Source organism: Bradyrhizobium sp. Rc3b (genome assembly GCF_900114915.1).
In the GTDB taxonomy this organism is placed as follows: domain Bacteria; phylum Pseudomonadota; class Alphaproteobacteria; order Rhizobiales; family Xanthobacteraceae; genus Bradyrhizobium.
In genome coordinates this window covers 1-57,671 of the sequence record NZ_FOUS01000023.1, presented here as the reverse complement: position 1 = coordinate 57,671, position 57,671 = coordinate 1, and the positions used below count along the sequence as shown (strand labels likewise).

Here is a 57,671-nt window from a genome sequence, read left to right as displayed (position 1 = left end):
GGAAGTAAGAGAAAGATATTGATCGGTGTGTGGAGGGAGAAGCCAAGAAACCGCAGTTCGCGAGCACGAAGGGCTGCCACACTGCACCGGACTATTGTCATTGCCGCAATCGTCAATCCCGTCCACCAGGGCACAGATCCGACAATTAGGAGCTGTGCGAGCGCAGCCAGTGATGACAGGGCGAGAAGCAACGGGCCGAGATTTTGCCCGATAACGTCTAGCGTCAGATAGCCATCGAGCTCTGGCAGCAGGCGTAATGCAAGGAACGTGTCCCGGAAGGTACTGCGCGCCCAGCGGAGTTGCTGACGTAGATATGGCCCAAGGCGGTCCGGGACGACTGTTGCTGCGATCGCGTCCGAGACGTATTCGGTCCGAAATCCGGCCTTGAGCATGAGGATCGTTAGATGGCGATCCTCGCCGAAATCGCTCGGCTTCCCACGAAAGAACTGCGCCTCGTACTGATCAAGAAGCAAGGCGAGCGCGGAGCGACGATACATGGCACATGGGCCGCAGCAGCACATGACGGCGCCGAAGCGCGCCTGCGCCGCGCGCTCCTCGTTGCATGCCAACCAGTATTCCATATCGATCAGCCTGGTCAGCCAAGTTTGGCTGCGGTTGCTCGCTATCAACTGCCCCATGGCCGCACCGACTTGCGGGTCGTGCATCTTCAATACAAGCTTCGCGACAACGTCAGCGGCAAGTATCGTATCCGAGTCGACGTTGAGGACCAGGTCACCGGAGGAGCTGCGTATTGCGGCGATCTGCGCCTTGCGCTTTCCAACGTTGTTTGCCAGCAAGATGATGCTGAACCTCGGATCGCTCGCATAGAGTTTGTGTACTGGCGCGACAACGTTGCGATTTGCAGATCCGTCGTCGACCACATACACCTGCAGCTTTCCGGTATAGTCTTGACCCGCAAGGGACTCCAGACATTGGGCGAGCGTGATTGGATCCTCGTTGAAGCAAGGCACGATGACGTCTACACTGGGAAGGCTCTCCGATCGTCCCAGGTTGTCCTGCAGCGGTGGGTTAATCGCAGGTTGGGCATAAAGCGCTTGCGCGCTCTTGTAGATCGTCGAGAGCAGCGCATAAGACGAAACAGCGACAGCACTGGTTGTAGTGAGCAAGTCCATAGGGTGTTTTTTTCAATGAAGTTGAGGGAGCGGACGGATTACAAACCCGCGCCGTTGTAGTGCCGGGATCAGATGTGACAGCGCGATCGTGGTCTGATCACGCAGCGTGGCATCAGTGCACGGTCGCTCCTCATCAGGAGGATATCCGTCGTGCAGGAGCACAATTGAACCCGGGCGAACGGTCGCCAGTACTGTATTCACAATTCTATCGACCCCGGGGCGGGACCAATCTCTCGGATCGACCGACCAGTGCACAGCTGTGAGGCCAGCGCCCGCTGACACAGCAAGCACCTCTTGTGTCCACATGCCGTAAGGTGCTCGCATGTGCCTGGGTGAGGCCTGCGGGCACGCCGAACGGATCGCCTCGCTCGCCGCCAGAACTTCCTCGCGGACCTCCGCTGGTCCGCACCTGGATAGATCCGGATGCGTCATCGTGTGGTTCGCAACCTCGTGCCCTTCCGCGATCATTCGTCGAATGAGTTCAGGTTGTTCGGCCGCGTACGTGCCGATCACGAAGAACGTCGCCGGAATCCGATATTGCGCCAGCACATCGAGCACCTCTGGCGTGCAAAATGGATTTGGCCCATCGTCAAAGGTCAAATAGACGGGGCGACTTCCGCTCACGTCAGCGTAGTCGCAACGGACAGCAGATAGGGGGAAACGCTCTTTCACAACTCAGGCCCGTTCCGATCGATGATCGTCCCGGCCGGCCACTCGCTTATCGAGCGTCCAACCGGGAAGACCACTACGATCACGTCTTCGATCCGGATCGGCGGCAAATTGGGATAGACATCCGGATGCGTGGAGCGGACGCGAATGCCAGACATGAGGGTTGCGAGCCCCTGCCTTCCGACCAGTCGGGTCATGTGTTTCGCAAGCGCGGGCCGAACCGTGCCAAAGCCGAATGGAATCCCCAGCTCCTCCAGCATGGGATACATCACGCGCATTGCATGGCTGATTCCCAGGCCTTCAAGATCCGGACGCACCGCGTATAACCCCAGTTCGCCGACGAGAAGATCGACCCCACCAACATTGATGAAGCGGCGTAGTAGCCCGAGGTGAGCAGCTATCCCGCGCGCGTCATAACCGATTACGCGGACCTCAGGTCTTGCACCGGCCCAACTTCGGTTGCCCTCAAATGGCTGCGCATTGAACGCACCGGTCGGCCCGTAACTCTTGCGGAAGAACTCGGCGAGTTCGGCATGATCGGCAAGCTGCAATTCGCTTTCCCAGCGACGACTCCACCGCACTTGAGCGCGTGCAGAAGGAGTTTCCCCAGTCTGGGATACGGCAATGTTCATGGAAAGCTTCCTTGCGCGAATGGAATCCTGAGCGGAGATGGTCACGTGAGCTCGCTAGTCGCCGAACTGCTGATCAATACTGATGAATTGCCATGACGTGTCCGAGCGTGTCACTCCTCGCCTGCACCCCGCCGTGCGCCTTCGCTCGCGACGAAGCGTTCGCATGGTTCCACCCGTCATCCGGCCAATGCCCTGCGCGAGATATCCCGGAAGATGCCGACGAGGCGATTGGACTAGCCACACCCTGTCTGCTCCACGGAGCTTTCCGCCTCCGTCTAGCATCACTGTCGACGTTCTGACCTCTGAGGGCAGGCCCTCGATGCGTCGGGCGTCATCTATGGCCCATCCGAGTGGCATCAGATCAAACTGGTTCTGCATCTTCGACGCGCCCTGAATGCGGTGGACCGGCGAGCCATTTAGAGACTCGCCTGAATACTTGGCATCCGCAATCAGCGCCTGCCGATTGCGCGACACTAGAACGCGGCTGAAAGCGCTCTCAAGTGTACGCGGGTAAACCACCAATATGGAAACGGATGAAACGTGCATACTAAGGTTTGTCGAGATCCGCCTGGCGCCTCGATCGAGAGAGCTTCGCACCGAGACGAAGCGAGGCGGCTCGCACGGCGCGCCCATAGCCGCCCTCGAAACGAATGCGCCTACTGCTCGGGCGTCCAGGATTTTTTCTCTGAGCCGGCGCGAAGGAGAAGCAGCCATCGTGATATGCCTGATTACTTTTTTAAAACTGATGTTTGCTATCCAACATCCCGCAATTTGGTAAAATTGATTGTTCAGATGGAACACATCCACACGATGGATAGACTTACGACATGCGGTTCAAGGGCCTTGATCTAAACCTTCTTGTTGCGCTCGATGCTCTGATGACAGAGCGCAACCTCACAGCGGCGGCGCGCAAAATTCACCTGAGCCAGCCCGCTATGAGCGCTGCGATCGCGCGGCTGCGCACCTATTTCCGCGATGAGCTATTTACCATGAGGGGTCGCGAGCTCGTCCCGACACCTGGCGCGGAGGCGCTTGCAGGTCCGGTTCGCGAGGCCCTGTTGCACATCCAACTCTCGATCATATCGCGCGACGCCTTCGACCCTACTCAGTCGAGCCGACGCTTCAGGATCGTTCTCTCCGATTTCATGACAATCGTCTTTTTTCGAAGGATTGTAGACCGTATCGCACAGGAAGCTCCCGCGGTGCGGTTCGAATTGCTGCCATTTTCCGATGAACCCGATGAGCTGCTCCGCCGGGGCGAGGTCGACTTTCTCATTCTGCCCGAGCTGTTCATGTCGAGCGCGCATCCCAAGGCGACGCTGTTCGACGAGACCCTCGTATGCGTGGGTTGCCGCGAGAACAAGCAGCTATTGCGGCAACTTACGTTCGAGAAATACATTTCGATGGGGCACGTTACCGCGAAGTTCGGACGGGCGCTCAGACCAAACCTCGAAGAATGGTTTTTGCTTGAGCATGGCGTCAAGAGACGCATTGAGGTCGTTGTGCAGGGCTTTAGCCTGATTCCGCCGATATTGTTGGACACAGGGCGTATCGGCACAATGCCCTTACGGCTCGCCAAACACTTCGAGAAGCGGATGCCCCTGCGGATTGTCGAACCGCCGCTCCCCCTGCCCACATTCACGGAGGCTGTGCAGTGGCCTGCTTTCCACAATACCGATCAGGCGAGCATTTGGATGCGGCGGATATTGCTCGAGGAAGCATCCAACATGGCATCTGGGCATCCCGAGCCTCCAACTCGCAGGCGTTGCTAAGGCAACCGTAAGCCTCTGGGCCGTCCAAAAACGCCAACACTCCTTCGACCTGCTCGGCCGTCTCCGAGGCGACGCTGCCACAGACGGCGATCGGTTGCGAAGACACTTGCCGAGTGGTGAGCTTGGCGACATCGCAGGTGAGGGTTTGATGCGCTTGCGCTGGAAACAGCCGACGCCCGGCTCTACCCGCCAGAATACGCCTCCTCTAGTACCCATTCTTTGGCTTGTCCGACAAAAATAGCTTGAATCACACACTGCGTCAGGTTGTAGGCTGGCCGCCGTGACTAACGCTGCGCTACGGGGCCGTCGACTAGGCGCTTTGGCGGAACTCACGGCACTGGCCGGACACTGGGTTGATCTGCCATTAACCAACCGACCGGGTCCTGCTGCCTGGCTCGCCGGAAGCGCCAGACCGTCCCCACTGACGGCTTTCGGCCACCTGGTCGGCCGACCGCCTTGCTCTCCATTGTTGCGGCCATTTCACGAGCATCCTTTTCGCGATCGTAGGATGAATACCATTCGGGCAAGCGAACAGGAACCTCTCCAGATGCAGCCGTCACCGCTCGCGGTATGCGCCGCAATCACGTTAATGCCGGATAAGAAGACATGCGTTTCAAAGGTCTGGATCTAAATCTTCTCGTTGCGCTAGATGCTCTAATGACTGAGCGCAACCTCAGCGCAGCGGCACGCAAGATCAACCTCAGCCAGCCCGCCATGAGCGCAGCCGTTGCTCGGCTGCGTTGCTACTTTCGTGATGAGCTGTTTGGGATGAGGGGGCGGGAACTTGTCCCGACCTCACGCGCGGAAGGACTCGCAGCCCCTGTGCGCGAGGCTCTAACGCAGATTGAACTCTCAATTATCGCGCCGGACGTGTTCGACCCAGCTCGATTGGACCGGCGGTTCAGGATCGGGCTTTCTGATTTTATGCCAGTGATATTCTTTCGAAATGTCGTGGAGCGCGTCGCGCGAGAAGCACCCTCAGTCAGCTTCGAACTGGTGGCGCTCACCGGTGAGCACGATGATCTTCTCCGCCGCGGAGAACTCGATTTTGTTGTCTTGCCGGAATTATTCATGTCCAGGGCGCACCCCAGGGCGCCCCTATTCGAAGAGAGACTCGTCTGCGTAGGTTGCTGCACGAACAACCAACTACTGCGGCGGCTTACATTCGATCGGTATATGTCGATGGGCCACGTGGCGGTTAAGCTCGGCGGTGCGCGCAAGACGCCGGCGGAGGAATCCCTTTTGCTCGATCTCGGTCTCAATCGACGCATCGACATTCTCGTGCAGAGCTTCAGCATGATCCCGCCCCTGCTGGTGGGCACGAACCGCATAGGGACGATGCCGTTAGGGCTCGTAAAACATTTCCAAAGGACGATACCCCTTCGCATTGCGGATCTCCCGCAACCATTCCCCGCCTTCACTGAGGCGGTCCAATGGCCAGTGCTTCACAATAGCGCCCCGGAAAGCCTGTGGATGCGAGAGATATTGTTGCAAGAGGCCACCCGCATGGCAACCGCACAAGACCCATCCATCATTTGCACTTCGGAACGAGCGGATACTGGCCGAGATATCGAACGATCTGTCTCCTCGTTATCGTAAGGACGTTCCCGCGATATGCGAATCTCATATCCCAGCGATTTCTCAGCGCGTTCAGATTTTAGCTCACCTCGCTCGCAATCGTCGTCGCCCTATAAAGATTGTCACAGCGGATCGTGTACAACTTTCGCACATTGGCAGTAGGTCCGGCGTGCGAGCGGCGGCTCAGGCTCTTGTCTGGCTTTAGCGACACGGACGTATGTTGTTGACTGATGCACCTTCCCCGAGACAGCGGCGCTGCGCCGTCGTTGTCAACTCCCCGAATCAGTAGTGGCTGCGGAGACGGTTCGGCTTCTTCGGAGTCGTACCACCACGCAAACTGGGCCTAGTGGTCATCGAGCATGCACATGACTACGCTCTCATACGCTATTGAACCAAGCGTCGCACATCCGTGTTGCCCTGTCGCATCACCCCGGAGTACATCGCGTCTTCGCTGCGCCCCGCCGCGGGTCTGACTTCTTTTGGCCCTATCGCAGCCAAACGTCTTGACGACGTGCGCTCTGCCATGACGCAATGACAAACAAGGAGCTGAACGTTGGAGCAATGCAGCGGCGTGTTCGATCCGGAAGAACTTTCCGTCCTTGGAAGCCTTTATGATAGTGCGGTCACCGCGCTGCCCACATCGATGCGAAGTCCGGAAAATCACGCAGCAATCGCCAAACTCATCCTGGAGCGTACAGCGGACGGCCAGGCTCAACTGGCATGCCTGACCAACTTGTTGATCAGCATTTCTCCTCAGGGTTGATTGCCCGCCATTCTGAGGATAGTCACCACTCTCACGCTGCTGGAAGATGATCCAGCTCGAGCTTTGAAATAGCTTGAATCACACGTCACGTCAGGTTGTAGGCTTTGAAATTGAACAACATGAGCAAAGCTACACCACGAAGGCGTCGATGGCGCATTGGCGAACTTGCAGAGGCGACCGGTGTAACGGTCCGCACGCTGCATCATTATGAACACACCGGGCTCCTAGCAGCTTCAGAGCGTACCGACGGCGGCCACCGAATGTACGAGCGCGAAAGCGTGCAACGGGTTAACCAGATTCGTGCGCTACGTGAGCTTGGCTTCTCCCTTGTCGAGATCCGTAAAGCCATGGAGGGCACGACCTCACTCATCGATCTTTTGCGCAAACATTTAGAGCGGATAGAGCTTCAAGTCGCTCGAGCAACTTTGCTGCGAGATCGCTTACGCAACATGACCATCGACAGTGATATCCAGGTAAGTGTGGATGAGCTGCCTGCTACTCTCAATGCCATGTCACGGGTCGAGACGCGTAACCAGACGTCCCGATGCACCTGCAAGTTAGCGGCAGATCGCGAGGAGCGCTGGCGGCGCATCCGCGACGAGCTGCGTGATTGTATGGATCGGGGCGAGCATCCTTGCGGCGAGCGGGCAAAGGCCGTCGCAGTTGCAGCACGGTTGCTGATCAGCGAAATCGCCGGCGCCGATTCACGCGTTTCGATGATCCTGAAGGTCCTTGCACGATTAAGCGCTCCCCGTAGCCTGGCCGGTTGGGATCCCTGCCTCATGCAATATCTCGATCTCGCCCTTGGCGGTTTGGAGGATCAGCCGTACTAACGCCTGATGGCCGGGTCCACACAGCATTGCCGATCGGCCCTGGCAATCTGAAAACGCGATGACGCTTGGTAGACCGGCGGCTCTGATGCGGGCCGACAGTTTTATGTGCTCAACCGGCGTCATGACCTTGTCGATCGGCGGCTCCCTGACGCACTGATCGAGGCTCCCTTCAAGGGGGGCTTGAACCGCACGTTACGTCAGATTGTAGGGTCTCCCGTGGCTGCAATCGGGCCGACCTAACGCAAGCTTGATTGGCAGATAGCGCGACGTACGGGCACGTCTGATCACAGCTGCTGACAGTTCACTTTGGGTGACATTGGGAGCTCAAGAATGTTAAATGGACGTTACGTTTCTGCCGCGAGTGCAGCGGTTCTCTTCTGCGCGCTCGCCTCGGTTGCGCGCGGCTCCGACGTCAATATTGCCGTAGTTGGCCCAATGAGCGGAAGCAGCGCTGCCTTCGGCGCCCAAATGCGCAATGGTACGGCCGCAGCGGTCGAGGCGCTGAACGCTGCTGGCCTACTCCTCGATACCAAGGTGATATTGAGTGTGGCCGACGACGCTTGCGACCCGAAGCAAGCTGTGGCAGTCGCGAATAAGCTCACAACAGAGCGGGTCCGCTTGGTCGTTGGCCATTTTTGTTCTTCTTCGTCGATCCCGGCATCCGAGATTTACTCCGAAGCAGGCATCATCCAGGTGTCACCAGGCTCGTCAAATCCTCAGCTAACAGAACGCGGCCTTAAGACTGTCTTTCGGATCTGCGGCCGCGACGACCAGCAGGGCATCGTTGCCGCAGAGTACATTCACCGGAACTACCCTAACGACAAGATCGCAGTGCTCGACGACAAGAGCACCGCAGGCAAGGGTATCGCCGACGTGGTTGCAGCACAGCTTCAGGGATTCGGTGAACACGTCATTCGGCAAAGCTATGTAGCCGGTGAGAAGGATTACAGAGCACTGGTCTCAAGAATGAAGAAGGATCGGGTGCGCGTCGCCTATATCGGCGGCTATCACACCGAAATCGGTTTGTTTGTACGCCAGGCGTCAGAAGCAGGAGCGGGACTCATCGTCATGGCGAACGATCCGTTGATGACCTCTGAATTTTGGGCCATTACTGGCAGCGCGGGAAATGGAACGTTGTTTACCTTCATGCCGGACCCCGCCAGGAACGCCAATGCGAGCGGGGTGGTCGCCGAACTCAAAGCTTCCAACCTCTCCGCTGAAGGCTACACGCTTTACGCCTATGCAGCCGTGCAAGCATGGGCAGAGGCGGTGAAACGGGCCGGATCCTTCAATGCCGTGCGCGTCGCCGGCGCACTTCGTTCGCGGCCGTCCAGTACCGTGATTGGCCCGGTCCGCTTTGATACCAAGGGTGACAATGCGGCTCCCGGTTTTTTGGTTTACCGCTGGCGAGATGGCCGTGTTGAAACTGTCGAGCAGAACTGATTGGCATCAACGCCGTCTCCCCAAAACCAAAGTGACAAGCATGATGAGACACACTCAAGTCGCTGGAGCAGCGATACTCGCAAGCTCTCTTATACTTGCAGCTTGCGGAGCATTTCTTGCGTTCGTTGCAGCGCTTGCAGAGCTACCCGACGTCGCCCTGATGGAGACGCTACGTCCGATGATAGACCAATAGTTGCCGTGCCGAGCTGATCTGGATCGTAGGCGCAGGACCTCTGAAGCGGCTAACGATGCTTCTGGTCGAGGCATATGCTCGCCGCGGAGCCGCGTCGCGAATGTCTATCAAGGGCGCGGCCGACCACATTTCGCATTCTCGTGACCCGCTCGCATGGTGCAAGCCCAGATCCTCGCACCCAAAGAGAAACGGCCTTAGCGGTCAAATGACGAACGAGCCCTCTTTGGGCGCGACGGCATGAAGCGATCGGACCCGCAATCTGACCCTAATCGGAGATTGATCGAGTGAAGAGTGGCCTTCCTTCAAGACTAAGGTGCGGAATTTTCGACCATTTGGATGACGACGGCCAAGATGCCGCACGACAATATGAGGATCGTCTCAAGCTGCTCGAGGTCTGCGACTCGCTGGGCTTCTACGCTTATCACCTGGCCGAACATCACTGCACACCTCATGGCAGAGGGCCCTCGCCGAACCTGTTTCTATCAAGCGTCGCGCAGCGCACCCGGCGATTACGCATGGGCCCGCTCGTCCTGTTGCTCAACCTTTACCATCCATTGCGGGTATTCGAGGAGATCTGCATGCTTGACCAGTTGAGCGGCGGCAGGCTCGAGGTCGGGATAGGCCGCGGCTCACAGCCGATTGAGTGGGGTTATTTTGGCATCAGTGCAGACGCCGCGCCAAGCCGTTATGCTGAGGCCAGTGAAATCCTGAATATTGCGCTGAAGGGACATACGCTATCTTATCAAGGACACCACTTCGATTTGAGCGAAATACCCGTAACGTTGCGGCCTCATCAACGTCCATATCCGCCCACCTGGATCGCGAGCAACCGGGCTGAGTCGGCGCAGTGGGCCGCTGCAAATGGCGCCAATCTGGCGTGCATAGGCCCTGCCTGTGTCGTCCGGAACGTTACGGACGCCTACCGCTCCCATCGAGCCCACAATTCAGCCGCACACGACCGCGAGCCATTTCTCGGGCTGGCCCGCATGGTCGTGATTGCGACGTCTGATCAGGACGCTCATGCGGCCGCCGAAACTGCATATCGTCGATGGCTGCAGAGCTTTAAGTTTCTTTACGAGCTTAACGCCATTCCGACACCGGCCGCCCTTCCGCTGACCTTCGAGGCAGCAATTGAGAGCGAATTGTGCGTCGTTGGCACGCCGGCTTCCGTGCGACAAATCCTTCTTCAGCAGATGGAAGAGGCAGGTGCCAACTACTTGCTTTGCCAACTTGCATTCGGAAACCTTCCGCTGGAGGTTTCCCGGTACACCGCAACCGCAATCAAACTGGAAATTCTCGATAGCTTTGGCGGATAATCTCTGGGGGATCGTATGCTTGTGCGGAGGACCGGAGTGGGTGGATAGTCGCAGACGAGACTCCATGGCCTTCTCGTCAGCTGATGGGAGATGGAGGAGTTTTTCCAGCACGTTCGTGACACCTGAAGCGCAATTTAGAGGTATTCGCCAGCGCTCGCTGCTGCGACCTTTCTGTCTTCTCATTCATGGCCGGTCGTCGACGAATCAGCAGGCTCGCCTAAACGCCCAAAAGATTACTGCAGCGAGTCGGCAGGAAACAACTAACTGACCAGCTTTCGATGTAAGAGACGAGATTACGCGCGTGCGCGATCCACGAACTGGATGCATCCCATCAACACTTTCGATTTTACCAATTTGCGCCAAATACTCATAAGACGATCGCCGGTTTCCGGAAAGAACATTTCCACGAATGTCGTGTGAGCAATGGACCCATTTTGCTTTCAGCATAGCCGCAGGGCGATTCAAGGCTTTCGTGGCTGCATCGCCAACGGCAGCCATCAATCTTTGGAATCGACACACGTCCCGCCCAAATGCGGTCCGACAAATCGCAACGTCCGTCGCGTAATCTATCGCGCTGGCGCCTCCCCCTTTGCAATGTTACTAAGGCCCTCCAGGAAGATCGACTCTCACGCACACTGCTTGGCCAAGGTAAATGCGTGCGCTGCATAGAATTGGGGCAGGCGAACTGTCCTCTCGACCGGTGCGGGCTGGACTTCTTGCCCTGACCAAGCGGGCAGCGCCGACGATCCGACGCTGCCGCAGCTTTCCAACAAAGCAGTGCGGTCGGCTATCTGACCACGCTATCCGGCGAGGACGGGGCACTGATGTCGATCGGTGTGATGAGTCCGGCCTCGCGATCTTACCGCCCAGCCCTGTACGCGGTCTGATCGTGGATTCTCACGCTGCTCGCGTCCTCAGTCTTCGTCGGCGGGCGGCTTCTACAGCCACCTCCTACAGACTCACGCCATCCTATCTCATTCTATGCGCCGGCGCTCTTCGACGATATCCCGGCGCAATTATCCCTTGTCAGCAATCCTTATATCACCTTCGGAACAAGGGGTGGACCTGCGCGATCTACCGGCCTTGTCTTTTGGCGCGCCCACCTTCCAGGAGCCAATCCGCACCTTCACCGAGCCAGGCATCGCCCGTCAACGAGTGCAGGGAAAAACCGCAGACGTATATAGCGGAGGCTATTTCTGGGTTGCCTGCCATGAGCCGGGCCACAATTTTCTGGCGTGATCAGGTGACCGGTCTGGACGAGTTGACGGCGAGCCTTCAGCAACAGCTTCGTCCAGCGCCAAGCGATCTTTATGGCGCTGTGCCTGGCGAAGCCTCCGGTTACGTCTGGATGACTATGTCAGGCAACGAGCAATCGCGCAGCAGTTCGGGCCGCACTTCTCGACTTGCGGCCATCGGCCATGTCCCGCTGGCTGGGGTCACTGCCACTGTCCGCCGCGTTGGACCGGCTCGACGGTCGAATCAAAGGACGGTTCGCCAGCGTTCTCTAGTCGAACCCGCCTTTGCGGTGCTTTCGCGGCACACGCCTCACACCCTCTCCTTCCGGCGACCGTGCGTGCGCACCTTGCGTTGTTGGGCAGCCATTCGTTCTATGGCCGCGCCTGCCGTCTCGCGAACCGAAAAGCACGGCACAACCGTTACTCAACCTGCTTCCTGCATTTTAACTACTTTGGAGCAAACACCGTGGAACTTGACCCTTCCAATTCACGCTCAGAGGACCTCGAGGATCGCATCGAGCTGCAACTCGACATCGTGGCCGCCCTCATACGCGAGGAAGGCAACGAGCTCGAAGCGATCCGACTGCTAAACGCCCTGGCAAACCAAATGATTACGGCGGAACTGGAGCTCGGCCAGCTCGGCAATGCGAGAACGGGGCGCCGCGCCGGCAACCAGCAAACGATGCGGCTGTCCCCCGACCGTGGCGTTTACTACCCAGAAGACCTTCAGGTTTTGGGACGCCTTCTCGATCAGGCCGTGGCGGCTTTACCGGCAGTGCTCCGAACTCCTGCCAATCAAGTGAAGATCGCGAAACTCATTCTGTCGCGTGCAGCGGCGGACTGAGATTTCATTTTGGCTTTTTCTTCGGTTGATGGCGTGCATCGTTGGGCCGACTGCTACGGCCGTACGCACGAGGGATTGACGACTTAGCGTTTATGGGCTCACCGTCACGAAGCGCGCCGGTTCCCCTGGCTTCCATATCACAAATGTTCGCCACCATGCTCGGAAGCTGGAGCCGGCAGCGAGATCAGCAGGTCCCGCAGGGTGGAGATGGAAGAGGGCCCCACGGACACATGTCAGAAGCAAGCCAGCGGTGGCCGGAAAATGCCACACGTTTCCATAAACGCTTCTTAGCTAGAGACTGCGAAAGGAGCGGAACGATCCACTTTCATCGATGTTCGGCTTTAGTCGTGACTTGGCATGGCCACGATCTTCCGATTGCAGGAAGAAGAGCCCAATGATTGACCGATACCGAGCAACACGAGCACTTCGGCAACGAAGCCGCTCGAACAACGTGAGCTCGTTTCGACCGTTTCATAATTAGCCGAGCGCGCCTGGCAATACGACGTTCGGGGTCATCTGAACTTCAACAAACATCTATAAATTCATTGAAGCATCGAGAGCGCCTCGATGTCCGAGCGTACTGCGGCTGATGTCCTATTTGCTGAGACAACCCACAGACTCTCGGTTTGCTTTTTGCCAAGGTACTTCCCTGTATCAGGGCGTCGTGGAGAGTTGAGATGGATCAGTTCTTATCCGAGCAAGTGCAGAAGCCAGATGCTATCGTGAGCGTCGCATTTGATAAGGCCTGGCGCTTTGTTGAGAAGGATCCGTTGCTGGCGCATAATCGCAAGACGGTCCTCCATAGTCGGTTATGCACTTTCCTTGAGTCTTCGATAAAGACGGGCGAACGGAATTCCTTGACTTTGGCTAACGAGGCAATACGCAGCTTGCGGGCTGAACTGGCGCGGTCGACCGGGCAATATGGCGCTTGAACCTGTACTGCCCCATGAGCTTGGCTTGTTAAGGCTCTTGGGGATATGCGGCGTAAGAACATGGGGCAGAGCGTGGTGGCGCTGACCTTCCTCCACTCATGTTTCGCCCCGCGGAAGACGAGCACGTTCGCGACTACAGTCAGTCACCTGGAATCCAGTGCAAGTCGGGACGAGACGGGACAGACGCGCTAATATTCGCTGGCGCGAGGAAAAGCCATACCGTTTCCCCTCCCAACCTTGCTTGGCACGAGCTGCGCAACGCTTCAGGCACGAGTCTCGTCAAGCACAGCCGCATCCACATCCGTCGATCGAGGTCGAAGTTGAGGAACTTGTGCTACACTTGCGAAGTCATGAGCCAAAGCGATCGAGGCCTGTAGTCGCATCGCCGCATCGCTCACGATTGTAAGCGGCAGCACGACCGTCCTGCCGGAGAGTGAGATCGAGCGCCTGAGGTCGGTTCTCGATCAGGGGTCTTAACTTGCCGAACTCTCTGAACAGCGAGCGTGCGCGAGACATGCTGGCGCGGCCTGGCTCTGTCGCGGCTAGCGATAGAGGAAGCCAAACAGCTCGCATTGCGTCCCTTCAGAGGCCATCACGAACGGATCGTGGTTCGAAGAAGCATCTGCGCGAAGCGACCACTATGGTCCCAGCTTTCATTCGAGACAGTGCACGGCGAAATGCGCGCTCCATAATCTGACGCGGCGTGCGATTCAACCCATTTCTTTCGATGACATGTTGTGCGGCAGATACAGCAATTCGCGATCATGTTGTTAAACGCACGGCGCCGGGGCGGCATCGAAAAGGAACGAACTCGAATGAAGAATTTTCTTATTTTGACCGCAACCATCGGCGCACTCAGTGCGGCCGCTCCCGCATTCGGCGCGGACTTGGCCGGGCAGCCCCTCGCGGTCAAGGCGCCGCCGCTGCCGGTCGCAGCCCCGATTGTCGACTGGTCCGGCTACTATATCGGTGTCAATGGCGGTTGGGGAACGAGCCACAATTGCTGGGATTTCAACGGCGTCACTCCCGAGGGCTGCCATAATTCGATTGGCGGTACCATTGGCGGTCAGGTTGGCTATCGTTGGCAAATCTTCAACATGGTCTACGGGATCGAAGGCCAGGGCAACTGGGCCGACTTCAGCGGCTCCAATGTCAGCGCCGCCTTCCCCGCAGACATCATTGACACCAAGACAGATGCGTTCGGTCTGCTCACCGGTCATATCGGCTACGCAATCAATGCCGTGCTGCTATACGCTAAGGGCGGTGCTGCGGTGACCAGCAACACCTATCAGGTCAACTCGGTGGTTACTGGCACCGAGATTGGAAAGAGCAGTGATGTGCGTTGGGGTGGCGTGCTGGGCGCCGGTGCCGAAGTCAGCCTCACGCCGAACTGGTCAGCTGGCGTCGAGTATAACCATCTGTTCATGCAGCGCAGCAGCATCAGCTTTCCAGCCGCCCTTGGCACGGATCGCGTCCACCAGGACGTCGACCTCATCACGGCACGGCTCAATTACAAGTTTGGCTCGCCATTTGCCAAATAGAGACCTTCACGCGATTGCGTGAATCGGAACCCCGACCCGCAGTCGGGGTTCTTTCCTGAGCTGCTCCTCTCCCTGCCGACCCCCAACACAGTTCCGAAGCACTAGGTGCGAGCTCGTCTGAGCGATAAATCCACCGGCTGGATGGCGTGTGGCCGAGATGCCGCCAACACACCTAGGAACAGGTCAGTCGATCCAACAGTTCGTTGATCTTATGAAGTGCCACGCGGGCCCTGGACTGAGCTTGCAGACAGCTCCACCGGCTAGAGGTTTGCCTCTGTTGAGCTTGCATGGCGAGAACGAGATCCTGGGCTCTGATCTGCGCGATATAGCTAAGCTCGGGCGGTACGGGACCTGACGAGCGTCCCGTCAGCATCCATTCAATGCTTAAAGACGAATGCAGTACAAGAGTCATGGCTTTTCCCAATCTTGCGAATTGCCATCGCTAATCCTTCGCCGCTTCTCCGCTGTGCGACGGCGTCGGGGACGAGATCGATGTGCAACACGGAACAGTCGAGGCAGAAGCCATCCTCGTCGCATCATTGTGCGGGGTCTCGTCGAACCCGTCCGACAGGCTTGGCGCAAACGTGCCGAACGTACAAAAAGGGGCCACCTTAAAGGCGCAACGAGAGATACCCGTAGCCGCGAGATCTGCTTGATGTGGAGGACACTTTGCATGCGCTTCTCCAGCAAGGAGAGGACCCGCGCCAGACCAGCAAGTGTCATACCAACTGCTGATCTCACCAAAATAAACGTCGCAGAAAGGGCTTCTAACGTACACGGTTGGTTGCGACGTATGAACCTCGAAGCATTTGTGACATGCGGAGGAAAGGCGACAGCACCATTGCGAGGCGCGCCACGAGGTGAGCTACAGCAAGAAATGCAGCTCACCTCGACGGCGCCTCGAGTGCCGCCCGCTTAGGGCCCAAACGCAGCCCTAATGCAGCCCAGTCAAGTACCAAGTCCGGTAATTGATGGGACGGTCCAAACACGGCACTCGAAGGACACTGCACCTCCGGACAGCAATCCGGGCTAAGCGCTTAGATCCGTCCCCAAGCAGAGACACAGTTAGACCGCACCTAACACACGAATCATGATGGGCTCGGTGGAAAACAGCGAAAATCGTCGCAAGGTCGGTGAAGCATGGCTTCTCTGCTCTTCGCAATCATCTCACTGCTCTATGCAAGCATTGGCCAGGCTGGTGGCACTGCATTCGTCTCGCTAATGGCCATTTTCAGCGGGATGTGGCAGGGATCGTTAACTCCAAAGCCGATGTAGAAAGACAACGACCCAATTGATGAAGCGGAATAGAAGCTACTGCAGATGGTGTCTCGTCCGATGCATCTGGCCGTAGTCGCTTGCCATCAGCAAGACGTCCAAAATCGCGGTGAGTTGGTGGGCTGCATTACACAGAGCGACGAGACGCCGCCGAATCAAGGCGCCCCGACGCACTTTACCGGGGGGCTGAAAGTGCGCTGGGGTCGCCCCAACATCATCAGTACATCCGTGATGATGCTTGTGGCAATGAGACAACCAGCGTGGCGGAATTGAGGCTTATGCGATCGATACTACGGATTAAGAATTGTTTTCGTCGGCTGCGCTAAAGGACTTGAATCGCACGTCGCGTCACGTTGTGCAATTGCGCTCCTCGCGCGCTCATCTAGCAAGCAACTTATCATTCCGTGTCACGGCGGCCTGGATCGAGACATCCGCCGAACTCTGTGCGTCGGCTTTGCTAGTAAGAAAACCGATTTGAAGATCCAGCAGCTCAGCGGCTCCTAGTGAGACCTACAAGTCCTCTGCTTTCGTCGCAAAAAGCTGGCGATCAGCGAATGCGAACCGACGTGCCCTCGGATGAGCGATTGATCGTTCGCGCCGGCTCGTCGGGCACGTCTAGCCGCTTCAACCGTGCTTGCACGAGAAAATTCATACCTAAAGGTTCAGATAATCGCCAACGGGCGGCTCTCACTCCGCTCTGCCCCTACGCCGCGTTGGCAGTAACATCGAAAACGAGACCAGATCTCAGAAGCCACTAGCCGGTTTTGACATAACGCAAAGACACCAGAGAGCGCATCGGTCAGCTTCATGCTGTTTGAGCATGGGAAAGTTAACGTTGCAGATCTCCCTTCTAAATAAGTACTGCGATGCTCACCTGCCTTGGTACACCATCTATCCAACCGTACCGGATTTCTCCGCGTTGGTCGGTGCCACGACTTGTGAGAGCTGGCTGACGCGGCTACCGCCCCAGGAGCCCGTATCGCTCTACATCCACGTTCCGTTCTGTCGCTCTATATGTTGGTATTGCGGCTTCCCTACGAGCCGCACTCGCGGCGAGCGACCAGTCCGCAATTATTTGGCAGCAGTGCGGGACGAGATAGGCTTGGTCGCAGAGCAAGTGCCGCGCGCTCTGCCGGTGAGCGACGTGCATTTCGGCGGCGGGACACCGACGACCATTGCACCAGGCGATTTTCTCGCCTTGTTGGAACTCCTGCGCCACCGCTTTGCATTCAGCAAATCAGCTACCATGGCCGTAGAAATCGATCCGCGCGGTGTCACGGCCGAGATGATCGAGACTTTACAAGCGGCCGGGATTAGCCGCGCGAGCATCGGCGTGCAAAGCTTCGATCCGGTGGTTCAAAGGTCGGTCAACCGCGTGCAGAGCGAGGAGCTCACAGCTTCGGTCGTCGAAAGGCTACGCCAGCATGGCATAAGCCGCATCAATTTCGACCTTCTCTTCGGATTGCCGCATCAGACAGTGGGGTCCTGCGTGGACTCCGCGCGGACGGCTCTGGCCATGCGGCCAGACCGGCTTGCGGTTTTCGGGTATGCTCACGTCCCCTCCTATATGAAACGTCAGCGCCAGATCGATGAGACGGCGCTGGCCGACAATGTCGCCCGCGCTGAGCAAGCCGCGGCCATTGCAGATACGCTGGTCTCGGCGGGCTACCGCCAGATCGGACTCGACCATTTCGCCCTACCCAACGACGAACTTGCGCTGGCGCAGAAAGCTGGTCGTCTGCGCCGCAACTCCCTGGGTTATTCGGCTGATACCTGCCAAACCGTGATCGGCTTCGGTCCGTCAGCCATCGGCCGTTTGGGTGAGGGTTACGTCCAGAATGAGACCGCAACCAGTTCCTATCACCAACACATTCGGGCCGGCCGCCTGGCAACCTCAAAAGGCTACTGTCTCACCGCCGAAGATCGCCTCCGCGCGGCAATCATCGAGCGCCTGATGTGCGATTTGCAGGCCGACGTACCAGCGATCTGTGCTGCTCACGGATTTGATCCGATTGTTTTTGCCGATTCGGCCGACCGCCTGGAAATGCTTGCCGAAGATGGGATAGTGGACATTGAAGAGGGATTCATCCGGGTCAAGCAGGAGCACCGGTTTGTCATTCGTGCTGTTGCTGCCGCATTCGATACTTATCTAGACCGTACCCCCTTTTAACTTCGCCGGGCACCGCCGCCGAACACCAGCACGTCAGCATCATATTCAGCGGATCCGACCGGAGCGGATTTGCGCTCGGCGTGCTTAGCTAGGTTAGTCTTGATTTGGTCTCCCTGTTCGAGCAAATGTAATCGGTCGCGCTTCGCGCCGCGACGGGCGCCTTCCAGCGCCGAAGCGGCGCTCCAGCGCCTCGAGCACCGCGTTGAACGCGAGCCCGATCACCGTAATGCCCAGAATGCCGAAATACATCTGCGGGATCAGGAAGCTGTACTGGCTGTTGATGGTGAGATAGCCGCGTCCAGCCTTGGCGCCGACCATTTCGGACGCCACCAGCACCAGCATTGCGGAGGCGCTCGCAAGGCGAATACCGACGAAGATGGCGGGAAGCGCCGCCGGCAGGATCACCTTGCGGAACAGTTGCTGCGGCGTCGCGCCCATGGTCCGCGCCGACCGAACTCGAAATTCTCCGCGGCGGTGCGCCAGGGAAACAGCGCGTATTGCTGGAACACGATGCCACGATCGCGTCCGGGCCCGCTAATCGGTCGTCCGTCGAACAGGATCCGGCCGCTGGTCGGCGTCATGAGGCCGCCGAGCAGATCGAGCAAAGTCGACTTCCCGCAGCCGCTCGGGCCGACCAGAGCCAGAAACTCGCCAGCGCAAACATCCAGCGTGATGTCCTCCAGGGCGGTAAAGAGGCCCGTCGGACCGCCCCCCTCGCCGCGTGTCAGGAAATCCTTGCGCACGCGCTCGAAGCTGATCTTGACCGAGCTCATTGCGCCTCCGCGGTCTTGCCGGGGCGGAAACAGTTGAAGGCGTTGGTGTAGACGTCGGACGCTTTGATCTGGCCCAGCTTGAACAGGCCGTCCTTCTCGAGCCAGTCAATCCAGACCCGGATTTCTGCGTCCGAGATCCAGGCCGCCCTTGGTCGCAACACCGGTGCTCTTCCAATATTTGATCGAAGAGGCATCCTCGTTGCGCTTGCGCTCGGCGATGATCCTGTCGAAGCGCGCTCGCACCTCTTCCGCCTGTGTCGTCTGCGCCCACGCGATCGCGCGCGAGATGCCTTCGATCAACCTGCGGGACGCCTCGGGATTGTCCTTGATGAATTTGTCCCGCAGCACGTAAGAGCCGCCGGTGAACTGGCCGAACAGGTCAATGTCGTTAAACAGCGAGTTGATGCCACCGCGATCGAGCGCCTTGTCGCGAAGCACGCCGCTGAGAGCACTCACCTCAACTTGGCCCTGGCGCAGCGCCTGTTCGCCGCTACCGGCGGGATCGCCACCAGCGTCACCTGCTTGGCCTCGCTTGCTGAGAGGCCGTTGCGGGCGAGATATTCGCGCAGCACGAACTCCAGATGCGCACCTAGCGTATTGACGGCGACCTTCTTGCCGATCAGGTCGCGCGTTCTTGAGCGGGTTGTCGTCCTTCCCGTAGTAACCGTAATAGGTGTTGGCGTCCGAAGCGTAATAGCCGACCACGGCTTTGATTGGCGCACGTGCGGCGATCAATTTCAGGATCGCGCCATAGAAGGCGCCGCCGATATCGATGTCGCCGGTCACCACCGTCTGGATGTCCTGCGGGCCGCTAATGGTGTTGCCGACCCATTTCAGCTTCAGAGGCGCGAGATACCCGAGATCATCGGCGAGCTCGATAAACGTCACCTGCCCGGCCCCAGCCCTGATGACGAATCTCGGTTTTGTCGAGCGGCGACTCGGCAAAGGCGAGAGCCGCGAGGCCGAACGAAGTCGCCGGCGAGCAGCAGCCTCACGGCCTTGAGCGCGGCGAACTGCCGCGCGCGAACAAAGCGAAACAAGAATTCATGTGATCAATCCTCGTCGGCGGTGCGAGATCAGGTGGCCTCGGCCGTCAGCGGTTTCGGCGCCTTTGCCGAAGCCATCTTCATGGCACCAGACGTTGGCGAGCACGCAAGAGTTCTATGCCGACATCAAGCGCCAGGCGCGCGCGTTCGACCGCAATCCCGACCAGATCCGGGGCGCGCGGTACTAGAACTCATGGATGCTCGTGCTTCTGCAGCGGAGTCGGGAAGACAGCCGGCAGGAGCTGAGCTGTCGCTGCGGAAGTACAGAGAAAGACCGAATCAGACGAAATAGGCCGCACCCGCCACTTCATTGCCATGAACAATAGCGGCACTGCATGAAACAGAAAGCGAGGCCGGGTGCGGCTGCGATCTCTCAGCTCGTCGGGATCATCGCGGCGACCTCGCGATCAGCAGCGCGATCGCTCGTCGACAGGCCGGCGATGACGCCAGCGCGGTCCTCGAGCTTGCGGTTCTGGCTCATCTTGCGCTTAGCGTCGAGCCGCGTGATCGGCATGCGCAGGCCGACGATGCCCCGCAGTTGTGCCTTGATGAAATCATCGGGCGCGTCGCTGACCCGCCAGGCCTCCGCACGTTCGCGCTCATGCAGATTGGTCAGCCGCGTCACGACGTCGAGCAGCCGATCCGCATCTTCGAAGAATTCGACCGGACCGTAAGCATGCACGGCGATATAGTTCCAGGTCGGCACGACCTTGCCGTGCTCGGCCTTCGTCACGTACCAGGACGGCGATACGTAAGCGTCGGGGCCGGCGAAGATCGCCATCGCTTCGCCGGTGGCGGGCGTCTTCCATTGCGTGTTGGGCCGCGCGACGTGGCTATAGAGCGTCCCGTTCTCGCCTTCGCCCTCATCGAGGGTCAGCGGTAGCGGGGTGCCGATCAGGCCGTCGGCGGTCGCGGTGACCAGTGTCGCCAGCCGCGACGCAAGCATCGCGGCATGGATCTGGCAACGCTCGTCGATCTTGAAGTGGGGCGGCAGATACATGGCAGGCCTCCTGACAAATCTTTTACGTGATTGACTCGCATCTTAGAGGCCAGAATGGTCTATCGTTAGGTCCACTTTCGACAATTTCGACTGGTCCATTATGCCGCGTCGGCGCGTCACCACAGACATCCCCTCACTCGGCGTGATCGACCGCGCCGCAGCCCAGGTCGGCCGACAGATCGCGCATGCACTGCGCACCGCGATCGCCAAGGGCGAACTGAAGCCCGGCGAATTGCTGCCGTCGACACGGACGCTATCGACGTCACTGCGCGTCGCGCGCGGCACAGTGACGGAAGCCTTCGAGCAATTGCAAGCCGAGGGTTATCTGGACTCGCGCGTCGGCGCCGGCACCCGCGTGGCACCGATGCTCGCCGAGCAGCCGCGGCCCGCGCGATCGTCGCGCAGCCGGAAAGCGGAGACCATGCCGATCGACCTGCCCCCGCGTGCCACGAAACTGGCGGAGGTGGTGGGCGCCTTCACGCCGATGCCGGAGGTGCCGTTCGCGATCGCCGTGCCCGCCGGCGCGGTCGCGCCCGACGACCATTGGCGGCGCCTTGGCAACCGCGTGCGCGCCTCACGCGCGGCGGCGCCGGCGAGCTATGGCGATCCGCGCGGGCTGATGGAATTACGGCGGGCAATCGCCGACTATGTGCGCAAGTCGCGCGCGGTGCTGTGCGAGCCCGAACAGGTGGTGATCACTGCCGGCACACAGCAGGGACTTTATCTCGCCGGCCGCGTGCTGCTGTCGCGCGGCGATCGGGTGTGGGCCGAAGACCCCGCCTATCCCGGCATGACGGCGGTGCTCGACGATCTCGACCTTGTCACCACGCGCGTGCCAGTGGATGAGCAGGGCATCGACGTCGACGCCGGCATTGCGATTTGCGCGGATGCGCGCGCAGCTTTCGCCACGCCTTCGCATCAATATCCGCTAGGCATGCCGATCAGCATGATCAGGCGGAAGGCGCTGCTGGCATGGGCCGCGCGCCAGGGCGCCTGGATCGTCGAGGACGATTACGACAGCGAGCTGCGCTATGCCGGCCATCCCTTCCCGTCGATGCAAGGCCTCGACCCGCAGCGCGTCGTCTATCTGGGCACACTGAGCAAGGTGCTATTTCCGTCGCTGCGGCTCGGCTATGTCGTCGCACCTGCACCACTGATCGATGCGTTCGCCGGCGCGCGTGCCCTGCTCGATCGCCACTCGCCGACGGCGGACCAGCACGTGCTTGCCGCCTACATGCAGGAAGGTTTGTTCGAAGCCCATATCAGGCGCATCCGCGGCGTCTATGCTGCGCGACGCGCAACGCTGATCGCGGCGCTCACACGCCACATGCCTGATGGCGTCACGCTGCAGCCGAGCGATCAGGGCATGCATCTGCTGCTGTGGCTGCCTGACGGCGCCGACGACGTACGGCTGGCCCAGGCTTCGCTCGATGCCGGCATCGTCGTGCGCGCGATCTCGCCGATGTACCATCAAGCACCACGCGCCGGCCTGATGCTCGGATTCGGCGGATTTGCGCCGCAGGAACTCGAGGCCGCAGTACTGCGGCTGCGACACGTGATGGACACGAATGGAATGCAGCAGGCGCCGCGGCGCAAGTCGCGCCGCGCATCGTGACGAGAAACTCTCGTACGCGCAGTAGAGCGCCCTATGCGGCGGCAGTCCCTCGTATGACTGGCCGCCAGCTCCATCGCCGGTCGGTGTACCAGATCGACGTCGAAAAAGTGCTTCGCTCGCTCCGCCCCGGGACATGCTCAATCCAGACGATTCCTGCGCCGGCCCTCAATGAGATCGAGAATTGCCCGAGCGGCTTCAAGCACATTCGTGCCGGGCCCGAATATTGCGGCCACGCCCTTTTGAAATAAATCATTGTAATCTTGCCGGGGCACCACCCCGCCGCAGACAACGATGATATTGCTGTGTCCAGCCGCCTTCAGCTCCTCGATAACCTGCGGAATCAGCGTCTTGTGCCCCGCGGCCAGAGACGAAACCCCAAGCACATGCACGCCGGCACGAACTGCCAAGGTCACAGCTTCCGCGGGAGTCTGGAACAACGGTCCAGCGACTACATCGAAGCCAATGTCCCCAAACGCGGACGCGATAATCTTCGCCCCTCGATCATGTCCATCTTGGCCCAGCTTCGCGATCATGATTTTCGGCTGCTGGCCAATACCTCGCGAGACTTCGCCGACGCGCGCTATTAGATTTATGAACTCGGGATCGTCTCCATAAGCGGGCCCGTATATCTTGGAAACGATGGCCGGAATCGCGTGATGATCCCCGAAGGCTAATCGCATTGCGTCGGACATCTCACCAACTGTCGCGCGGCTTCTGGCGGCCTCGGTCGCTGCTGCGAGTAGGTTACCCTCCCCCGTCCGGGCCATGCGCGTCAGCTCCGCTAGTGTAGTGCCTACCTTATTCGGATCGCGCATCTTCTTGATCCGCGCCAGACGTTCGATCTGCGAGGCGCGCACAGTAGAATTGTCGATTTCAAGAATATCGATCGATTCTTCCTGCTCGAGCCGATAGCGATTGACTCCAACGATCACCTGATCTCCGCGATCGATGGCGGCCTGCTTTCGCGTCGCGGATTCTTCGATGAGCCTCTTCGGCCAGCCAGTCGAGATTGCGCGCGCCATTCCGCCCATCTTTTCAATCTCTTCCATGAGCTGCCAAGCTTCCCGGGCGAGATCGTCGGTCAGGCGCTCTACAAAGTACGACCCAGCAAGGGGATCGACCACATCGGTGACGCCCGTTTCATGTTGAAGTATCAATTGTGTATTGCGGGCGATCCGCGCCGAGAATTCCGTTGGCAGTGCGATCGCCTCATCAAACGAGTTCGTATGTAGCGATTGGGTTCCGCCCAATACGGCAGCCAAGGCTTCATAGGCGGTCCGCACGATATTGTTGTATGGATCCTGCTCCTGGAGAGACACTCCCGACGTCTGGCAGTGGGTACGGAGAATCAAAGACGACTGCTTCTTGGGCTGAAACTCCGCCATCACGCGAGACCAGATCAACCTGGCGGCGCGGAGCTTCGCCGCCTCCATGAAGAAATTCATTCCAATCGCGAAAAAGAACGAAAGTCGTCCGGCGAAATCATCGACGTTGAGACCTTTGGCAAGCGCCGCTCTCACGTACTCGCGTCCGTCAGCGAGCGTAAAAGCTAGTTCCTGAACGAGCGTCGCTCCGGCTTCCTGCATATGATAGCCAGAGATCGATATCGAATTGAACCGAGGCATGTTCTGCGCCGTGTACGCAATAATATCTGCGATGATGCGCATCGACGGCTGTGGAGGATAGATGTAAGTATTTCGAACCATGAACTCCTTGAGAATGTCGTTCTGGATCGTTCCGGATAGGGCCTCCCGCGGAACTCCCTGCTCTTCACCGGCCACGATGAAGGTCGCCAGAATGGGGATGACCGCGCCGTTCATAGTCATCGAGACGGATGTTTCCCCTAGCGGAATCCCGTCGAAAAGGATTTTCATGTCTTCGACTGAATCGATGGCAACACCAGCCTTGCCTACATCGCCGACAACGCGTGGGTGATCGGAGTCATATCCGCGGTGCGTCGCCAAATCGAAAGCGACTGACAATCCCTTTTGTCCGGACGCCAATGCGGCGCGATAGAATGCGTTGGATGCCTCCGCTGTCGAGAATCCTGCGTATTGTCGGATCGTCCAAGGCCGCCCAGCGTACATCGTCGCTCGCGGACCACGAACGAACGGCCAAGCGCCGGGCAGAGAGTCCAAATGGGCAATGCCGTTCAAGTCCGATGCCGTATAGATGGGTTTGATCGCGATATTTTCCGGCGTTTCGCGCAAGAGCGTATCGGGATCGGCCTTCAGTTCCTTCTCTGCGACCTTCCTCCACTCATCTGGAAATATCATTGTCCTTCCTCATCTCGCATGCCTTCGGTGGCCGCACTCATTTGAATTCCAGAATCAGCGCGTCCACCGCCAGCGTCGCACCGGCGCTGGCGTGAACCTTCTTCACGGTGCCGTCCTGCTCGGCGCGCAGCACGTTCTGCATCTTCATGGCTTCGACCACGGCCAGCGTCTCGCCGGCCTTGACCTCCTGCCCTTCGCTCACCGCGATCGAGACGATCAAGCCCGGCATCGGGCAGAGCAGCTTCTTGCCGGTGTCGGAGGCCGTCGTCACCGGCATCAGCCGGGCGGAGGCCGCTTCCGCTTCGGTCCAGACATAGACCGGCACCTCGACGCCCTGATGTGCGAGACGGATGCCGTTCGCGATCGGGCGCGCCTGCACCGCGACGAAATGACCGTCGATGGTGCCCTGCCAGACCGGATCGCCCGGCTTCCAAGGCGACTGCAGCAAATGCGCTTGGCCGGCCTTGCCCTCGGCGTCGACGAAGCGCACCGCGATCGCGTCGCCCTCGCGGGCAACCTCGAGCAAGATCTCCTGGCGGTCGAGCCAGACCGCGCGGCGCCGCTCGCGCTGCACGACGCGGCCGCCCATCTGGCCGGAAATCTGGCGCTTGCGCTCGCCGAGCACGTGATCGATGGCGGCGCCGACAGCAGCGATCCGCCGCGCGACCTCGCCTTCCGGTACGCGCACCGCAAAACCCTTGGGGAATTCTTCCGCGATGAACTCGGTCGAGAGATTACCCTCGCGCCAACGCGGATGATGCATCAGCGCCGACAGGAACGGGATGTTGTGGCGGATGCCGTCGACATAGAACGAATCCAGCGCGGTCGCCTGCGCCTCGATCGCGGCCGCGCGCGAGGGCGCGTGCGTCACGAGCTTGGCGATCATCGGATCGTAATAGATCGAGATCTCGCCACTCTCCTGCACACCGGTATCGTTGCGCACGGTGATGCCGTCCTTGCTCACTTCCGCCGGCGGGCGATACTTCACCAGCCGCCCGATCGAGGGCAGGAAGTTGCGGAACGGGTCTTCGGCGTAGAGCCGCGATTCCACCGCCCAGCCGGTGAGCGCGACGTCCTTCTGGCTGATCGCGAGCTTCTCGCCGGCGGCGACGCGCAGCATCTGCTCGACGAGGTCGACGCCGGTGACGAGCTCGGTCACGGGATGCTCGACCTGGAGGCGCGTGTTCATCTCCAGGAAGTAGAAGCTCTTGTCCTGGCCGGCGACGAACTCGACCGTGCCGGCGGAATCATAGTTCACCGCCTTGGCCAGCGCGACGGCCTGCTCGCCCATCTTGCGGCGGGTGGCTTCGTCGAGCAGCGGCGACGGCGCCTCCTCGATGACTTTCTGGTTGCGGCGCTGGATCGAGCATTCTCGCTCGCCGAGATAGATGACGTTGCCGTGCTTGTCGCCCAGCACCTGGATCTCGATGTGGCGGGGATCGACGATGAACCTTTCGACGAAGACGCGATCGTCGCCGAACGAAGCCTTGGCCTCGGCCTTGGCGAGGTTGAAGCCCTCGGCGACCTCGGCTTTCGAATGCGCGATGCGCATGCCCTTGCCGCCGCCGCCGGCGGAGGCCTTGATCATCACGGGATAGCCGATCTCGTCCGCGATCTTGACCGCGTGCTTGTCGTCCTCGATGACGCCGAGATAGCCGGGCACGGTCGAGACCCTGGCCTTGGCGGCCGCCTTCTTCGACTCGATCTTGTCGCCCATCGCGGCGATCGCGCCCGGGTTCGGGCCGATGAAGACGATACCGGCGGCTTCCAGTGCCCGCGGAAACGCCTCCCGCTCGGACAGGAAGCCGTAGCCGGGATGCACGGCCTCGGCGCCGGTCTTTTTGCACGCCTCGACGATCTTCTCGATCACCAGATAGCTCTCGGCTGCCGCCGGCGGGCCGATCAGGACGGCCTCGTCGGCCATCTCGACATGAAGGGCGTCGCGGTCGGCGCCGGAATAGACGGCGACCGTCTGAATTCCCATCTTGCGGGCGGTCTTGATGACCCGGCAGGCGATTTCGCCGCGATTGGCGATCAGAATTTTCTTGAACATTGTCATAGCGGCAAATTGTCGTGCTTCTTCGCGGGCATCTCGACCTTCTTGTCCTTCAGCATCGCCAGCGCACGGGCGATCCGCTTGCGGGTCGAGTGCGGCATGATGACGTCGTCGATGTAGCCGCGCTCGGCGGCGATGAAGGGGGACAGGAAGCGGTCTTCGTATTCCCTAGTGCGGGCGGCGATCTTGTCGGCGTCGCCGATGTCGCTGCGGAAGATGATCTCGACCGCGCCCTTGGCGCCCATCACCGCGATCTGGGCGGTCGGCCAGGCGTAGTTCATGTCGGCGCCGATCTCCTTGGAGGCCATGACGTCGAAGGCGCCGCCATAGGCCTTGCGGGTGATGATGGTCACCAGCGGCACGGTGCACTGCGAGTAGGCGAACAGGAGCTTGGCGCCGTGCTTGATCAGGCCGCCATATTCCTGCGCGATGCCCGGCAGGAAGCCCGGCACGTCGACAAAAGTGACGATCGGGATGTTGAAGGCATCACAGAAGCGGACGAAGCGCGCGGCCTTGCGCGAGGCATCCGAGTCGAGCACGCCCGCCAGCACCATCGGCTGGTTGGCGATGAAGCCGACGGTGCGGCCGGCGATGCGGCCGAAGCCGGTGACGATGTTCTTGGCAAACAGGTCCGCGATCTCGAAGAAGTCGCCCTCGTCCACGACCTTCAGGATCAGCTCCTTCATGTCGTAAGGCTTGTTCGGATTGTCGGGGATCAGCGTGTCCAGGGACATGTCGACCCGGCCGATGTCATCAAAGCTCGGCCATTCCGGCACGCCATCGGTGTTGTTCGAGGGCAGGAAGTCGATCAGGCGGCGCATCTGCAGCAGCGCATCGACGTCGTTCTCGAAGGCGCCGTCGGCGATCGAGGAGCGCGTCGCGTGCACCGAGGCGCCGCCGAGCTCTTCGGCCGTCACCACCTCGTTGGTCACGGTCTTCACCACGTCGGGACCGGTGACGAACATGTAGCTGGTGTTCTTCACCATGAAGATGAAGTCAGTCATGGCAGGCGAATAGACGTCGCCGCCCGCGCAGGGGCCCATAATGACGGAGATCTGCGGGATCACGCCCGAGGCGATGACGTTGCGGCGGAACACGTAGGAATAGCCCGCGAGCGCGGCGACGCCCTCCTGGATGCGCGCGCCGCCCGCGTCATAGAGGCCGATGATGGGCGCCCGCGCCTTCATCGCCATGTCCTGCAGCTTGGTGATCTTCAGCGCGTGGGTCTCGGACAGCGAGCCGCCGAACACCGTAAAATCCTTGGCGAAGACGAAGGTCTTGCGGCCGTTGACGGTGCCCCACCCCGTGACGACGCCGTCGCCGGGCACCTTGGTCTTCTCCATGCCGAACTCGGTGGAGCGGTGCTCGACGAACATGTCGAACTCCTCGAACGATCCCTTGTCGAGCAAAAGCTCAATGCGCTCGCGCGCGGTCAGCTTGCCGCGGGCGTGCTGCGCCTCGATGCGCTTTTTCCCGCCGCCAAGTCTGGCACCAGCACGTCGGTCTTCGAGTTCGGCCAATGTAGTCACGACAGCGTATCCTCACAGTCAGGTCCGACTTGGTACGAACCAAGAAGCGCTCTTTATGGAACAGCGCCGCCATTGCTCGCACGAGCGAACGGCGGCCCTCGCGGTCACTTCTCCAAAGCCTCGCAAGCCGGCAGTGCCAACAGGCCCCCGGTTGCCACAATCTTTCGATTTTCAAACTGGGGTGGCAAAGCCAATTCCCCGAGCGGTTGGGGCTTCGAAACTTTTAACCTCATCGGTTGTGTGCAAACTTAGCAAATCGATCGCCGCTGAAGGACCAATTAAATGCTTAAAACTGCTGACAACGCACCACATCTTGTAAAGATTGTAAATTGACAAAGTATCAAAAGATCTTTGCGGGCGACCGGCTGCGGCGGCTGCGCGAACAACGTGGGACAACACAAGCCGAACTCGCAGACGCCCTTGGCATTTCGGCAGGTTATTTGAGCCAAATGGAGGGAGACCAGAGGCCGATCACGCGCAAGTTGCTAATGCGTCTCAGCCGGCTACTCGGCATTGAACCGAATTATTTCGCAGCCGATGATGACTTGCGTCTCGCGAGCGAACTCCGTGAAACCGCCAGCGACCCCCTATTCGGATCGGCCCTATCGGCCGATGAGGCGAGCGCGGCCGTCCGAGTCGCCCCCGAGGTCGCGCAGCGCTTCCTCCATCTTTATCGCGGTTATCTTGCGCTCGAGGAAGAGCATCGTTCCCTACAAACGCGCGTCGCACAGAATGATGTGGGTGCCGCGAGCCGCTTTCCCTACGATGAGGTCAGGGATTGGGTGCAATCGAAGCGAAACTATTTCGATGCACTCGACCGCGCCGCCGAAAGACTTGCTGAAGCAAGACAATTCCACCCTGAGAATCGCAGCGAAGACTTCATCAGGTATCTGCGCGATGCGTATGGGATCCGAACGGAGCAAACGCCGGAGGACCTTGGCAAAGGCATGATTTGGCGACTTGATAACAACGCCAAGACACTCTTCCTGTCCGAGGATGCTCCCGTAGAGAGTCGACTATTTTGGATTGCTCATGTCATCGGCCTCCTGGAACAGCGAAACAGCATCGAGCGCCACATCAAACAGGCACGATTGAGCAACGAGGAAGCTGCATCGCTGGCACGCGTCGCCCTCGCCAATTACTTCGCCGGCGCATTGGTCATGCCGTATCAGGCATTCCTCACCACCGCGCGCGAAGCTCGGTACGACATCGAACGCCTTCAGCGACGCTTCGGCACGAGCTTCGAGCAGGTCTGCCATCGCCTGAGTACGCTTCAGCGTAGGAACTCGCCAGGCATTCCGTTCTACTTCTTGAAGATCGACATCGCCGGAAACGTCCTGAAGCGCAGCAGCGCCACCCGCTTCCAGTTCGCCCGCTTCGGAGGTCCCTGCCCGCTCTGGAACGTGCATCAATCGTTTTCGCATCCCGGCCACATCCTGGTCCAGTTGGCCGCCTCGCCTGATGGAACCAGGTATCTCTCCGTAGCTCGAACCGTGAGTCTCTCGACGGGCTCCTATCTTAGCCGCCCGCGTGCCGTCGCAGTCGGACTAGGATGCGAAATTGCCTATGCAAACGAGATGGTCTACTCGAAAGGCTTGGACTTGGACGATCGTGATGCGATCGATCCCATTGGCCCGGGTTGCAGGGCCTGCGAACGCAAAGATTGTCGTCACCGGGCGTTGCCGCCGATCGGACATCCACTTGACGTGGGTACAATCGAAAGAGGAGTTGTCCCATATCAGATCGCCACTAAGATTCCGCGAACCAAAAACAGCAGATGACGGCGCAGGCACCCACCCCAATGGGCTGACCGGCCGTCTTCGGGTACCAGAGAGCGGTGGCGGATTTTCAATTCCCACCCTTGTCGCCATGCCCTCCAGGCTCTGAGCCGTCAGTTAGACTCATGCGGATTTCATCTCCCGCTCGGTTGCACCGGATCGTTGGCTTATGTATTCCCAAGCTCGCGGGCGAGCGTAGCTAACCGTATCGGAGCCCCACCGCCCCTGCCGAGAGCAAGCATCCTCGGAATCCGGAAGCGGGGTCGTTTGTTGCAACGCTGGCAAGCCGAGGCGTTCGGGGCCGCAAACGAAAGGCAAAGCCATGTTCGCATATCAGACTTTCTTCGTGTTCTTGGCAGCCGCGCTGCTCGTGGCTGTCACGCCAGGACCGGGCATCTTCTATATCGTGGCGCGTACGCTTGCGGGTGGCAGGAGCGAAGGTTTGGCATCGAGCGTCGGTCTGGGTCTCGGTGGGCTTGTGCACGTGCTAGCTGGCGCGGTCGGCCTATCTGCGCTCCTTATGGCAAGCGCAGATGCTTTCACGTTGCTCAAGGTGGTGGGAGGCTTGTATCTCGTCTGGCTGGGGATCAAAACATGGCGCGAAGCACGTGTCCTGGAGCCGGCCGACGTTCACACCACTGGGGCTCGCCGGGCCTTTCGCGAGGGTATCGTCGTGGAAGCACTAAATCCCAAGACAGCCGCATTCTTTCTCGCGTTCATCCCTCAGTTCATCGACCCATCCACGAACGTCGCCGCACAGTTCATCGTGCTGGGGCTGATCTCGGTCGCACTCAACACGAGCGTAGACTTGATCGTGACCTATTGGGCGGCGAAAGCACGGGAGGGCTTCGCAAAGCGGCCGTCATTCATCGTCAAGACGCGGCAGGTATCGGGCGCCGTCATGTGCGGGCTGGGAGCAACTCTGCTGTTCGCCCGTCGCACGAGTTGATGTTTTCTCAGTTTAGACACAGCTGCTGGGAGTCCGCAGCAGGAACGAAATGCCCTTCATTTCGGCTTGTCCTCAATTTCGACCGTCGAAAAATTGAGCTCGGGGCGCCCGGGAAATAGAGGCTGATAGCCGGGCAAACTTTCCATTCGCGAAAGCCAAGGCGATAGGTTCTGGAACGCCCCCAAATCAATCCCACCCATACTCGCTAAGCGTGTGTACGGATAAAGTGCCACATCGGCGATACTTGGATGAGCTTGCGTGGCCACCCAGCCCGAAGATCCTTGCCTTGCGAGCTGATCATCTAACAAGTGCAGCGCGCGCTTTGCTTCGTCCTTGAAACGAACCATGTCTTCGTCTCCAACTCCGCGGTCGCGATGAAGGCTCAGATGTAGTCGCAATTTCGCCAATGGATGCATGTGCTGCGATTGCTCGAACGACAACCACATCAAGACATATGCTTGATCAAGAGCGGCGATCGGCCACCATGGCGTGCCGTGAGCTAGAAACTGCAGGATGGCAATAGATTCGCTGATGGTACGCCCATCATCGAGCTCCAAGGTCGGCACCATGCCGAGTGGACTGCGCTTAAGAAACTCCGGATCGCCAAGGTTGCCCCGATCGATCGACAACGTGACCCTCTGGAGAGACTTATTGAGGAAGCCGGCAAGAAGTCGGACCTTCCAAGCATTCCCCGATCGTTGCGTATCATAGAGCTTCATCGTTCTGCACCTCGTCGACTTACTTGGTAGGAAGTCATCAGACAACATAAACTTCCCGACAGTCAGGTCTCCTTTGTGGCGATCACCACCAATGCGGACGCGGCCTCCGACGTGAGAGCGGTCAGCTTGTGAGGAATTGTCGAATCGAATTGCACGCAGTCGCCCGGATAAAGAACCTCCTTTCGCTTTCCGATAAGAAGTTCGATCTTTCCGGTCAGAATGAAGAGAATTTCCTCACCTTCATGATGACTCATGATCCGACCCCGCTTCGCCGTTTTCGTGGGCCGAACAATGAAGGCGCGCATGATGCGATCTGGCGCCAGCCCGGCAACCAGGGACAAATACGTGGTTGTATCCCCTGGCTTACCGTTCTTTGCACGCACGACGGCAACGGGGTCCTTGTCGTCATGTTCTCCGTACAGGCGGTCAAGTGAAGTGCCCAGCGCTTCCGCTATCTTGAGCGCAGAACCAATTGACGGTGACGAGAGACCGCGCTCTAGCTTGGACAAATAGCTCCTCGTCAGCCCCGAATCGGCCGCCAGTTGCTCGAGGGTCATCCCACTTTGAACGCGGAGAAATTTCAGGTTAAGGGTCATATCGATCTAATCGGCGAAACAGAGCATGCGGTACGCTCGCCCCCAATCTGTGTGATATTCAGGCCCAGATCAACACCGACCCCATCTGTTGTTGGCATCGGTATCACCTTCCCCGGCCGGTCAGAGGTCCAGCACCAGTTTGGGCCCTGCACAATCTCCCACACAGAGGATGAGTTCGTTTTGCCGCTCGGCCGGCGAAAGCACGCGATCCCTGTGAATGGGCGGCCCTTCGATCCACCGAGTCCGGCAGGCACCGCAGATGCCGCCGCCGCACGACACCGGCACATCGACGCCCATCGCCTCAAGCGTTCCGAGCAAGCCAACTTCGGGCACCACTGTTGCCACCTTCTTGCTGGCCCGCAGAACGAGCTCATAGGGCGGGACATCGCTCTGGACGATCCGCTTCGGCGGAGTGAACATCTCGACGTGCTTGCGTTCCGCCGGCCAGGCCTCAACAGCGGCCTCGAAGTCCTCGAGCATCGGCTCAGGTCCGCAACAGGCTGCGAAGCCGCTGGCAGCGAACTCGTCCACCAGCGCGACGATCGCTGGCTTCGCCTGCATGGTCGTATCGTACAGTCGGACATGGCCGGCCTCGATCGCCGGACCGATCATGTCGCCAAGAACCGGTGGGCCACGACTGGCCCAATGCAGCCTATAGTTCGTCTGCCCCTGCCGCTGAAGGTGTCGGATGGCGGAGATGAACGGCGTCACACCGATGCCGCCAGCGACGAACACGTTCATTCCGTTTGTGCTTAACCCTATGCCGCCGCGCGGCAGGGAGACGCCAATGCGGTCTCCGATCCGCACGCGATCGTGCAAGAACTTCGAGCCGCCACGGCCATCTCTTTCTCTCTTCACCGCGATGACGTAACGCGTGCCGTCTGCGGGTTCGTTGCAAAGCGAGTAAGTACGAACCAGACCAGGCTCAAGGTGCACGTCAATATGCGCGCCCGGCTTAAAGGGCGGCAGCTCCCAGCCGTCCTGATCCATCAGCGTGAAACGCTTGGTATCATTGCCGAGATCCTCGACCTGCGAAACGACGGTCGAGACAGTCTTGATGGGCTTCGCCATTACAGGGGCCTTACGATATCGCCCACGCGCAGTGTCCCACCGGCAATGATCTTGCAGTTCAACCCGGAACGGTTGATCAGCGGGTCGAACACGGCTTTACCAAGAATTTCCTCGATATGCCGACATGGCGTAGACAGACGCGTCGCCTCCACGATTGCCTCGCCGAGCCTAAAGCGTCTCCCGACGAGATGACTGACCGGCACGCCTTCCACCGTGACATTGCGGCGATGCTCGTCCGGCGGGAGTTCGATACCGTGATCACGCCGGAGCGCCTCGATGGTCTCCATTTCGAAGAGGGTAATCTGCCGTCCTTCCTCCGGCTTGTGCGAATAGAAGCCGGTTTCCTGTCCAATCAGGTATCGGTCACCCTCGATGCCACGGCCCGCGATCAGTTTGAGCTCGGAGAACGAACGCATTGGGAGAAATGCGCGCGGCGTCTTGTGCAGGAAGCGCACGACGCCTTGCCACGAGGTGGCGATCTGCGGTCTCTCGGATATGATGCCGTCCATTTGTCTACTTTCGGTATTCATGCGCTTAATTTGTTCCGGCTCCGGGTCAGCGCAAGGCTGCCCCGATCGACTTGTCGGGAGAGTGATGCACTTCGGACTTCACCCCGATCAGGACAGGCCCTTTCATCGACATGGCTTCCTTCACGATTGCTTCGACATCCGTCGCGTCGGAAATAAAGTATCCCGCCGCCCCATAGGCGCGCGCCAAAGCCGCAAAATCGGGATTCGACAAATCAGTGCCGTACGGCCGGTTCGGAAACGCTCTCTCCTGATGTGAGCGAATGGTCCCATACGAGCTGTTGTTTGAGACCACGATCTTCAGATCAGTTCCTCGCGCAACGGCCGTGGCGAGCTCGTTACCTGTCATCAGGAAACCGCCGTCTCCGCAGAACGCGACGACCTGGCGATCAGGATACCGCAAGCTTGCCGCGAGCCCGGAAGGAACGCCGCTGCCCATTGCGCCGCATGCCGAACCGAGCAGCCGCGCGGACGGCTGAAAGCTGAAGATGCGGTGGACCCATGCGGCGAAGTTGCCCGAGTCCGTCGTGACCACTCCGTCCGACCGAAGCTGGGAAGCAATCGCTGCGACAGCATGGCCGAAACGTCCGTCGCAGGTACGCCTGATCGTGGCCAGCCATGCGTCGCACTCCGTGCGGCGGCTATCTCCTGGCGCCAACTGATCCGCTCCTGGGCTACGGCCGGCACGGCAAGCATTGCACGCAGGAAGGCGTGCGCGCCGGAGACGATCGCAAGATCGGTTTGAAAGCGTGTCCCGATCGCGCCGGCGTCCGGATAGACCTGCACCAGAGGCTGGCGCGGCGCGGCTTGTCGAGGGAATGCAAATCCGAGCGAGGAAAGGTCCCCGAGGCGACTGCCGAGCGCGACGATCAGATCGGCACGCTCGAACAGCTTCACATGCGCGGGCGACGTGAAGAAACCGAGTTGACCCGCCCAGAGAGCATGATCGTTGCGAAACTGGTCCTGCATCTTGGCGGCAACGACGACCGGCAAGTTCCATTTTTCGCTCAACGCAATCAGATCCTGCCGAAATGCCATTGTCCGGCACTCGCCACCCACTAGTAGAATTGGCCTCTGCGAAGCGGCGAGCATCGCACTGGCCTTCTCAATTGCCCCCGTGCCGGGCTCGGGCAGCACGGCTCCGTGGATTTTGACGAGGAGGCCCTGCGCAGAATCAGCCAGAAGGTCCTCTGGAAGTTCGACGGCGACCGGCCCGGGCGTGCCGGACTGCGCGGCGGCGAATGCGCGAGCCATCATCTCGGGAACCAATGCGGCGGAGTTCAATCGAACTGCCCATTTCAGAAGTCCACCAAACGAGCGGCCACAGTCGATCTCCTGCACCGCATCGCGATCGAGATTGGGCCGATCAACCTGACCGACCAGCATCACCAAGGGAATCGCCTCCTGCTCCGCGACATGCAGGCCCAGCGCGGCATTGAACGCGCCGGGCCCGCGGCTGGCCAACACCACGCCGGCACGACCGGTGAGCTTGGCATCGGCAACGGCAGCTAGGCTCGCACTACCTTCGTGACGGCAGGTCACGAGGTCGATTTGGCCCCTGTCGTGCAACGCGTCCAGCAGCGGCAGAAAGCTTTCACCGGGGACGCCGAAGGCACGGTCGATATCGTGGGCGATGAGGCTATCCGCAATCAGCTCGGCAATACGATAGGTCATGCAAGTACAGCCCCATCCTGCTTGATGGTACGGACTTTCCCGAGCGCCAGCAGCGGCGCTTCGGTGAGAGCCTGCAACTCCGCGACCCTCATGTCCTCAAGCAACGCATCTACCACAAGGCCATTGTCAGTGACGTCGAGGATCGCCAGATTGGTGAAAATGCGCGTAACGACCTTTCGCGCGGTGAGCGGATAGCCACAGCGCTCGACAATCCGCGGACGTCCATCCCTGGTCGTGTGGTCCATCATCACCCAGATCGATTTCGCGCCGACCGCGAGGTCAATGGCGCCCCCGATGCCAGGCGGCGATCCGTTATCGCCCGTGGTCCAATTGGCGAGATCGCCTTCCCGGGAGACCTGGAAGGCACCGAGAACCGCAACGTCGAGATGACCTCCGCGCATCATTGCAAACGAGAGGCTGGAATCGAAATACGATCCACCCCGCTTGAGCGAGATCGGCATTTTTCCAGCATTGATCAGGTCCCAGTCCTCCTGCCCCTCTGGCGGCTTGGGTCCGACGTTGAGAACACCATTCTCGCTATGAAGCATCACGCCAGACCCCGACGGCAGATAGTCCGCGACCTGCGTCGGCGCGCCGATGCCGAGATTGACGAAGCCCTCGTTCGGAAGATGCAGCGCCACCATGCGGGCAAGTGCGTCGCGGGAAAGCGGCTTCATCATAGGTTCCTCGTGAAAACGCGATCAACGAATACGCAGGGCGTGACGATGTTCTCTGGATCGAGTTCGCCGACTTCGACGATGCGATCAACCTCGACCGCCACGGTATCGCCCGCAGTAGCCATCACCACGCAATGGTTACGTGCGCTCTTGTTGTAGGTGATGTTGCCGAGACTGTCGGCCAAATGCCCCTTGATGAATGTGAAGTCCGCGTGCAGCGGCAGCTCGAGGAGGAACTCGTGGCCCTGCACGGTGACCTTTTCCTTACCATCGGCGAACACCGTTCCGACGCCTACCGGCGAAAGAAAGCCGCCGAGGCCGGCGCCACCGGCCCGTATGCGTTCAACCAGCGTGCCTTGTGGAACGAGCTCGAGCTCCACCGTGCCGGCACGATACTGCTCCGCGAATTGCTGCGCACTCCGCGGATAGGAGCAGATGATCTTGCGGACGATCTTGGCGCTGAACCAGAGTGACAGGTCGTCGTCGGACGAGCCTGCGTTGTTCGAGATGACAACGAGGTCACGAACGCCCTTGTCGAGCACCGCCGTGATCACGCCTTTCGGCAGACCCGCGCCGCCGAAGCCGCCAACCATGACGGTGTGCCCGTCCTTGATGCCTTCCACGGCCGCCCCGGCATCCCTGACAATTACGTTGCGCATCTATTCCTTCCGCGAAAATTCGATTTCATTCAGCCGCGATAGTCGGAGGGAAGCCCCCGCCCGATCCGGTCGAGCAGCATCTCGTTCGTGCCGTCGGCATAGGCCGCCATGCGAACCTCCGCGAGGTGCATGTTGAGGCGATGCGCCGCGCTCGCCCCGGTCGCACCCACGATCCTGATGCACTGATCGACTCCCCAGATGGCGGTATCGACGGCGAATTTCTTGGCCTGTGCCGCGAGGGTTACCGGATTTCCACCTACCTGGATCTGCTCGGCGGCGCGAAACACCAGCGCGTTCGCAGCTTCGAGCCGAATGGATACCTCCGAGAGTTCCCACCGCAGGCCCTGATGCGCGACGAGCGGCTTTCCGAACGCATGGCGGCCTTCGCAATAAGACACAGCCTCGCAAAGCGCCGCATGAAGTGTCGCGATGGTCATCGCGGCCACGTGCACGCGGGCGGCGTTGACGGAAGCCATCGAGGCCTTGAGTGCTGCGCCAGGCGAGGCGATCAGGCCCCACGCCGGCACGAAGTGATCAGTGAAGGTAATCTCGGCAAGACGGAACGAACGCGCGCCGGGAACGATGATCTCTTGCCGGCGGAAGGTCGCCGCCTCGCCCAGCGGCACATAGAAGCTTGCGATGTCGGCATTGCCGGCATCATCCGGCACGCGCGCGAGCGCAATGAGCCCGCCGACCATCATGCCATTGGTGAGCCACGCCTTGGTCCCTTTCAGCGACCAGCCACCCGCGACCGGCGTCGCCGTCGCGGTCAGGGCGGACACGTCACTGCCGCCGCCGGGCTCGCTCATGGCGGTGGTCAAAAGCATCTCGCCCCGCAACGCGGACGGCAGCAACTGCTCAATCTGCAACGGCGTGCCCGTCTGCGACAGGCGAGTGACCCCGCCCTGGTGATGGTTCAAGCAGAACGCTGCCGCAAACCCATGGCGCGCCATCTCCTGGGCAACGCGGATCTTACACAAGTAGGACGTCTCGAAGCCGCCATGGTCCCGCTTCGCCTGCAGACCCAGCTTGCCGGTTGCCGCCCACGCTGCAATCCATCTGGCGGGTAGCGCCTCATCTGCAAGGTGTGCCGCAAGAACGGCGTCGGAGAACGCGCCCGTACAGAATTCGCGCGTTTCATCGACATGGCGCCGCTCATCGCTGGAGAGAAGCTCGTCGTACTGATGATAGAAGTCCGGCATCGACGCTCCGATCAGATCCCGCGGTTAGCGCGCAAGCGCGCTGCCCATTTCCTTGGCCCACTCGTTCCAGAACGCGACTTCGCGCCCGATATCGGCTGTAACGCTTTCAGTTGTAGAGCCATGAATCGGAAGCGCGCCAAGGGTCTCGAGCTGCGCTAGAAATTCCTTGTCGTCGGCAGTCTTGTCCAACGCGGCGCCAATCTTAGCGACAACATCCGGAGGCAGCTTCGCCGGCCCGGCGATGCCGAACCACGGCGAAACGTCGAGGGGCTTGGCACCCCCCTGCTCTACGGTCGGCAGATCCGGGAAAGCCGGCGACCGTTCGCTGGATGCTACCGCAATCGCCTTGAGTGTTTTCGCCTTGATGTGCTGCGCGACCGTCGCTTCCGTGAAGAACCCGACCTGAACGACGTTTGCAATGGTGTCGACGATCGGTTGGCCGCCGCCGGAATAGTTGATGAAGGTCATCTTGGTGCCGTTGGCCTTGTCGAACAGCGTGCCGGCAATATGCGACGTCGCGCCAAAGGTCCCGCCGAAGTTCACCTCACCGGGATGTGCCTTCAAATAAGCGATGAGCTCCGCAATGGACGAGACCGGAAGGCTCGGATTGACCACGACGAGATTGCGTTGCTTCGCGACCTTTCGGATATAGGTGAAGCTCTTCTCCTGATCGTAAGGAACGGATGGATTGAGCGCGAGAGCGCGTGTGTTCGACGATTCCACCGACACCAGCAGCGTATATCCGTCCGGCCTTGCCTTGGCGACATTGTTCGCACCAATGAGACCGGCTGCACCACCGTTGTTCTCGATCACGACGGGCTGCCCCAATTCCTTCGATAGCTGCTGTCCGATCACACGACCTATGATGTCGGTGGGCCCACCGGGCGGAAAGCCGACGATGAGCTTGATTGGCTTCGATGGATAAGCATCGGCCGCCATTGACGGCGCGGCGGCGAAGCCGAGGCACAGAGCGACGGCAGCAAGCAACAGAGATTTTCTGGAGAACTGGATCATGGATCACCCTCTCAAAGGACGGCCTCACAATCGAAGCAAAGGACACATTGTGTCAAGTACGAAACCGAAATGACCTGTCTGCACACGCCGATACACCTGCACGGCCGGCGCACAATTGTGGAGCAATCCCCGCTGATTTGACCATCAACCACCGATATCTTAGACATATTGTTGCACTGCAAGGACGTTTTAACGTGTCTTCCGCGGCTTTTCTGTTGTCAGTCGAAGCCGACTGTGTTTCTAGACGATCGGTCTAGTAGGGACACATGGCGAAGAACCAAGGCACTCCCCTGATAATTGCGGGCACTGAAAGGCGCGAGCTCGGCTTCGCCGTAACGCGCGACGTCCTCATACGCTGCGGCATGGAAGTGCTGACGGAACAGGGGTTCGCGGCAACTGGCCTCGATGCGCTGCTGCGCCGGGCGACGGTGCCGAAAGGCTCGTTCTACCACTACTTTGCCAGCAAGGCGGACTTCGGCCGAGAAGTCATGAAGGCCTACGACGCATTCTTCTGCCGAAAGCTTGACCGAGCCCTGACCAATGACAGACTGGCGCCGTCCGAGCGGATGCGTGCCTTCGTCGACGACGCCAAGGCGGGAATGGCGAAGTACCAATACACGCGCGGCTGTCTGGTCGGAAATCTGAGCCAGGAGGTCGGGGCCCTCCCTGATAGCTATCGCGCCGACCTGAACGGGATCGTGCAGGGCTGGCAGCGCAAGGTGGCGCGCTGCCTGGAGCTCGCGCGGGACGCTGGCGAGATCGAGGTGTCCGCGGACTGTGAAGCCTTGGCCGAGTTCTTCTGGATCGGCTGGGAAGGCGCCGTAATGCGCGCACGCCTCGTCAAGAATGGCGCACCGCTCGACACATTCATTGCAGGATTCATGGCCGGCTTGCCGCGTCCGGAACAATCGCGGCCAGGCCGGAAGAAGGCTTAGAGAGGAGTATCTCAGGTGTTTAGAGCTGTACTGATCGAAAAGGACGAACAGGGATATCGGGCCAAAGTAGCCGAGCTCCCCGAGAGCCGGCTCCCCGAAGGCGATGTCGTGGTTGATGTCGAATACAGCACGCTGAACTACAAGGACGGCCTTGCTATTACCGGCAAGGGACCGGTCGTAAGGTCTTTCCCCATGGTACCAGGCATCGATTTCGCCGGCGTGGTTAGGTCGAGCTCCGATCCCGCATTCGCTCCTGGGGACCGCGTGGTTCTGAACGGCTGGGGTGTCGGCGAGCAGCACTGGGGCGGCCTGGCGCAACAGGCGAAGGTGAAGGGCGACTGGCTGATCAAGTTGCCGGCCTCGATGCCGTCGCGCCGCGCAATGATCATCGGCACCGCCGGTTACACAGCAATGCTTTGCATCATGGCGCTCGAAAGACACGGCATCCGCCCCGGCAGTGGCGATGTGCTGGTGACCGGTGCCGGCGGAGGGGTTGGCAGCATCGCGATCATGCTGCTCAAGAAGCTCGGCTTCCGTGTCGTCGCATCTACCGGTCGGCCAGAAGAGCGGCCTTATCTTGAGGCTCTCGGAGCAGCTGAAATCATCGACCGGGCCTCGCTGTCGGAGCCTGGCAAGCCGCTGCAGAAGGAGCGGTGGATCGCCGCGGTCGATTCTGTCGGCAGCCATACATTGGCCAACGTCTGCGCCAGCACCAAGGCTGACGGCGCCGTGGCGGCCTGCGGCATGGCGCAGGGGCTCGATCTGCACGCCAGCGTCGCACCATTCATCCTTCGCGGCGTTGCGTTGTTCGGGATCAACAGCGTGACACCGCCGAAGGCCGAACGCGTGGAGGCCTGGGACCGACTCGCCTCGCTGTTGACTGCGTCGGATCTCGAGCAGACCGCGCTCGATATCGGATTGAACGAGGTCGTAGCTTCCGCCGCCCGGCTCATGAGTGGTCAGGTGCGCGGCCGCACGGTCGTCGACGTCAACAAGTAAACACGAAGGGGGCTCCGATGCGTTTGAGTATTCGAAATCCGGCAGACTTCTGGTCGGGCCTCCTGTTTGTCGCGGTCGCCTCCGCCTTTCTCTGGATTGCCCGCAACTATGACTTCGGCTCGCCCCTGCGCATGGGACCGAGCTTCTTTCCGGTGGTACTTTCGGTCGCCTTGGCAGGCGTCGGGCTTATCGCGCTTCTGAGGTCTTTCGCCGTCGAGGGTGACAAGCTCGGAGGATTCACAGTCAAGGGGCTGCTCCTGGTCACCCTTGGATCGCTCCTATTCGGCATACTCATCGAGCGGGCCGGCATCGTTGTCGCAGTGTCCGCGATCACCCTCGTCAGTGCCTATGCCAGCGTCAAGTTTACGTGGAAGCAGGGGCTGATCATGGCCGCCCTCCTTTCGGTCTTCTGTGCGCTGGTGTTCGTCTACGGTCTCGGCGTGCCTATGCCGATACTCGGATCGTGGTTTGTTGACTAGGGGGCTGGCACGATGGACACTCTCTCCAACCTTCTGCTCGGCTTTCAGACGGCCGGAACATTTCTCAATCTTGGCTACTGCCTGGTCGGCGTATTCCTCGGAACTTTGATCGGCGTGCTACCGGGGCTTGGACCGGTCGCCACGATCGCAATGTTGCTGCCGGCGACATTCGGCTTGCCGCCGGTCTCGGCACTCATCATGCTCTCGGGCATTTACTATGGCGCCCAGTATGGCGGATCGACGACGGCGATCCTGATCAACCTGCCCGGAGAATCGTCTTCTGTTATCACGGCTCTGGACGGCTACGCGATGGCTCGGAACGGCCGCGCTGGTGTCGCGCTCGCCACTGCTGCGATCGGCTCCTTCTTCGCCGGCACCGTTTCTACCCTGCTCCTTGCGCTCGCCGCTCCGCCGCTGGCACAGATCGCCCTGAAGTTCGGGCCGCCGGAATACTTCTCCCTGATGGTACTGGGCTTGAGCGCCTCGGTCGTGCTCGCACATGGATCGCTGCTGCGGGCATTCGGCATGATCGTATTCGGCCTTTTGCTTGGTGTTGTCGGGACCGACGCGAACTCGGCGGTGCAGCGCTTTACCTTCGGTATCCCCGAGCTCGCCGACGGGATCGGTTTCGTCACTGTCGCCATGGGCATGTTCGGCGTCGGCGAGATCATCCGCAATCTCGAGAATGAAAGTGATCGCTCCGTCTTTGTCAGCAAGGTCACGAATCTGATGCCGAACCGTGAGGACTGGCGACGAATCGTCGGGCCGATCTTGCGCGGGACTGCGCTGGGTTCGGCGCTCGGCATTCTGCCTGGCGGCGGGGCCATGCTCTCTTCCTTCGCCGCCTACTCCGTCGAAAAGAAGATATCGCGGCGACCGTCGGAATTCGGCAAGGGCGCGATCGAGGGGGTCGCGGCGCCGGAATCAGCCAACAATGCCGGCGCGCAGACCTCCTTCATTCCGATGCTCACGCTCGGAATTCCCTCGAACCCGGTGATGGCGCTGATGATCGGCGCCCTGATCATTCAAGGAATTCAACCAGGGCCCGCGGTCATGACGCAGCAGCCCGCCTTGTTCTGGGGTATCATCGCCTCGATGTGGATCGGAAACTTCTTCCTCATCCTTCTTAATCTGCCGCTCGTCGGCATGTGGGCGAAGATGCTGACGATCCCCTACCACGTCCTGTTTCCGGGTATCATGGTGTTCTGCGCCATCGGCGTGTTCAGCCTGAACAACACCTCCTTCGACGTCTACCTTATGGCCATCTTCGGCCTGCTCGGTTACGTGTTCGCAAAGCTCAGGTGTGAACCCGCCCCCATGCTGCTCGGCTTCATTCTCGGGCCGATGATGGAAGAAAACCTGCGGAGATCGCTGACGTTGTCGCGCGGCGATCCGTTGGTCTTTGTGAAGAACCCCATCAGCGTGACAATGCTGATCATCGCGTTCCTCGCTTTGCTCTTGGTGCTTCTTCCGTCCTTCCGCAAGACCCGCGAGGAAGCCTTCGTAGAAGAGGACTGATCCGCGGAAGACAAGTTGAACGGGCAGGAGAAGCAAATGTTTGCCGCACCACCAGGGCTTGAGACCGCGATGGAATTGGATCGCCGCAGCCTTACCCCACAAAAGGAGATGGTCTTCAAGTTCTACAAGGATATGTGGGACCACGCAGATGTCAGCTTAATTCCCGAGATCTTCCATCCGGATTTCGCGTTCCGTGGCTCACTCGGCCCCGTTCTGGTTGGACACTTGCAGTTTGGGGATTATGTACAATGGATCCACGACGCTCTTGAGGATTATACCTCGGACATTCTGGATCTGATCGAGGAGGATGACCGGATATCAGGAAAGCTTCGCTTTCACGGTATCCATCGAAAGCCGCTCTTTGGGCGCCAGCCCACCGGGAAGCATCTCTGGTGGTATGGGACCCCGATCTTCCAATTCCGCGATGGGAAGGTTCATGACCTGTGGGTTTTGGGAGATATTCATGGGCTACTAGGCCGGCTCGATGGAATCCAAGACGTACCGGCGGAATTCAAGCCCCATGTGTCACGTTGAATACGGTGTCTGTATAGCGGAATGTCGCCGCGGTGTTCAGATTGCTGCGGGCCATTGAGGGGGGTACTGTGCCGATGGTCGCGACATACTCTCCAGCAACGCGCTCTCGTTGACCTATAACGCGGGATGAACTCAACAAAGGAGATTGGCAATAATGGGCAGAGAAGCAATCAACGCCCCGGGGGCGGCTGCAGTCGGTCCCTACTCCCACGGCGTGATAGCGAATGGTTTCGTCTATCTCTCGGGTCAGACGCCAATCGATAGCGTCACTGGCCGGTTGGTCGATGGTGGCACAGAGGCCCAGGTACACCAATGCTTCCGAAACCTTCTAACGGCTCTGGAAGGGGCGGGTCTTTCGTTCGATAAAGTCGTCAAGTGCAACGTCTTCTTGACGGACATGGGCGATTTCGCGTCCATGAACGCTGTCTACGCGAAGCACTTCTCAAAACCCTATCCGGCACGCACAACAATAGGCGTCGCCTCACTGCCATTGGGAGCGAGGGTCGAGATCGAGATGGTTGCCGCCACCTCCTGAACTCCGGCTCGCTTCAGGTCGCCGGAAACCTGGCGACATCATCCAAACGACGAGTTGTCGGGCTGAGACCTTTGTCCCGCGCAATCGCATTGCAGTTCAAGACAAGGCCGAGCAAATCAAGTGCGGCGATGCTCAGGATACAGCCCAAAAAAACGCCCGGCACTCGATTGCCGGGCGCAGTCTATAGGGGCACTTAGACAAGGCCCACGGTCCGGCCCAGGGAGGGGGCCGAAACTGAAACTCTGAGATCAGAAGCTTTTGTAGGGCCGGGGCGCGCGCAGCCTATCGCCCTCCTCTTACGTCAGCGTTCAAACGAGAATTGCTACGACGCGGCGCACCTCCAATGGCGCTTGTGATCGCGTCCTCAAGCATATCCAGTCGGTCTTGGCCCCAGAATAGCTCATTGTTGAAGACGTAGGATGGCGAGCCAAATACTCCGGCTTCCACAGCGGTATCCGTGAAATGTCGATAGAACGCCTCGATCTCGGGAGCATCGGCCGCCACCAGCAGCCGATCTGCGTCGAGTCCCTCCTCGACCAAGATGCGCTTCAACTCTTCACGGTCGGAAATATCACGATCGTCACACCACTCGGCACGCAAAATGGCCTTGTAAAGCGAAACTGTGTTCAGTCCCATGCGATCTGCGGCAATGACGATCCGCGAAGCCGCATCGGCATTCGGGCACATGAACTTCGGCGTCGGATTCACATGGATGTCAAGCTTCTTGCACCAACGCTTCAGTTCGACGATCCGGTACGCCTGTCGTTCGGGCGCTCGATTGCCTAGCAATTGTCCGCCCGTCCGCCGGTATACGTCAGGAAGATCCACCGGCATGTAGCGGATCTTCAACTGATACTCGGCGGCGATTTGCTCTAGGCGGTCGGCACCGAGATAAGCCCAATCCGAGTTCATCCAGAAATAGTAATCGATCTCGTTCATAATGCCACGCTCGCCGAAACGTTAGAAGCTACGCCCGCCTTGCCTGCCGCCTCATGTGCAGCAACAACCGCTGCGGCACGCATACACCACGCGCATAGAAGGGCGATAGCTGCAAGAGCCGTGAGATACCACACGACATACTGTGGATCACCGCCATTGCGCGCCAAGAGCCAAGTCGCAACAATCGGGGCGAGACCACCTCCTAACGCCCCGGAGACCTGCACTGCCAGGGAGATGCCGGTGTAGCGGACTTCGGGTGGAAATTGCGAGGAGAACAACGATCCTTCCGGCGCATACAGGCAACCGTAGACGAGCCCGATGGCGATGATCATCGCGACGTTAATCCAGAAGACTTCCTTGCTGCTTAGAAGGTTGAAGAAGATAGGTGCCGCGATCACGATACCCACCGCCCCTATCATGAAGACGTGCTTGTGGCCGATACGGTCGCCGAGCAACCCGAACAGCGGCATAGTGAACAGTACAACCGCGGCGCCCCAGACTGTCGCGTCCAAGATCACTGTACGTGGGATGCCCAGCGTACCCACGGCATAGGCAAGCGAGAAGCTCGAAACGGTATAAAACCACGTCACCTCGGCGAACCGCGCGCCGATCGCCAGCAGTACCGCCCGCGGGTAGCTCCGGCAGACTTCTGCGATCGGGACCTTAACGTCGTCGCCCTGGCCCTTTACCCTTTCGAAATCGGGAGATTCGGCAACATTAACCCGAATGAACCAGCCGACAGCCAATAGAACCACACTGGCAAGAAACGGCAAACGCCACCCCCAACTCAGCATGTCCTTTTCGGGAAGCGTCGCCACCATGCTCATCGCCAAGGACGACAGAATGAGACCTGGCGCGACGCCCGCTTGCGGCAAGCTGCCGAACAAGCCTTTCTTGTCGTCGGGAGCGTGTTCGACCGCCATCAAGACCGCGCCCCCCCACTCGCCGCCGACCGCCACACCTTGAAGAAACCGCATCGCTACCAACAATACGGCCGCCCAGTAACCGATGCTCTCGTAGGACGGAATGATACCGATGGCCATCGTCGGCACGCCCATCAAGACCAACGTGATGAGCAGCATCGACTTCCGTCCGATCCGGTCGCCGAAATGACCAAAGACGATCCCCCCTAGGGGACGCGCAAAGAACCCAACCGAATAGGTCGCGAATGCCGCCATCGTCCCCGCAACGGGATCGAAGCTCGGAAAGAATATCTTGTTGAAGACGAGGGCCGCTGCCGTTCCATATAGAAAGAAATCATACCACTCGATCGTCGTCCCCATCATGCTGGCAAGTCCGGCAATCACATAGTGACGGCGCCCCGACACCTCCGCGGATTTCATGGTCGCTCTCCTCCTCCGATTTTTGTTTTGATGGCCAGGGGCCCGCTGGACGGGCCCCTTCTGTTCATACGCGAGGACCGCACAAAGCCACGGCCTCCCCGCTCACCTACGTCGCGGCCGCACCGGCCGAATGAGTCTGCCGACACCAGTAGTCGAAGGTCGCGTTCACGATGGACGGCTTCAGAAGATAGTCGTGCGCTTCCTTCGCGAGGGCATCGTCGACAGGCGTCAGCGGGCCGAACGCCTGTGCGCGAATCTGCATCCGGGCGGCACGCTCGAGGTAGACCGACAGATATGTCGCCTCTTCGATCGACGCGCCGGCGGTGAGGTAGCCGTGATGAGCCAGGATGATCGCGCGCTTGCCGCCGAGTGCTGCCGAGATGAGAACGCCCTCCTGGTCGGCGATCGGTACGCCAGGCCACTCACCGAGAAACGCACAGTCATCGTGAAGCGGCGTCATGTCCATCTGCGCGATCACGAGCGGCTGACGCGCCGCAGCCAGCGCCGAGGCCCACGGTGAATGTGTATGGACCAACGACTTCACGTCGGGCCTTGCGTCGTAGACCCATAGATGGAAGCGCGTAGCCGGGTTCGCCATGCCTTCGCCAGTCAGCGTATTGAGATCCCTGTCGACTTCGATGAAGTCGTCGGGGGTCGCCTCGTCGAAGCCCAGACCAAACCGCAAGGTCCAATAGGCATTGGGGCGTTCGGAGCGAAAGCTGATTTGACCTGCGAGCCCCGCTTCCTGGCCGGTCATGGCCAATATCCGGCAGGCGTACGCCAGCGTCTCCTTGTCGCTGCGCTTCGCTCCCTTAAGATGCTCAGCCATTTCTCGGGTGGCGCGGTCGTCGAAGTATTCCTTTGCCCGCAGCTCCGCCTTCATCTGTCTTCTCCTGCATTTCGCGGGAAGCCCGACGATCCCGCATCAAAAGGCAGCATGTCGCGGGAGATGCGCGTGTGCCATGAACCGCGCGTTATATCTGAGATGAGTGGCTCGGCATTGAGTCCCCAACCGATCGAACTCGCACCCGCTCTGGCGGTCCCGTTCGCCACGCGCGAAACGGACGAGATGCGTCGATTGTTCACCCTCAGACCGTTATTTCGCCATGCGACTGACTTTAGCGATCGCGGCCAGTCGTCTGTCTCGATCGGATCGACGTCGATGCTCGAGGTTAGGAGCTTTTTGCTGGCTGAGGAATTCACATTAGTCTCCTTGAATCGACATGGCTCAATCGCCGTTCTGCTGGTCTCGCAGCACGACCGGTGGGGCGCTATAACACTTTTGCGAGCGCGATCTTAACGACTTCCTGCACCAACGGAGGGCAATGCTTGTGGTCGCGCACGATTGCGATGACACGGCGGCGCAGTGTCGGTCGAACGATCCTAAGCTTCTTGAGACCATAATCGACGAGCAGTCTGTCCGGATTCGGGTCGGCAGCACACAGGCACCGACACCTGAGGAGACCAGCTTGAGCATCGCATCGATCGTGTCTGCTTCCGCCACGAACTCCGGCGTAAGGCCACCACTTTGCAGCATCTTCCGCAATGCATAGTGGAGTGGGAATCCCACGAGTCTGCATCGCGACGTTGTAAGATCGATTTCATCGGGCCATACGCTGTCCTCGCGAGCGATGATGCACATCTCGTCTTCGAACAACGGAGTTGCCTGAAATTCTGCGGAATCGACGGCTGAATCGTATACGAAGCCGATGTCAGCCTTCCCGCTTTCGACCAATGCGACAACCTCTGGCGAACTCCGGCTTATGAGTGAAAGATTGACGCTTTCCCTTTGCACCATGAACTCGGCAACGACATCGGACATGAAGTAGTAGCTTAAGGTATGGATGACAGCGATCCTGATGTGTCCTTGCGTCACGCCTTCTTTGTCACGCACTGATTCAAGAGCATCATCTATGCTCACGTAGGCCGCTTTTGCGACATCGAACAATTTTTCGCCGGCTCTTGTTAGCTCGACCCCTCTTCCAGTGCGCGAAAATAGCGGCTTGCCAACATATGTTTCAAGTGAAGCAAGCTGGCGGCTAATGCCCGATTGCGTGAGATCGAGAGCATCCGCCGCGCGCGACAAGGATCCGAGCTCCGCAATCTTCACGAAGTACCGCAGTTGCCGGTCGGTATTTTCCATGTCGGGTACAGACCCCGCCGAAGCGTTTGCAAATAGCTAGCCGAGACAGCAGCGTCCAGACGATCCCCTGCGGGTCTTCACCCGCCGGGGATCCCGAATCATTTCATTTCGAGCTTCAGCGAATTGGAGGCGCGTACTGCAGACCGCCCTTAGTCCATTGCGCGTTCAGGCCTCGCGCAATTCGCATGGGCGTGGACGGCCCCAGATTGCGATCGAAGACCTCACCATAGTTGCCCACGTGACGGATGATTCGGACAACCCAATCAGCGGTCAGGCCTAAGCTCTGGCCGAGCGTATTGTCATTACCGAGTACGCGCCGGACTTCGGGCCGATCAGAGCGCGTCATTGCATCCACGTTTGCCTTGGTAATGTCCAGTTCTTCGGCGGTTAGCATCGCAAAGTGCGTCCACTTCACGATATCAAGCCATTGGTCGTCACCCTGACGAACGGCCGGCCCCAGCGGCTCCTTGGAGATGATTTCAGGAAGGATGATCTGCTCGTCCGGTTTTTGTAACTTGACCCTGTAAGCGCTCAACCCTGAGGCGTCTGCCGTCAGAACGTCGCAGCGCCCCCCGTCATATGCCTTGACCGTCTCGTCAGCCGTGCCGAACACCACGGGCTCAAACTTCATCTTGTGAGCACGAAAATAATCCGCAACGTTTTGCTCATGCGTGGTCCCGGCCGTGATGCAGATTGAGGCATCCGTAAGTTCCGACACCCCCTTTACGTTGAGGGACTTCTTGACCATGAAGCCCTGGCCGTCAAAATACGTAATAGGTCCGAAGTTGAAGCCGAGCGCTGTATCGCGCTGCAACGTCCACGTCGTATTTCGAGCCAGGACATCAATAAGACCGGATTGCAGGGCCGTGAAGCGGTCGGTTGCCGAAAGCGGCGACATACGGACCTTGGTCGGATCGTTGAAGATTGCCGCTGCAAGCGCACGACAAAAATCAACGTCGAGGCCACTCCAATTGCCCGCACTGTCTGGAGATGAAAAGCCTGCGACCCCTTGGGAGACACCGCACTCCAGGTGCCCCCTCGCCTTCACTTTTTCCAAGGTGTTGATCGTCTGGGCGATCGCCCCATGTCCCCCTGATAGGAGACAGAACGTCAAGATCAAAGCCAATCGAACAAGCGCGGGCACGCGGCTGGGCCTCCTAGGCATTCGCAATCCTCCGGTTTTGGATATTTGGACAACTTGTTGCCCTATAGGCAGAGTTGAGTCAACATCGACTGCAATGCAACCGGTTTCGCTCCTTGCGCAAAGAAGTGAGGAGCCGCCCGCCAATGGAGATTTTTTCGAATGTCAGGTTCCAAATCTGCCCAAACGGGCAAGATACCGCCGACTCATGGCTTGGAACTGGGGTTCGCAACGCGAGCGATTCACTACGCATATGATCCGGCCGACCACCATCGGGCCGTATCTCAACCGGTTTACCTCACGTCTACCTACGGCTTCGAAAGCATGGCGGACGCCGACGCGGCGGCTGCACTCGGAGGCAAGCTCTACGCTCGGGAGCACAATCCCACGACCGAGTTGTTACAGACCCGGCTCGCCAACCTGGAAGGAGCCGAGGCCGCAGTCGCGTTGGCCTCCGGAATGGCCGCTGTCGGAGCCTTGACGCTATCCCTGCTATCGCAAGGTGACGAACTGATCGTCCACCGCACGTTGTACTCCAACACCACTGCCATGTCCGAGCAGGGCTTGCCGCGTTTCGGCGTGAAGGTCGTTCCTGTCGACCTCAGCGACCCGGCCAATCTGGACGCCGTCGTCACGCCTCGCAGCCGGGCTGTCTATTTCGAGACGCCTATTAATCCAACGGGGGACGTGCTCGATATCGCCGCCATTGCCGCGCGGGCCCATCGCGCAGGTCTTTTGGTCTTTGTCGACGGGACCTTCGCCTCCCCGGCTCTGCAGCGTCCTCTGGAGCACGGTGCAGATATCGTTCTGCATTCGCTGACCAAATACATCAATGGCCACGGAGACGTCCTTGGTGGCGCTCTCCTGGGAAGAGCAGAGCTCATCGACAGGATCCACAGCCAGGGCTTACGCTTCATAACCGGTGCGGTCCTCTCTCCGATGGCATCATCTCTGGTACTAAGGGGACTGAAGACGCTGCCGCTTCGAATGGAAAGACATGGCTCCAACGCACTTGCAATTGCGCATATGCTGGACGAGCATCCTGCGGTTTCCTGGGTGAACTATCCCTTCCTCGAGTCGCATCCACGGCATGCGATCGCAAAAAAGCAGATGTCAGGTGGCTCTGGAATGATGTCGTTCGGCTTGCGCGGAGGGTTTGACGCGGCAAGGCGCATGATAGACAAACTCGAGCTGATGACCCTTGCCGTTAGTCTTGGTGATGTCGAAACGCTTATCTCACACCCTGCAAGCATTGTCCGGGCACGGCAAACCGTTCGACCCGAGGCTCACCTACAGGGCGGCGTTGGCGAAGATCTTGTCCGGCTTTCGGTTGGGCTCGAAGACGAAGCTGACCTCCTGGCCGACTTGAGGCAAGCGCTGAATAGGCTCTAGCCCCCTCGCCTGGAGGCCAATGCGGAGGTCGGCCTCTCCTGCAGTGAAACCTCCGGATTGGCGTGAAGATGGCGACGCCACTCGGTCAGTTTCTGGTGAAGATCTGGGTTCATCTCTGCTGCCTCAGCGTAAGCAGTCTAGTGCCGCAAGATCTGGCTCAGGAACAACTTTGAGCGCGCGTGCTGCGGGTCAGCAAAGAATTCTCGCGGCGCGTTGGATTCGATGATCTGTCCGGCATCCATGAAAACCACGCGGTCGGCGACTTCGCGAGCAAATCCCATCTCGTGGGTTACGACCAGCATAGTCATGCCCTCGTTCGCAAGGTCGACCATGGTGTCCAGCACCTCCTTGACCATCTCGGGGTCGAGCGCTGAGGTTGGCTCGTCGAACAGCATTACCTTGGGGTTCATGGTGAGCGCCCGCGCGATCGCGACGCGCTGCTGCTGACCACCGGACATCTGCCCTGGAAACTTGTTGGCCTGGTGTGGGATCTTTACCCGCTCCAAAAATTTCATGGCGGCGCCTTCGGCATCCTTCTTCGGGATGTTGCGTACCCAGATCGGCGCCAACGTACAATTTTCCAGCACGGTGAGATGCGGAAACAGATTGAAGCTTTGGAATACCATGCCGACTTCGCGCCGGACCGGGTCGATGTGTTTCAGATTCGGCCCGAGCTTGATGCCGTCAACGACGACCTCGCCTTCCTGGAATTCCTCCAGCGCGTTGATGCAGCGAATCAGCGTCGATTTGCCGGAGCCTGAGGGGCCGCAGATCACGATACGCTCGCCCTTGCCAACCTCGAGATTGATGTCTCGCAGCACGTGGAAGTCGCCGTACCATTTATTCAAGTCGTTAATTCTAACGATGGGATCAGTAGCCATAGGCTGCCTCAATTGCGCTGATGCGCGCTTAGCCTTCGCTCGACGAACAGCGAGTAACGGGACATTCCAAAACAGAAGGCGAAATAGATCGTGCCCGTCAGGGCGAAGCCCGTGAACAAGGTCGATGGTGTTGCCCAGAGAGGGTCGCTGAAGGACGCTCGCAGCGAGCCTAGCAGATCGAACAGGGCTACAATCGATACAAGCGACGTATCTTTGAACAACCCAATGAAGCTATTGACTATGCCAGGAATAACGTGGCGCAATGCCTGCGGCATGACGATCAGTGCAGTTGTCTTCCACCAGGATAGGCCGAGCGCGCTCGCCGCTTCGCTCTGGCCGCGCGGGATCGCCATCAGCCCACCGCGAATAACCTCCGCCTGATAGGCACCCGCGAACAGCGAAATTCCGATGAGCGCGCGCATCAATCCGTCGATCGTGAAGCCGGTAGGCACGAAGAGCGGCAGCATATAGGTCGCGAAGAACAAAACCGTAATGAGCGGCACGCCCCGCCAGAACTCGATAAAGACGATCGAAAAGGTTCGGATCAGAGGAATCGTGGACCGGCGCCCGAGCGCCAGACCGATACCGATTGGCATCGACGCGACAATGCCTGTGACCGACACCACAAGCGTTATCAGGAGGCCGCCCCAAAGCCTGCTATCAACGACTGGTAGTCCGCCGCGATCGAGGCCCATGACGGCGATCAGGAGACCGACACCAGCGAAGGTTGCCAGGCTCGCGATGAGCGATCGCCAGCCCGCGCGCGCGCCACCGCCCAAAACAAAGACCAGGGCCGAGACTATGGCGGTCGTCAGGAGCAAGTCAGTCCACACCGGACGTCCCGACGAATGGATCTCAATGCGCAGCCACTCCAGCGGAGCAAGCACCCACGAGATCGCTGTGCTGATTCCAACGACCAGCTTGCCGGCCGCCCACAGAAGAGGACCGATCACCGCGACCGCCTCACCCGCGACAGCGAGCTTTCGTCCTCCTTCTCCGACGGAATCATTGAAGCCGGAGAGCAGCGCCGAGATCCAACTCACGGCAAACCCCTCTAGCCCACCGCCATGCAGCAGGAAGAAAGCGACGATCGGGAACGCTAGGAAAAGCAGACTTGCGTTGAGCCCCTTGGCCGGCAGCCGTGGAATCAGCAATGGAATCAGAAGCAGGGCCGCAATGATGAAAGTCAGATTGGCCCGCCAGCGTTCGGACTCGGGATAGAAGCCGTAGACGAACTGGCCGAATTTAGCATGAACGAAGGGCCAGCATGCACCCACGACGTGCCCAGCATTTTCGGCTAGACAGGCGCTACGGTCTGTCCCAATCCACACAGCGTTGATGAGCAGGAATTTGATCGTAGGTACCAGTAACACCCACAGCAACAGCGCGCAGACGATCGTGACCAGAATGTTGGTCACCGAGTTGAACAAGCGTACGCGCAAAAAGCCGATAAAACCTGTGGTCTTCACCGGCGCGGACCGCTCAGAGACCAAGTCTTGCCGCACGAAGGAAAGTGTTGCACCGTCTCGCATCAGATCGTGCTCCTGCTGATCCGCAAGCCGTACAGGTTCATGATCGCGCTGGTCACGAGCGAGATCAGCAAATAAACTCCCATCGTGATCCCGATAATCTCGATCGCTTGCCCCGTCTGGCTCAGCGTCGTTCCCGCGAACACAGAGAATAGATCCGGATAGCCGATCGCAACGGCAAGCGAGGAGTTCTTAGTCAGATTGAGATATTGGCTGGTGAGCGGTGGCAAAATTACTCTGAGCGCTTGAGGAATTACGATCAGCCGCAGCGCGGAGCCACGCTGCAACCCAAGCGAGGAACCGGCTTCCATCTGCCCCTTATTCACCGACAGTATGCCAGCCCGCACGATCTCGGCGATAAATGCTGCCGTGTAGGTCGACAAGGCCAGCGTCAGTGCCACCAACTCGGGAATGAGACGGGCGCCCCCAGCGAAATTAAATCCCTTCAGCACAGGGATTTCAAACGTCACCGGCGCGCCGAACACTAGCGCCACGATCAGCGGCAAACCGATCAAATCCACCAGAGCGTAGGGCCACACCTTGATCACTCGGCCGTGTCGATAGAGCTGCTGACGGGCATAGCGCCACAGTAAAAGCGAGATAAGCACAGCTAGCAAAATTGCTCCGACGAACGGCTCGAAGCCAGATTCACCGATAGGCCTCGGAACGATAATGCCGCGATTGTTTAGGAAAGCGATGCCGAAGAGCGAAATGCTCTGTCGCGGACTTGGGAGCGCCGCGAGTACCGCCAGATACCAGAACAAGATCTGGAACAGCAGCGGCAAGTTGCGGAGGAATTCGACGTAAGCGCCGGCGATTCTCGACAACAGCCAGTTGGACGATAGCCGGCCAAGCGCAACAACGAAGCCAATCACCGTGGCAAAGAAGATACCGATGACAGAGACCAGAAGAGTATTGAGCAGACCAACTAGAAAGACGCGGGCGTAGGTATCGGCTCCCGAGTAGGAGATCAGGGTCTGATTGACGTCGAAGCCCGCGTTGGTCTGCAGGAAACCGAAGCCGGCGGTGATCCGCTGCGTCTGCAGGTTTGCGCGGACATTGGCGATGATTTCATAAGCCAGCCAACCTAGGATGGCTGCGAACAAAAGTTGGAGTGCGAATCCGCTCCACCCTGCTCGTCCGCCGAGCGCACGCTGCAATCGTTGTAAATGTTGCGGCGGAGGTTTCCGGGGACCAATGGTCATTGCGATGCCCTAGACGGTCGATCCGCGGATGAAGCGCGTGGGCTGCCTGGTGTCGACAATCGCGCCTCGGGCCGCCGCTACAGCGACGATCGCCCTGGAATTCACAAGCTCGCACCCAGACATACAAATAGCGTTGTTCGACACGCGCTTCCTTCCCTCTGGGCAACATTTGTTTAGGTGGGCAACATATTGCCCTTCAGGCACGTATATGGCCTCTCGCTGAATGAGACAAGAGTTCATTCGCGCCGCCGCCATGGAACTGGTGAGTGGCTAGTGACCGACTTATCGAGTTAGGGCAGAAAAACGGCGGCTCTAATCGCGACTTATGACGATGAGCACAGTGGCGTTTGCACCGATCCGTCGCACATGGTGCACGAGATGGCCGGGAAACTGGAGGTAGTCGCCAGTCGACATCGCGACGCTTCGGTCTACGAACTTGACCTCGATCCGACCCGCAAGGACGTAGAGCATCTCTTCGCCTGCATGTTCAGCGTGTGTGGCTTCGCTAAAATGGCGTGGCGGCGCCATGAGAAAAGTTTCGTTTCGCCTGTCGCTCCCTGCTGGGGACAAGGGAATGAAGGAATACCCGTTTACCGGGTCGTCCTCGGGCTTATGATTTGCGGTTCGAACAAGATGGATATCCGAATCACCAATCTGCTCGCCGAAGAGGCGAGCGACGGGAATGTCCAAGGCACGGGACAACTTGATAACGGTCGCGATCGATGGGGCCTTGGCGTCCTTCTCAATCCGGGAAAGAAACCCCTTATTGAGGCCCGTTGCCTCAGCCAGTTCATCGAGGGTCATGTTCTTCTGCCGGCGGCTCGCCCGCAAGCGGGCGCCTATGCGACCCGCGGCTGCTGTGTCGACCTTCTCAAGCTTCTGTGTCGCCAGCAAACTGGTCTTTTTAATCATTGCCATCGCGCTATCTGCATCCACCCGGCATGCTATCGGCCCGGCGATGAACCGCTCCCACTGTGATCAGCGGAAGCCTCAAAGTTAACCGACCAATACCAATTTGTTGCGAATGAAGGGCGCTTGCGCACGCCCTCCACCCACGGCCATTAGTTTCCAAAAAGAGGTTCAGGTCCCAGCGAGCCTAGGGGGACAACTCGTTGCCTTTACAGCAACAATTGGCCGCTGCTTGACGTTTGTCAAGGCGTTCGGGCATCCATGAACCAAGTGACGAAAGCGCCGGTGCCTTGATCGCGAGCCCCAGGCGAGATCTACCTAGCTTGGCTGGAACGGTCGCCACAAGAGAATTCAAGCTGTCGACGAAGGCCAGAGTTCTTTCGCTCCCCAAATGGTGCCGAGGACAAACGACCTCGCTGCCGACCTACGCAATCGCCGGGCCACCGTCCTTGCCCGAAGCCATTTGGTCACGCTGCTCGATGGCTTCGACAAGCGCTGCCGTCACCTGTCCGACGGGCTGCGAGGCATCGACAGTTCTCAGGAGCCCCCTTGCGCCGTAGTAGTCGATCAGGGGCTTGGTTTGATTGGCGTAGGCGGTCAGGCGCACGCTGAGAGCTTCTTGATTGTCGTCCGCCCGTACCTTCTCGCCACTGTCGCGCGCCTGGATGGCCCGCCCGAGGATCCGATCCAGGAGATCTTAAGCTCGAGCACACAGCTTAACTCGTGCTCGCCGAGCACGTGGTCGAGGCTCTCTGCCTGGGCTACGGTGCGCGGAAATCCGTCCAGAATAAATCCACGGGCTGCGTCCGGCTGGGCGATATGCTCGGCGATCAGTTCGACCACGAGATCATCGGGCACTAGCGCACCACGCTGCATGATCTCCGCGGCTTGCCGCCCAATCGCCGTACCCTCGGATACGGCCGCGCGCAGCATATCGCCGGTCGACATCTGTGGAATCGCGAGGATTCGCGACAGCTTGCGGGCCTGCGTCCCCTTCCCCGCACCCGGCGGCCCCAACAGCACAATTCTCATCTCATTTCTCCGTCAAACGGATTTGGTGCACGCGGCCCGCCGCAACCGCGGCCTCAATGCACGTTTCATCCAGCGAGCTTCGACCATTCGCGATCCTTGTCGTACAGGAAGAAATGCTCGATCTGTTTCCAGGTGATCTCAGGCAGATGATGATGACCGATCGCGATCGCCTCGATATTCATGGACGCTGCCTATCGCTTGTTCTGCCGGTTCTTGACGAGATCATCGACCACGGCGGGATCGGCCAGGGTCGAGGTATCGCCCAGGCTGCCCGGTTCGTCCTCGGCGATCTTGCGCAGGATGCGGCGCATGATCTTGCCGGAGCGGGTCTTGGGCAGACCCGGCGCGAACTGGATTTGATCCGGGGATGCGATCGGGCCGATCTCCTTGCGCACCCAGGTGACGAGCTCCTTGCGCAGGTCCTCGGTCGGCTGCACGCCGGCCATCAAGGTGACGTAGGCGTAGATGCCCTGGCCCTTGATGTCGTGCGGGAAGCCGACCACTGCAGCCTCCGAGACTTTCTCATGCGCCACCAGCGCGCTCTCGACTTCCGCGGTGCCCATGCGGTGGCCGGACACGTTGATGACGTCGTCGACGCGGCCGGTGATCCAGTAATAGCCGTCGGCGTCGCGGCGGCAGCCGTCGCCGGTGAAGTACTTGCCCTTGT

General features: G+C 59.6%; 53 protein-coding genes (1 of these 53 running past the window's edge). 21 read left to right on the top strand and 32 right to left on the bottom strand.

The annotated features are described in order from the left end of the window. The 3 genes in view from nodC to BM190_RS36380 are tightly spaced (at most 12 nt apart) and all read right to left on the bottom strand, a layout consistent with a single transcriptional unit that may run on beyond the window. Positions 1 to 1,133: the 5' portion of a chitooligosaccharide synthase NodC gene (nodC, locus tag BM190_RS36390; RefSeq protein WP_143109161.1), read on the bottom strand. Its footprint begins 235 nt before the window's first position; only the first 1,133 of its 1,368 coding nucleotides appear in the window; the start codon lies at positions 1,131 to 1,133; its stop codon lies beyond the left edge, outside the window. 12 nt (positions 1,134 to 1,145) lie between these two features. Next, positions 1,146 to 1,805: a chitooligosaccharide deacetylase NodB gene (gene nodB / locus BM190_RS36385; protein WP_092262318.1), complete on the bottom strand. Its 660-nt coding sequence runs from the start codon at positions 1,803 to 1,805 to the stop codon at positions 1,146 to 1,148. Continuing rightward, complete coding sequence (locus BM190_RS36380; protein ID WP_092262317.1) at positions 1,802 to 2,434, bottom strand: NodA family N-acyltransferase; 633 nt, start codon at positions 2,432 to 2,434, stop codon at positions 1,802 to 1,804. The genes nodB and BM190_RS36380 overlap by 4 nt, the downstream gene beginning before the upstream one ends. 827 nt (positions 2,435 to 3,261) lie before the next feature. Between BM190_RS36380 and nodD1 the strand changes: the two genes are divergently transcribed. The 11 genes from nodD1 to hemN all read left to right on the top strand — a co-directional run bounded on the left by nodD1 (position 3,262) and on the right by hemN (position 18,329). Continuing rightward, positions 3,262 to 4,206: a transcriptional regulator NodD1 gene (gene nodD1, locus BM190_RS36375; RefSeq protein WP_092262316.1), complete on the top strand. Its 945-nt coding sequence runs from the start codon at positions 3,262 to 3,264 to the stop codon at positions 4,204 to 4,206. A gap of 606 nt (positions 4,207 to 4,812) precedes the next feature. Beyond that, positions 4,813 to 5,805, top strand: coding sequence for a LysR family transcriptional regulator (locus BM190_RS36370; RefSeq protein ID WP_092262315.1), 993 nt, complete (start codon positions 4,813 to 4,815; stop codon positions 5,803 to 5,805). Between the two features lie 532 nt (positions 5,806 to 6,337). Then, entirely contained in the window at positions 6,338 to 6,547 is a 210-nt protein-coding gene (locus BM190_RS36365) for a hypothetical protein (protein WP_177237498.1), read from the top strand. A 119-nt stretch (positions 6,548 to 6,666) separates the two neighbouring features. Continuing rightward, positions 6,667 to 7,380 carry a MerR family transcriptional regulator gene (locus BM190_RS36360; RefSeq protein ID WP_177237503.1) on the top strand — a complete coding sequence of 238 codons (714 nt, stop codon included), beginning with the start codon at positions 6,667 to 6,669 and terminating at the stop codon, positions 7,378 to 7,380. Positions 7,381 to 7,710: 330 nt separating this feature from the next. Then, complete coding sequence (locus tag BM190_RS36355) at positions 7,711 to 8,823, top strand: branched-chain amino acid ABC transporter substrate-binding protein (protein ID WP_092262314.1); 1,113 nt, start codon at positions 7,711 to 7,713, stop codon at positions 8,821 to 8,823. Positions 8,824 to 9,348: 525 nt separating this feature from the next. Further along, positions 9,349 to 10,332: an LLM class flavin-dependent oxidoreductase gene (locus BM190_RS36350; RefSeq protein ID WP_502687022.1), complete on the top strand. Its 984-nt coding sequence runs from the start codon at positions 9,349 to 9,351 to the stop codon at positions 10,330 to 10,332. A 1,059-nt stretch (positions 10,333 to 11,391) separates the two neighbouring features. Continuing rightward, the gene (locus BM190_RS40035; protein ID WP_143109160.1) at positions 11,392 to 11,571 is read left to right on the top strand and encodes a hypothetical protein; all 180 of its coding nucleotides are present in this window, start codon (positions 11,392 to 11,394) and stop codon (positions 11,569 to 11,571) included. 462 nt (positions 11,572 to 12,033) lie between these two features. After that, on the top strand, positions 12,034 to 12,411 hold the full coding sequence (locus BM190_RS36345; RefSeq protein WP_092262312.1) for a NolY: 378 nt from the start codon (positions 12,034 to 12,036) through the stop codon (positions 12,409 to 12,411). 677 nt (positions 12,412 to 13,088) lie between these two features. Further along, entirely contained in the window at positions 13,089 to 13,343 is a 255-nt protein-coding gene (locus tag BM190_RS36340) for a hypothetical protein (protein ID WP_092262366.1), read from the top strand. An 815-nt stretch (positions 13,344 to 14,158) separates the two neighbouring features. Continuing rightward, a complete protein-coding gene (locus BM190_RS36335; RefSeq protein ID WP_092262311.1) occupies positions 14,159 to 14,884 on the top strand; it encodes an outer membrane protein in 726 nt (241 codons plus the stop codon). Between the two features lie 2,110 nt (positions 14,885 to 16,994). Next, positions 16,995 to 18,329: an oxygen-independent coproporphyrinogen III oxidase gene (gene hemN / locus BM190_RS36325; RefSeq protein WP_092262365.1), complete on the top strand. Its 1,335-nt coding sequence runs from the start codon at positions 16,995 to 16,997 to the stop codon at positions 18,327 to 18,329. 93 nt (positions 18,330 to 18,422) lie between these two features. Here hemN and BM190_RS36320 read toward each other — a convergent pair whose 3' ends face one another. The 4 genes from BM190_RS36320 to BM190_RS36305 form a co-directional block, all read right to left on the bottom strand. Then, positions 18,423 to 18,767, bottom strand: coding sequence for an ABC transporter permease (locus BM190_RS36320; RefSeq protein ID WP_244550861.1), 345 nt, complete (start codon positions 18,765 to 18,767; stop codon positions 18,423 to 18,425). After that, a complete protein-coding gene (locus tag BM190_RS36315) occupies positions 18,731 to 19,102 on the bottom strand; it encodes an ATP-binding cassette domain-containing protein (RefSeq protein ID WP_244550860.1) in 372 nt (123 codons plus the stop codon). Before BM190_RS36315 ends, BM190_RS36320 begins: the two co-directional genes overlap by 37 nt. 105 nt (positions 19,103 to 19,207) lie before the next feature. Next, positions 19,208 to 19,888, bottom strand: a complete 681-nt coding sequence (locus BM190_RS36310; RefSeq protein ID WP_244550859.1) for a type 2 periplasmic-binding domain-containing protein — start codon at positions 19,886 to 19,888, stop codon at positions 19,208 to 19,210. Between the two features lie 633 nt (positions 19,889 to 20,521). Next, positions 20,522 to 21,148, bottom strand: a complete 627-nt coding sequence (locus BM190_RS36305; protein WP_092262309.1) for an FMN-binding negative transcriptional regulator — start codon at positions 21,146 to 21,148, stop codon at positions 20,522 to 20,524. Positions 21,149 to 21,248: 100 nt separating this feature from the next. Here BM190_RS36305 and pdxR point away from each other — a divergent pair, with 100 nt between their 5' ends. Further along, entirely contained in the window at positions 21,249 to 22,763 is a 1,515-nt protein-coding gene (pdxR, locus tag BM190_RS36300) for a MocR-like pyridoxine biosynthesis transcription factor PdxR (RefSeq protein ID WP_092262308.1), read from the top strand. A 137-nt stretch (positions 22,764 to 22,900) separates the two neighbouring features. Here the strand turns inward: pdxR and scpA are convergent, their stop codons facing one another. Genes scpA through BM190_RS36285 form a run of 3 tightly spaced genes read right to left on the bottom strand, consistent with a single transcriptional unit; the run spans position 22,901 to position 28,624 of the window. Beyond that, positions 22,901 to 25,039 (bottom strand): methylmalonyl-CoA mutase, encoded by a 2,139-nt coding sequence (scpA, locus tag BM190_RS36295; RefSeq protein WP_092262307.1) that lies wholly within the window; start codon positions 25,037 to 25,039, stop codon positions 22,901 to 22,903. Positions 25,040 to 25,076: 37 nt separating this feature from the next. Continuing rightward, positions 25,077 to 27,092 (bottom strand): acetyl-CoA carboxylase biotin carboxylase subunit, encoded by a 2,016-nt coding sequence (locus tag BM190_RS36290; protein WP_092262306.1) that lies wholly within the window; start codon positions 27,090 to 27,092, stop codon positions 25,077 to 25,079. A 2-nt stretch (positions 27,093 to 27,094) separates the two neighbouring features. Continuing rightward, positions 27,095 to 28,624 carry an acyl-CoA carboxylase subunit beta gene (locus tag BM190_RS36285; RefSeq protein WP_092262305.1) on the bottom strand — a complete coding sequence of 510 codons (1,530 nt, stop codon included), beginning with the start codon at positions 28,622 to 28,624 and terminating at the stop codon, positions 27,095 to 27,097. 329 nt (positions 28,625 to 28,953) lie between these two features. Here BM190_RS36285 and BM190_RS36280 point away from each other — a divergent pair, with 329 nt between their 5' ends. Both BM190_RS36280 and BM190_RS36275 read left to right on the top strand, forming a co-directional pair. Next, a complete protein-coding gene (locus tag BM190_RS36280) occupies positions 28,954 to 30,405 on the top strand; it encodes a helix-turn-helix domain-containing protein (protein WP_092262304.1) in 1,452 nt (483 codons plus the stop codon). Positions 30,406 to 30,724: 319 nt separating this feature from the next. Next, entirely contained in the window at positions 30,725 to 31,351 is a 627-nt protein-coding gene (locus BM190_RS36275; RefSeq protein WP_092262303.1) for a LysE family translocator, read from the top strand. A gap of 56 nt (positions 31,352 to 31,407) precedes the next feature. Here BM190_RS36275 and BM190_RS36270 read toward each other — a convergent pair whose 3' ends face one another. The 10 genes from BM190_RS36270 to BM190_RS36230 form a co-directional block, all read right to left on the bottom strand. Further along, positions 31,408 to 32,070, bottom strand: coding sequence for a glutathione S-transferase family protein (locus BM190_RS36270; RefSeq protein ID WP_177237497.1), 663 nt, complete (start codon positions 32,068 to 32,070; stop codon positions 31,408 to 31,410). A 62-nt stretch (positions 32,071 to 32,132) separates the two neighbouring features. Beyond that, a complete protein-coding gene (locus BM190_RS36265) occupies positions 32,133 to 32,666 on the bottom strand; it encodes a helix-turn-helix domain-containing protein (RefSeq protein WP_092262301.1) in 534 nt (177 codons plus the stop codon). A 120-nt stretch (positions 32,667 to 32,786) separates the two neighbouring features. Continuing rightward, positions 32,787 to 33,737 carry a PDR/VanB family oxidoreductase gene (locus BM190_RS36260; RefSeq protein WP_092262300.1) on the bottom strand — a complete coding sequence of 317 codons (951 nt, stop codon included), beginning with the start codon at positions 33,735 to 33,737 and terminating at the stop codon, positions 32,787 to 32,789. After that, complete coding sequence (locus BM190_RS36255) at positions 33,737 to 34,246, bottom strand: MOSC domain-containing protein (protein ID WP_092262299.1); 510 nt, start codon at positions 34,244 to 34,246, stop codon at positions 33,737 to 33,739. Before BM190_RS36255 ends, BM190_RS36260 begins: the two co-directional genes overlap by 1 nt. 46 nt (positions 34,247 to 34,292) lie before the next feature. After that, on the bottom strand, positions 34,293 to 34,727 hold the full coding sequence (locus BM190_RS41405) for a thiamine pyrophosphate-dependent enzyme (protein WP_244550875.1): 435 nt from the start codon (positions 34,725 to 34,727) through the stop codon (positions 34,293 to 34,295). After that, the gene (locus BM190_RS36250; protein WP_244550858.1) at positions 34,613 to 35,938 is read right to left on the bottom strand and encodes a thiamine pyrophosphate-binding protein; all 1,326 of its coding nucleotides are present in this window, start codon (positions 35,936 to 35,938) and stop codon (positions 34,613 to 34,615) included. The genes BM190_RS41405 and BM190_RS36250 overlap by 115 nt, the downstream gene beginning before the upstream one ends. Next, entirely contained in the window at positions 35,935 to 36,615 is a 681-nt protein-coding gene (locus tag BM190_RS36245; protein ID WP_092262364.1) for a 3-oxoacid CoA-transferase subunit B, read from the bottom strand. The genes BM190_RS36250 and BM190_RS36245 overlap by 4 nt, the downstream gene beginning before the upstream one ends. Then, positions 36,615 to 37,274: a 3-oxoacid CoA-transferase subunit A gene (locus tag BM190_RS36240; protein ID WP_092262298.1), complete on the bottom strand. Its 660-nt coding sequence runs from the start codon at positions 37,272 to 37,274 to the stop codon at positions 36,615 to 36,617. Before BM190_RS36240 ends, BM190_RS36245 begins: the two co-directional genes overlap by 1 nt. Positions 37,275 to 37,303: 29 nt before the next feature. After that, positions 37,304 to 38,476 (bottom strand): acyl-CoA dehydrogenase family protein, encoded by a 1,173-nt coding sequence (locus tag BM190_RS36235; protein WP_092262297.1) that lies wholly within the window; start codon positions 38,474 to 38,476, stop codon positions 37,304 to 37,306. A 24-nt stretch (positions 38,477 to 38,500) separates the two neighbouring features. After that, complete coding sequence (locus BM190_RS36230; RefSeq protein WP_092262296.1) at positions 38,501 to 39,490, bottom strand: Bug family tripartite tricarboxylate transporter substrate binding protein; 990 nt, start codon at positions 39,488 to 39,490, stop codon at positions 38,501 to 38,503. Between the two features lie 266 nt (positions 39,491 to 39,756). On the opposite strand from BM190_RS36230, the gene acuR reads away from it, so the two are divergent. The 6 genes from acuR to BM190_RS36200 all read left to right on the top strand — a co-directional run bounded on the left by acuR (position 39,757) and on the right by BM190_RS36200 (position 44,490). Further along, positions 39,757 to 40,425 (top strand): acrylate utilization transcriptional regulator AcuR, encoded by a 669-nt coding sequence (gene acuR / locus BM190_RS36225; protein ID WP_092262295.1) that lies wholly within the window; start codon positions 39,757 to 39,759, stop codon positions 40,423 to 40,425. Positions 40,426 to 40,440: 15 nt separating this feature from the next. Continuing rightward, a complete protein-coding gene (gene acuI, locus BM190_RS36220) occupies positions 40,441 to 41,424 on the top strand; it encodes an acrylyl-CoA reductase (NADPH) (RefSeq protein ID WP_092262294.1) in 984 nt (327 codons plus the stop codon). Between the two features lie 17 nt (positions 41,425 to 41,441). Next, positions 41,442 to 41,903, top strand: coding sequence for a tripartite tricarboxylate transporter TctB family protein (locus BM190_RS36215; RefSeq protein WP_092262293.1), 462 nt, complete (start codon positions 41,442 to 41,444; stop codon positions 41,901 to 41,903). A gap of 12 nt (positions 41,904 to 41,915) precedes the next feature. Further along, on the top strand, positions 41,916 to 43,421 hold the full coding sequence (locus BM190_RS36210; RefSeq protein ID WP_092262292.1) for a tripartite tricarboxylate transporter permease: 1,506 nt from the start codon (positions 41,916 to 41,918) through the stop codon (positions 43,419 to 43,421). Positions 43,422 to 43,457: 36 nt separating this feature from the next. After that, on the top strand, positions 43,458 to 43,955 hold the full coding sequence (locus tag BM190_RS36205; protein WP_244550855.1) for an ester cyclase: 498 nt from the start codon (positions 43,458 to 43,460) through the stop codon (positions 43,953 to 43,955). Positions 43,956 to 44,109: 154 nt separating this feature from the next. After that, positions 44,110 to 44,490: a RidA family protein gene (locus BM190_RS36200; protein ID WP_092262291.1), complete on the top strand. Its 381-nt coding sequence runs from the start codon at positions 44,110 to 44,112 to the stop codon at positions 44,488 to 44,490. Positions 44,491 to 44,772: 282 nt separating this feature from the next. Here BM190_RS36200 and BM190_RS36195 read toward each other — a convergent pair whose 3' ends face one another. The 5 genes from BM190_RS36195 to BM190_RS36175 form a co-directional block, all read right to left on the bottom strand. Continuing rightward, on the bottom strand, positions 44,773 to 45,429 hold the full coding sequence (locus BM190_RS36195; protein WP_092262290.1) for a 2-hydroxychromene-2-carboxylate isomerase: 657 nt from the start codon (positions 45,427 to 45,429) through the stop codon (positions 44,773 to 44,775). Beyond that, on the bottom strand, positions 45,426 to 46,772 hold the full coding sequence (locus BM190_RS36190) for an MFS transporter (RefSeq protein WP_210189103.1): 1,347 nt from the start codon (positions 46,770 to 46,772) through the stop codon (positions 45,426 to 45,428). Before BM190_RS36190 ends, BM190_RS36195 begins: the two co-directional genes overlap by 4 nt. Positions 46,773 to 46,878: 106 nt before the next feature. Then, positions 46,879 to 47,655 (bottom strand): aldolase, encoded by a 777-nt coding sequence (locus BM190_RS36185; protein ID WP_092262288.1) that lies wholly within the window; start codon positions 47,653 to 47,655, stop codon positions 46,879 to 46,881. Between the two features lie 345 nt (positions 47,656 to 48,000). Continuing rightward, the gene (locus tag BM190_RS36180; RefSeq protein WP_244550854.1) at positions 48,001 to 48,915 is read right to left on the bottom strand and encodes a LysR family transcriptional regulator; all 915 of its coding nucleotides are present in this window, start codon (positions 48,913 to 48,915) and stop codon (positions 48,001 to 48,003) included. A 115-nt stretch (positions 48,916 to 49,030) separates the two neighbouring features. Further along, positions 49,031 to 50,059 carry an amino acid ABC transporter substrate-binding protein gene (locus BM190_RS36175; protein WP_502687021.1) on the bottom strand — a complete coding sequence of 343 codons (1,029 nt, stop codon included), beginning with the start codon at positions 50,057 to 50,059 and terminating at the stop codon, positions 49,031 to 49,033. A 159-nt stretch (positions 50,060 to 50,218) separates the two neighbouring features. Here BM190_RS36175 and BM190_RS36170 point away from each other — a divergent pair, with 159 nt between their 5' ends. Beyond that, the gene (locus BM190_RS36170) at positions 50,219 to 51,448 is read left to right on the top strand and encodes a trans-sulfuration enzyme family protein (RefSeq protein WP_092262286.1); all 1,230 of its coding nucleotides are present in this window, start codon (positions 50,219 to 50,221) and stop codon (positions 51,446 to 51,448) included. 137 nt (positions 51,449 to 51,585) lie between these two features. On the opposite strand, the gene BM190_RS36165 is transcribed toward BM190_RS36170, so the two are convergent. The 7 genes from BM190_RS36165 to BM190_RS36140 all read right to left on the bottom strand — a co-directional run. Next, complete coding sequence (locus tag BM190_RS36165; protein WP_092262285.1) at positions 51,586 to 52,329, bottom strand: amino acid ABC transporter ATP-binding protein; 744 nt, start codon at positions 52,327 to 52,329, stop codon at positions 51,586 to 51,588. 8 nt (positions 52,330 to 52,337) lie between these two features. Beyond that, positions 52,338 to 53,861, bottom strand: a complete 1,524-nt coding sequence (locus tag BM190_RS36160) for an amino acid ABC transporter permease (RefSeq protein WP_092262284.1) — start codon at positions 53,859 to 53,861, stop codon at positions 52,338 to 52,340. Further along, a complete protein-coding gene (locus BM190_RS36155; RefSeq protein WP_092262283.1) occupies positions 53,861 to 55,063 on the bottom strand; it encodes an amino acid ABC transporter permease in 1,203 nt (400 codons plus the stop codon). The genes BM190_RS36160 and BM190_RS36155 overlap by 1 nt, the downstream gene beginning before the upstream one ends. Positions 55,064 to 55,375: 312 nt before the next feature. Further along, positions 55,376 to 55,981 carry a helix-turn-helix domain-containing protein gene (locus BM190_RS36150; RefSeq protein ID WP_092262282.1) on the bottom strand — a complete coding sequence of 202 codons (606 nt, stop codon included), beginning with the start codon at positions 55,979 to 55,981 and terminating at the stop codon, positions 55,376 to 55,378. A gap of 415 nt (positions 55,982 to 56,396) precedes the next feature. Continuing rightward, positions 56,397 to 56,579, bottom strand: a complete 183-nt coding sequence (locus BM190_RS41795) for a hypothetical protein (RefSeq protein ID WP_349516935.1) — start codon at positions 56,577 to 56,579, stop codon at positions 56,397 to 56,399. Beyond that, positions 56,570 to 57,004: an adenylate kinase family protein gene (locus BM190_RS36145; RefSeq protein ID WP_349516934.1), complete on the bottom strand. Its 435-nt coding sequence runs from the start codon at positions 57,002 to 57,004 to the stop codon at positions 56,570 to 56,572. Before BM190_RS36145 ends, BM190_RS41795 begins: the two co-directional genes overlap by 10 nt. A gap of 191 nt (positions 57,005 to 57,195) precedes the next feature. Further along, positions 57,196 to 57,671: AMP-binding enzyme (locus BM190_RS36140; RefSeq protein WP_143109159.1), on the bottom strand; the 476-nt coding region annotated here is incomplete at its 5' end.

Bases quoted from the DNA above. Each gene is read 5' to 3' on its own strand.
- BM190_RS36320 (WP_244550861.1), bottom strand. From the start codon at position 18,767: ATGGGCGCGACGCCGCAGCAACTGTTCCGCAAGGTGATCCTGCCGGCG.
- BM190_RS36155 (WP_092262283.1), bottom strand. From the start codon at position 55,063: ATGACCATTGGTCCCCGGAAACCTCCGCCGCAACATTTACAACGATTG.
- BM190_RS36255 (WP_092262299.1), bottom strand. From the start codon at position 34,246: ATGGACGGCATCATATCCGAGAGACCGCAGATCGCCACCTCGTGGCAA.
- BM190_RS36190 (WP_210189103.1), bottom strand. From the start codon at position 46,772: ATGAAATCCGCGGAGGTGTCGGGGCGCCGTCACTATGTGATTGCCGGA.
- BM190_RS36315 (WP_244550860.1), bottom strand. From the start codon at position 19,102: ATGAGCTCGGTCAAGATCAGCTTCGAGCGCGTGCGCAAGGATTTCCTG.
- BM190_RS36380 (WP_092262317.1), bottom strand. From the start codon at position 2,434: ATGAACATTGCCGTATCCCAGACTGGGGAAACTCCTTCTGCACGCGCT.
- BM190_RS36200 (WP_092262291.1), top strand. From the start codon at position 44,110: ATGGGCAGAGAAGCAATCAACGCCCCGGGGGCGGCTGCAGTCGGTCCC.
- BM190_RS36165 (WP_092262285.1), bottom strand. From the start codon at position 52,329: ATGGCTACTGATCCCATCGTTAGAATTAACGACTTGAATAAATGGTAC.
- BM190_RS36195 (WP_092262290.1), bottom strand. From the start codon at position 45,429: ATGAACGAGATCGATTACTATTTCTGGATGAACTCGGATTGGGCTTAT.
- BM190_RS36340 (WP_092262366.1), top strand. From the start codon at position 13,089: ATGGATCAGTTCTTATCCGAGCAAGTGCAGAAGCCAGATGCTATCGTG.
- BM190_RS36235 (WP_092262297.1), bottom strand. From the start codon at position 38,476: ATGCCGGACTTCTATCATCAGTACGACGAGCTTCTCTCCAGCGATGAG.
- BM190_RS36290 (WP_092262306.1), bottom strand. From the start codon at position 27,092: ATGTTCAAGAAAATTCTGATCGCCAATCGCGGCGAAATCGCCTGCCGG.
- BM190_RS36170 (WP_092262286.1), top strand. From the start codon at position 50,219: ATGTCAGGTTCCAAATCTGCCCAAACGGGCAAGATACCGCCGACTCAT.
- BM190_RS36150 (WP_092262282.1), bottom strand. From the start codon at position 55,981: ATGGCAATGATTAAAAAGACCAGTTTGCTGGCGACACAGAAGCTTGAG.
- BM190_RS36240 (WP_092262298.1), bottom strand. From the start codon at position 37,274: ATGCGCAACGTAATTGTCAGGGATGCCGGGGCGGCCGTGGAAGGCATC.
- BM190_RS36360 (WP_177237503.1), top strand. From the start codon at position 6,667: ATGAGCAAAGCTACACCACGAAGGCGTCGATGGCGCATTGGCGAACTT.
- BM190_RS36335 (WP_092262311.1), top strand. From the start codon at position 14,159: ATGAAGAATTTTCTTATTTTGACCGCAACCATCGGCGCACTCAGTGCG.
- scpA (WP_092262307.1), bottom strand. From the start codon at position 25,039: ATGATATTTCCAGATGAGTGGAGGAAGGTCGCAGAGAAGGAACTGAAG.
- BM190_RS36370 (WP_092262315.1), top strand. From the start codon at position 4,813: ATGCGTTTCAAAGGTCTGGATCTAAATCTTCTCGTTGCGCTAGATGCT.
- BM190_RS36275 (WP_092262303.1), top strand. From the start codon at position 30,725: ATGTTCGCATATCAGACTTTCTTCGTGTTCTTGGCAGCCGCGCTGCTC.
- BM190_RS36205 (WP_244550855.1), top strand. From the start codon at position 43,458: ATGTTTGCCGCACCACCAGGGCTTGAGACCGCGATGGAATTGGATCGC.
- pdxR (WP_092262308.1), top strand. From the start codon at position 21,249: ATGCCGCGTCGGCGCGTCACCACAGACATCCCCTCACTCGGCGTGATC.
- BM190_RS36185 (WP_092262288.1), bottom strand. From the start codon at position 47,655: ATGAAGGCGGAGCTGCGGGCAAAGGAATACTTCGACGACCGCGCCACC.
- BM190_RS36250 (WP_244550858.1), bottom strand. From the start codon at position 35,938: ATGACCTATCGTATTGCCGAGCTGATTGCGGATAGCCTCATCGCCCAC.
- BM190_RS36260 (WP_092262300.1), bottom strand. From the start codon at position 33,737: ATGGCGAAGCCCATCAAGACTGTCTCGACCGTCGTTTCGCAGGTCGAG.
- BM190_RS36355 (WP_092262314.1), top strand. From the start codon at position 7,711: ATGTTAAATGGACGTTACGTTTCTGCCGCGAGTGCAGCGGTTCTCTTC.
- BM190_RS36230 (WP_092262296.1), bottom strand. From the start codon at position 39,490: ATGATCCAGTTCTCCAGAAAATCTCTGTTGCTTGCTGCCGTCGCTCTG.
- acuR (WP_092262295.1), top strand. From the start codon at position 39,757: ATGGCGAAGAACCAAGGCACTCCCCTGATAATTGCGGGCACTGAAAGG.
- nodD1 (WP_092262316.1), top strand. From the start codon at position 3,262: ATGCGGTTCAAGGGCCTTGATCTAAACCTTCTTGTTGCGCTCGATGCT.
- BM190_RS36180 (WP_244550854.1), bottom strand. From the start codon at position 48,915: ATGGAAAATACCGACCGGCAACTGCGGTACTTCGTGAAGATTGCGGAG.
- BM190_RS36305 (WP_092262309.1), bottom strand. From the start codon at position 21,148: ATGTATCTGCCGCCCCACTTCAAGATCGACGAGCGTTGCCAGATCCAT.
- BM190_RS36270 (WP_177237497.1), bottom strand. From the start codon at position 32,070: ATGAAGCTCTATGATACGCAACGATCGGGGAATGCTTGGAAGGTCCGA.
- BM190_RS36145 (WP_349516934.1), bottom strand. From the start codon at position 57,004: ATGAGAATTGTGCTGTTGGGGCCGCCGGGTGCGGGGAAGGGGACGCAG.
- BM190_RS36265 (WP_092262301.1), bottom strand. From the start codon at position 32,666: ATGACCCTTAACCTGAAATTTCTCCGCGTTCAAAGTGGGATGACCCTC.
- BM190_RS36160 (WP_092262284.1), bottom strand. From the start codon at position 53,861: ATGCGAGACGGTGCAACACTTTCCTTCGTGCGGCAAGACTTGGTCTCT.
- BM190_RS36210 (WP_092262292.1), top strand. From the start codon at position 41,916: ATGGACACTCTCTCCAACCTTCTGCTCGGCTTTCAGACGGCCGGAACA.
- BM190_RS36215 (WP_092262293.1), top strand. From the start codon at position 41,442: ATGCGTTTGAGTATTCGAAATCCGGCAGACTTCTGGTCGGGCCTCCTG.
- BM190_RS36245 (WP_092262364.1), bottom strand. From the start codon at position 36,615: ATGAAGCCGCTTTCCCGCGACGCACTTGCCCGCATGGTGGCGCTGCAT.